This is a genomic window from Streptomyces sp. NPDC107498, from assembly GCF_055582805.1.
On sequence record NZ_JBVJPE010000001.1, the window covers coordinates 115,344 to 171,427 of the forward strand.

At 72.5% G+C, this 56,084-nt stretch carries 51 protein-coding genes (2 of these 51 cut by a window edge); 17 read left to right on the top strand and 34 right to left on the bottom strand.

Annotated elements, in window-relative coordinates; translation table 11 throughout:
* A protein-coding gene (locus tag ACZ66Z_RS00525; RefSeq protein ID WP_469931745.1) for an STAS domain-containing protein crosses the window boundary here: on the top strand, nt 1–351 show its 3' portion. 27 nt of this gene lie to the left of the window's left edge; 351 of the gene's 378 nt are visible here — the last part of the coding sequence; its start codon lies beyond the left edge, outside the window; its stop codon occupies nt 349–351.
* Between the two features lie 299 nt (nt 352–650).
* Here ACZ66Z_RS00525 and ACZ66Z_RS00530 read toward each other — a convergent pair whose 3' ends face one another.
* Both ACZ66Z_RS00530 and ACZ66Z_RS00535 read right to left on the bottom strand, forming a co-directional pair.
* Complete coding sequence (locus ACZ66Z_RS00530; protein WP_469931746.1) at nt 651–3,083, bottom strand: SpoIIE family protein phosphatase; 2,433 nt, start codon at nt 3,081–3,083, stop codon at nt 651–653.
* Complete coding sequence (locus tag ACZ66Z_RS00535) at nt 3,080–7,396, bottom strand: HAMP domain-containing protein (RefSeq protein ID WP_469931747.1); 4,317 nt, start codon at nt 7,394–7,396, stop codon at nt 3,080–3,082. Before ACZ66Z_RS00535 ends, ACZ66Z_RS00530 begins: the two co-directional genes overlap by 4 nt.
* 273 nt (nt 7,397–7,669) lie before the next feature.
* Here ACZ66Z_RS00535 and ACZ66Z_RS00540 point away from each other — a divergent pair, with 273 nt between their 5' ends.
* The 4 genes from ACZ66Z_RS00540 (at nt 7,670) to ACZ66Z_RS00555 (ending at nt 10,617) form a co-directional block, all read left to right on the top strand.
* Nucleotides 7,670–8,164, top strand: coding sequence for an ATP-binding protein (locus ACZ66Z_RS00540; protein ID WP_469931748.1), 495 nt, complete (start codon nt 7,670–7,672; stop codon nt 8,162–8,164).
* Nucleotides 8,165–8,424: 260 nt separating this feature from the next.
* Entirely contained in the window at nt 8,425–8,853 is a 429-nt protein-coding gene (locus ACZ66Z_RS00545) for an ATP-binding protein (RefSeq protein WP_469931749.1), read from the top strand.
* 381 nt (nt 8,854–9,234) lie between these two features.
* Nucleotides 9,235–9,648, top strand: coding sequence for a DUF4190 domain-containing protein (locus ACZ66Z_RS00550; protein ID WP_469931750.1), 414 nt, complete (start codon nt 9,235–9,237; stop codon nt 9,646–9,648).
* 471 nt (nt 9,649–10,119) lie between these two features.
* A complete protein-coding gene (locus tag ACZ66Z_RS00555) occupies nt 10,120–10,617 on the top strand; it encodes a MarR family winged helix-turn-helix transcriptional regulator (protein WP_469931751.1) in 498 nt (165 codons plus the stop codon).
* A 10-nt stretch (nt 10,618–10,627) separates the two neighbouring features.
* Here the strand turns inward: ACZ66Z_RS00555 and ACZ66Z_RS00560 are convergent, their stop codons facing one another.
* From ACZ66Z_RS00560 to ACZ66Z_RS00590, 7 genes are all read right to left on the bottom strand, one after another.
* Complete coding sequence (locus tag ACZ66Z_RS00560; RefSeq protein ID WP_469931752.1) at nt 10,628–11,806, bottom strand: PP2C family protein-serine/threonine phosphatase; 1,179 nt, start codon at nt 11,804–11,806, stop codon at nt 10,628–10,630.
* Nucleotides 11,793–13,640, bottom strand: coding sequence for a PP2C family protein-serine/threonine phosphatase (locus ACZ66Z_RS00565; RefSeq protein WP_469931753.1), 1,848 nt, complete (start codon nt 13,638–13,640; stop codon nt 11,793–11,795). Before ACZ66Z_RS00565 ends, ACZ66Z_RS00560 begins: the two co-directional genes overlap by 14 nt.
* Nucleotides 13,637–14,701 (bottom strand): SpoIIE family protein phosphatase, encoded by a 1,065-nt coding sequence (locus ACZ66Z_RS00570; protein ID WP_469931754.1) that lies wholly within the window; start codon nt 14,699–14,701, stop codon nt 13,637–13,639. Before ACZ66Z_RS00570 ends, ACZ66Z_RS00565 begins: the two co-directional genes overlap by 4 nt.
* Nucleotides 14,698–15,141, bottom strand: coding sequence for an anti-sigma regulatory factor (locus ACZ66Z_RS00575; protein WP_469932237.1), 444 nt, complete (start codon nt 15,139–15,141; stop codon nt 14,698–14,700). Before ACZ66Z_RS00575 ends, ACZ66Z_RS00570 begins: the two co-directional genes overlap by 4 nt.
* Entirely contained in the window at nt 15,141–15,560 is a 420-nt protein-coding gene (locus ACZ66Z_RS00580) for an STAS domain-containing protein (protein WP_469931755.1), read from the bottom strand. The genes ACZ66Z_RS00575 and ACZ66Z_RS00580 overlap by 1 nt, the downstream gene beginning before the upstream one ends.
* Nucleotides 15,557–16,453 (bottom strand): STAS domain-containing protein, encoded by an 897-nt coding sequence (locus ACZ66Z_RS00585; protein ID WP_469932238.1) that lies wholly within the window; start codon nt 16,451–16,453, stop codon nt 15,557–15,559. The genes ACZ66Z_RS00580 and ACZ66Z_RS00585 overlap by 4 nt, the downstream gene beginning before the upstream one ends.
* Nucleotides 16,454–16,576: 123 nt before the next feature.
* Nucleotides 16,577–17,749: a PP2C family protein-serine/threonine phosphatase gene (locus ACZ66Z_RS00590; RefSeq protein ID WP_469931756.1), complete on the bottom strand. Its 1,173-nt coding sequence runs from the start codon at nt 17,747–17,749 to the stop codon at nt 16,577–16,579.
* A 143-nt stretch (nt 17,750–17,892) separates the two neighbouring features.
* On the opposite strand from ACZ66Z_RS00590, the gene ACZ66Z_RS00595 reads away from it, so the two are divergent.
* Nucleotides 17,893–18,375, top strand: coding sequence for a MarR family transcriptional regulator (locus tag ACZ66Z_RS00595; RefSeq protein WP_469931757.1), 483 nt, complete (start codon nt 17,893–17,895; stop codon nt 18,373–18,375).
* A 407-nt stretch (nt 18,376–18,782) separates the two neighbouring features.
* On the opposite strand, the gene ACZ66Z_RS00600 is transcribed toward ACZ66Z_RS00595, so the two are convergent.
* From ACZ66Z_RS00600 to ACZ66Z_RS00610, 3 genes are all read right to left on the bottom strand, one after another.
* Nucleotides 18,783–21,305, bottom strand: coding sequence for a DUF7617 domain-containing protein (locus ACZ66Z_RS00600; RefSeq protein WP_469931758.1), 2,523 nt, complete (start codon nt 21,303–21,305; stop codon nt 18,783–18,785).
* A gap of 786 nt (nt 21,306–22,091) precedes the next feature.
* Nucleotides 22,092–22,484 carry a hypothetical protein gene (locus ACZ66Z_RS00605; RefSeq protein WP_469931759.1) on the bottom strand — a complete coding sequence of 131 codons (393 nt, stop codon included), beginning with the start codon at nt 22,482–22,484 and terminating at the stop codon, nt 22,092–22,094.
* Nucleotides 22,485–22,556: 72 nt separating this feature from the next.
* Nucleotides 22,557–23,681: a PP2C family protein-serine/threonine phosphatase gene (locus ACZ66Z_RS00610; RefSeq protein ID WP_469931760.1), complete on the bottom strand. Its 1,125-nt coding sequence runs from the start codon at nt 23,679–23,681 to the stop codon at nt 22,557–22,559.
* A 148-nt stretch (nt 23,682–23,829) separates the two neighbouring features.
* Between ACZ66Z_RS00610 and ppk2 the strand changes: the two genes are divergently transcribed.
* The gene (gene ppk2 / locus ACZ66Z_RS00615) at nt 23,830–24,813 is read left to right on the top strand and encodes a polyphosphate kinase 2 (RefSeq protein WP_469931761.1); all 984 of its coding nucleotides are present in this window, start codon (nt 23,830–23,832) and stop codon (nt 24,811–24,813) included.
* 150 nt (nt 24,814–24,963) lie between these two features.
* Here ppk2 and ACZ66Z_RS00620 read toward each other — a convergent pair whose 3' ends face one another.
* The 4 genes from ACZ66Z_RS00620 to ACZ66Z_RS00635 all read right to left on the bottom strand — a co-directional run bounded on the left by ACZ66Z_RS00620 (nt 24,964) and on the right by ACZ66Z_RS00635 (nt 28,512).
* Nucleotides 24,964–25,782 carry a pyridoxamine 5'-phosphate oxidase family protein gene (locus tag ACZ66Z_RS00620; RefSeq protein ID WP_469931762.1) on the bottom strand — a complete coding sequence of 273 codons (819 nt, stop codon included), beginning with the start codon at nt 25,780–25,782 and terminating at the stop codon, nt 24,964–24,966.
* Nucleotides 25,779–27,029, bottom strand: a complete 1,251-nt coding sequence (locus ACZ66Z_RS00625) for a globin domain-containing protein (RefSeq protein WP_469931763.1) — start codon at nt 27,027–27,029, stop codon at nt 25,779–25,781. Before ACZ66Z_RS00625 ends, ACZ66Z_RS00620 begins: the two co-directional genes overlap by 4 nt.
* Before the next feature lie 564 nt (nt 27,030–27,593).
* Nucleotides 27,594–27,866 (bottom strand): GlsB/YeaQ/YmgE family stress response membrane protein, encoded by a 273-nt coding sequence (locus ACZ66Z_RS00630; RefSeq protein ID WP_469931764.1) that lies wholly within the window; start codon nt 27,864–27,866, stop codon nt 27,594–27,596.
* Nucleotides 27,867–27,996: 130 nt separating this feature from the next.
* Complete coding sequence (locus tag ACZ66Z_RS00635) at nt 27,997–28,512, bottom strand: VanZ family protein (protein WP_469931765.1); 516 nt, start codon at nt 28,510–28,512, stop codon at nt 27,997–27,999.
* Nucleotides 28,513–28,858: 346 nt separating this feature from the next.
* On the opposite strand from ACZ66Z_RS00635, the gene ACZ66Z_RS00640 reads away from it, so the two are divergent.
* Nucleotides 28,859–29,539 (top strand): DUF4230 domain-containing protein, encoded by a 681-nt coding sequence (locus ACZ66Z_RS00640; RefSeq protein WP_469931766.1) that lies wholly within the window; start codon nt 28,859–28,861, stop codon nt 29,537–29,539.
* Between the two features lie 476 nt (nt 29,540–30,015).
* Here ACZ66Z_RS00640 and ACZ66Z_RS00645 read toward each other — a convergent pair whose 3' ends face one another.
* The gene (locus tag ACZ66Z_RS00645; RefSeq protein WP_469931767.1) at nt 30,016–30,609 is read right to left on the bottom strand and encodes a DUF6328 family protein; all 594 of its coding nucleotides are present in this window, start codon (nt 30,607–30,609) and stop codon (nt 30,016–30,018) included.
* 453 nt (nt 30,610–31,062) lie between these two features.
* Here ACZ66Z_RS00645 and ACZ66Z_RS00650 point away from each other — a divergent pair, with 453 nt between their 5' ends.
* Nucleotides 31,063–31,347, top strand: a complete 285-nt coding sequence (locus ACZ66Z_RS00650; RefSeq protein WP_469931768.1) for a cupin domain-containing protein — start codon at nt 31,063–31,065, stop codon at nt 31,345–31,347.
* A gap of 160 nt (nt 31,348–31,507) precedes the next feature.
* On the opposite strand, the gene ACZ66Z_RS00655 is transcribed toward ACZ66Z_RS00650, so the two are convergent.
* From ACZ66Z_RS00655 to ACZ66Z_RS00665, 3 genes are all read right to left on the bottom strand, one after another.
* Nucleotides 31,508–31,960: an SRPBCC family protein gene (locus ACZ66Z_RS00655; protein ID WP_469931769.1), complete on the bottom strand. Its 453-nt coding sequence runs from the start codon at nt 31,958–31,960 to the stop codon at nt 31,508–31,510.
* Between the two features lie 134 nt (nt 31,961–32,094).
* Nucleotides 32,095–32,469 carry a PRC-barrel domain containing protein gene (locus tag ACZ66Z_RS00660; protein ID WP_469931770.1) on the bottom strand — a complete coding sequence of 125 codons (375 nt, stop codon included), beginning with the start codon at nt 32,467–32,469 and terminating at the stop codon, nt 32,095–32,097.
* A gap of 80 nt (nt 32,470–32,549) precedes the next feature.
* Nucleotides 32,550–32,774 carry a DUF6458 family protein gene (locus ACZ66Z_RS00665; RefSeq protein ID WP_469931771.1) on the bottom strand — a complete coding sequence of 75 codons (225 nt, stop codon included), beginning with the start codon at nt 32,772–32,774 and terminating at the stop codon, nt 32,550–32,552.
* Nucleotides 32,775–33,070: 296 nt separating this feature from the next.
* Between ACZ66Z_RS00665 and ACZ66Z_RS00670 the strand changes: the two genes are divergently transcribed.
* Entirely contained in the window at nt 33,071–34,252 is a 1,182-nt protein-coding gene (locus ACZ66Z_RS00670; RefSeq protein WP_469931772.1) for a serine/threonine-protein kinase, read from the top strand.
* A gap of 248 nt (nt 34,253–34,500) precedes the next feature.
* Here ACZ66Z_RS00670 and ACZ66Z_RS00675 read toward each other — a convergent pair whose 3' ends face one another.
* The 3 genes from ACZ66Z_RS00675 to ligD form a co-directional block, all read right to left on the bottom strand.
* A complete protein-coding gene (locus ACZ66Z_RS00675; RefSeq protein ID WP_469931773.1) occupies nt 34,501–34,950 on the bottom strand; it encodes a hypothetical protein in 450 nt (149 codons plus the stop codon).
* 415 nt (nt 34,951–35,365) lie between these two features.
* Nucleotides 35,366–35,917 carry a hypothetical protein gene (locus tag ACZ66Z_RS00680; RefSeq protein ID WP_469931774.1) on the bottom strand — a complete coding sequence of 184 codons (552 nt, stop codon included), beginning with the start codon at nt 35,915–35,917 and terminating at the stop codon, nt 35,366–35,368.
* A 927-nt stretch (nt 35,918–36,844) separates the two neighbouring features.
* Nucleotides 36,845–37,747 carry a non-homologous end-joining DNA ligase gene (ligD, locus tag ACZ66Z_RS00685; RefSeq protein ID WP_469931775.1) on the bottom strand — a complete coding sequence of 301 codons (903 nt, stop codon included), beginning with the start codon at nt 37,745–37,747 and terminating at the stop codon, nt 36,845–36,847.
* Between the two features lie 596 nt (nt 37,748–38,343).
* On the opposite strand from ligD, the gene ACZ66Z_RS00690 reads away from it, so the two are divergent.
* Nucleotides 38,344–39,618 (top strand): cytochrome P450, encoded by a 1,275-nt coding sequence (locus ACZ66Z_RS00690; protein ID WP_469931776.1) that lies wholly within the window; start codon nt 38,344–38,346, stop codon nt 39,616–39,618.
* A 313-nt stretch (nt 39,619–39,931) separates the two neighbouring features.
* Here the strand turns inward: ACZ66Z_RS00690 and ACZ66Z_RS00695 are convergent, their stop codons facing one another.
* Together ACZ66Z_RS00695 and ACZ66Z_RS00700 are read right to left on the bottom strand one after the other, a co-directional pair.
* Nucleotides 39,932–40,342 carry a hypothetical protein gene (locus tag ACZ66Z_RS00695; RefSeq protein WP_469932239.1) on the bottom strand — a complete coding sequence of 137 codons (411 nt, stop codon included), beginning with the start codon at nt 40,340–40,342 and terminating at the stop codon, nt 39,932–39,934.
* 710 nt (nt 40,343–41,052) lie between these two features.
* Nucleotides 41,053–41,499 carry a DUF6098 family protein gene (locus tag ACZ66Z_RS00700; protein ID WP_469932240.1) on the bottom strand — a complete coding sequence of 149 codons (447 nt, stop codon included), beginning with the start codon at nt 41,497–41,499 and terminating at the stop codon, nt 41,053–41,055.
* Nucleotides 41,500–41,691: 192 nt separating this feature from the next.
* Here ACZ66Z_RS00700 and ACZ66Z_RS00705 point away from each other — a divergent pair, with 192 nt between their 5' ends.
* The gene (locus ACZ66Z_RS00705; RefSeq protein ID WP_469931777.1) at nt 41,692–43,968 is read left to right on the top strand and encodes a catalase; all 2,277 of its coding nucleotides are present in this window, start codon (nt 41,692–41,694) and stop codon (nt 43,966–43,968) included.
* Between the two features lie 99 nt (nt 43,969–44,067).
* Here the strand turns inward: ACZ66Z_RS00705 and ACZ66Z_RS00710 are convergent, their stop codons facing one another.
* Nucleotides 44,068–44,349 (bottom strand): hypothetical protein, encoded by a 282-nt coding sequence (locus tag ACZ66Z_RS00710; RefSeq protein WP_469931778.1) that lies wholly within the window; start codon nt 44,347–44,349, stop codon nt 44,068–44,070.
* 254 nt (nt 44,350–44,603) lie between these two features.
* Here ACZ66Z_RS00710 and ACZ66Z_RS00715 point away from each other — a divergent pair, with 254 nt between their 5' ends.
* Nucleotides 44,604–44,957 (top strand): acetylxylan esterase, encoded by a 354-nt coding sequence (locus ACZ66Z_RS00715; protein ID WP_469932241.1) that lies wholly within the window; start codon nt 44,604–44,606, stop codon nt 44,955–44,957.
* Here ACZ66Z_RS00715 and ACZ66Z_RS00720 read toward each other — a convergent pair.
* Nucleotides 44,840–46,030, bottom strand: coding sequence for a cytochrome P450 (locus ACZ66Z_RS00720; protein ID WP_469931779.1), 1,191 nt, complete (start codon nt 46,028–46,030; stop codon nt 44,840–44,842). The genes ACZ66Z_RS00715 and ACZ66Z_RS00720 overlap by 118 nt on opposite strands.
* A gap of 377 nt (nt 46,031–46,407) precedes the next feature.
* Here ACZ66Z_RS00720 and ACZ66Z_RS00725 point away from each other — a divergent pair, with 377 nt between their 5' ends.
* Together ACZ66Z_RS00725 and ACZ66Z_RS00730 are read left to right on the top strand one after the other, a co-directional pair.
* Nucleotides 46,408–47,493, top strand: coding sequence for a cytochrome P450 family protein (locus tag ACZ66Z_RS00725; protein WP_469931780.1), 1,086 nt, complete (start codon nt 46,408–46,410; stop codon nt 47,491–47,493).
* Nucleotides 47,490–48,260 carry a class I SAM-dependent methyltransferase gene (locus ACZ66Z_RS00730; protein WP_469931781.1) on the top strand — a complete coding sequence of 257 codons (771 nt, stop codon included), beginning with the start codon at nt 47,490–47,492 and terminating at the stop codon, nt 48,258–48,260. The genes ACZ66Z_RS00725 and ACZ66Z_RS00730 overlap by 4 nt, the downstream gene beginning before the upstream one ends.
* Before the next feature lie 428 nt (nt 48,261–48,688).
* Here the strand turns inward: ACZ66Z_RS00730 and opcA are convergent, their stop codons facing one another.
* From opcA to ACZ66Z_RS00745, 3 genes are all read right to left on the bottom strand, one after another.
* Nucleotides 48,689–49,600 (bottom strand): glucose-6-phosphate dehydrogenase assembly protein OpcA, encoded by a 912-nt coding sequence (opcA, locus tag ACZ66Z_RS00735; protein WP_469931782.1) that lies wholly within the window; start codon nt 49,598–49,600, stop codon nt 48,689–48,691.
* A gap of 82 nt (nt 49,601–49,682) precedes the next feature.
* Complete coding sequence (locus ACZ66Z_RS00740; protein ID WP_469931783.1) at nt 49,683–50,240, bottom strand: DoxX family membrane protein; 558 nt, start codon at nt 50,238–50,240, stop codon at nt 49,683–49,685.
* Between the two features lie 194 nt (nt 50,241–50,434).
* Entirely contained in the window at nt 50,435–50,686 is a 252-nt protein-coding gene (locus ACZ66Z_RS00745; protein ID WP_469931784.1) for a hypothetical protein, read from the bottom strand.
* 74 nt (nt 50,687–50,760) lie between these two features.
* Between ACZ66Z_RS00745 and ACZ66Z_RS00750 the strand changes: the two genes are divergently transcribed.
* Nucleotides 50,761–51,936 (top strand): carboxylate-amine ligase, encoded by a 1,176-nt coding sequence (locus ACZ66Z_RS00750; protein WP_469931785.1) that lies wholly within the window; start codon nt 50,761–50,763, stop codon nt 51,934–51,936.
* Nucleotides 51,937–51,938: 2 nt separating this feature from the next.
* Here ACZ66Z_RS00750 and ACZ66Z_RS00755 read toward each other — a convergent pair whose 3' ends face one another.
* Complete coding sequence (locus tag ACZ66Z_RS00755; RefSeq protein ID WP_469931786.1) at nt 51,939–52,730, bottom strand: 2OG-Fe dioxygenase family protein; 792 nt, start codon at nt 52,728–52,730, stop codon at nt 51,939–51,941.
* A 318-nt stretch (nt 52,731–53,048) separates the two neighbouring features.
* On the opposite strand from ACZ66Z_RS00755, the gene ACZ66Z_RS00760 reads away from it, so the two are divergent.
* Nucleotides 53,049–53,471, top strand: coding sequence for a DUF350 domain-containing protein (locus ACZ66Z_RS00760; protein ID WP_469931787.1), 423 nt, complete (start codon nt 53,049–53,051; stop codon nt 53,469–53,471).
* A gap of 30 nt (nt 53,472–53,501) precedes the next feature.
* On the opposite strand, the gene ACZ66Z_RS00765 is transcribed toward ACZ66Z_RS00760, so the two are convergent.
* From ACZ66Z_RS00765 to ACZ66Z_RS00775, 3 genes are all read right to left on the bottom strand, one after another.
* Nucleotides 53,502–53,978, bottom strand: coding sequence for a hypothetical protein (locus tag ACZ66Z_RS00765; RefSeq protein ID WP_469932242.1), 477 nt, complete (start codon nt 53,976–53,978; stop codon nt 53,502–53,504).
* Between the two features lie 2 nt (nt 53,979–53,980).
* Nucleotides 53,981–55,417 (bottom strand): WGR domain-containing protein, encoded by a 1,437-nt coding sequence (locus ACZ66Z_RS00770; RefSeq protein WP_469931788.1) that lies wholly within the window; start codon nt 55,415–55,417, stop codon nt 53,981–53,983.
* A 117-nt stretch (nt 55,418–55,534) separates the two neighbouring features.
* Nucleotides 55,535–56,084, bottom strand: partial view of an ROK family protein gene (locus ACZ66Z_RS00775; protein WP_469931789.1) — the final stretch only. Its footprint extends 662 nt past the window's final position; 550 of the gene's 1,212 nt are visible here — the last part of the coding sequence; the start codon falls outside the window, past its right edge — the gene reads right to left on this strand; its stop codon occupies nt 55,535–55,537.

Consider the following 56,084-nt stretch of genomic DNA (forward strand, 5'->3'; position numbering starts at 1 on the left):
ATTGACGTCAAGGTTTCGGACGCCAGTACGGCAATTTTGACCGTTGGCGGCGAAATGGACGCCGAGACCGCCACGTTCCTGCACCACCACGTCGCCAACCAGTTCCTCCACGGTCGCCGTCACCTCGTACTGGACCTCTCGGCTCTGCGCTTCATGGATTCCTCGGGTCTCAACGTGGTGATCAAGGGAGTCCGAGAGGCACGGGACAGGGGCGGGGACGTGCACCTGGTGGCGCCGACGCCCGCCGTCCGCCGTCTTCTCGAGATCACGGGGCTCAACATGACGACCCCCATCCATGCGGACATAGAGGAAGCGCTCGTCGCCGTGGGACAGGGGGATTCCGCCGCCTAGGCACTGGCGCGACCGGGGAGCCGGGGCGCGGACGAGTAGACGGGCTCCCGTTCGCCGGATCCGCGTGCCGGGTGCGGTTGCGCCCGGCACGCGAACGAACGTTTCCGGCCGGCTACCGTCTGCTTCGCCCCCGGCACCTTCTTCTCGACGACGACCTCTCGGTGAACGCCGAGGTCATGCCCGGCCGTTGGAAGGGCCACTCGTTCTTCCGGCGCACCGGAGGGAGCGTCGTGCCTCCCGTTCGCCGCTTCCTCTGACTCCGGGCCCCGCGCCGCGCCCGCCCCGGTCCGCTTCTCGCTTCACGAGACCTTGATGCCGATGAGGCAGGTGTCGTCGTCGGTGTCCGACTTGCTGTGCAGCAACAGCTGGTCGAGCCGGCGTTCCAGCGAGGTGGCCGGGCCCTCTGCCGCGGCGAGCAGTTGGGACAGGGAGACCTGGACCGAGGTGTCCCTGCGCTCCACGAGGCCGTCGGTGTACATCAGCAGCGTGTCGCCCAGCTCGAGCTGCACCTCCTCCTCCTGGTACTCCGCCTCCGGAAGCGCGCCCAGGAGCAGTCCGCCGAGCAGGGGAAGGGTGTCGGCTTTGGGCCCTCGGACCAGGACGGGCGGCAGATGGCCTGCCCTGGCCCAGCGCAGGACGCGGGTGTCGGGGTCGTACACGCCGCACACGGCGGTGGCGGTCACCTGTTCGCTGAGGTGGTGCGCCACGACGTTCAGCCAGGACAGCATCTGGCCGGGACCGGCGCCGGTGATGGCGAGGCCCCGCATGGCATTGCGCAGGACGACCATGCCGGTCGCCGCCTCGATGCCGTGACCGGCGACATCGCCGACGCACAGCAGGACGCGCTTGGACGGGAGGACGACGGCGTCGTACCAGTCGCCGCCGACGAGGGCCTCGGCCTCGGCGGGCCGGTAGCGCACGGCGACGTCCAGGCCCGGCGTGTCGAGGGGCGCGCGGGTCGGGGGCATGATGGCGTGCTGGAGCTGCAGGGCCAGCCGGTTCCGCTCCGCCGACTCCTGCTCGGTCTGTGCGAGTTGGTCCCGGGTGACCGCGAGGGCCACCTCGGTCCAGTGCTGGGACGATATGTCCTGGTAGGCGCCGCGCACGGCGAGGAGCTGGTCGCCGGCGTCGAGGACCGGCTCGGCGATGATCCGGATGTGGCGGGTGACTCCGTCGGACTGTTGCAGGCGGAAGGACGTCGATGCGGCGCGGCGACGGTGCAGCACCGCCCGGAGGAAGCGACCGATGGCCACGGCGTCGTCCGGGTGCGCGTGCTCGGCCAGGTCCTGCAGGGAGACCGGGCCGTCGGTGATCGCCCTGCCGTAGAGGTCGAAGAGCTGCCCGTTCCAGGTGATGTCCCCGGTGACGAGATTCTCCTCGAAGCCGCCGATGCGCCCCAAACGCTGGGCGTGCTGGAGGAGGCTGGCCAGCCGTACCGTCTCGTCCTCCATGCGCCAGATGAGCAGGACGCAGTCGGCGTGCCGACTGATGCTGATGTCGGCGACGGTGGTCAGGGGTACCTGGTCCACCAGGGCGGTGAGCGTCGCGCGCTGGGCGCGGAAGGGTTCTCCGGTGGCGTAGACGCGTTCGATCTTCTCGAAGAGTTCGCTGTCGCCGCCGGCCGTCAGATAGGCCTCCAGGAACAGAGCGCCCTGGACGGCGCTGCGGGGACGCCCGGCGGGGTCGAGGAAGCGGCTGTTGGCGTGGCGGATGCGGAAGTCGACCAAATGGCCGTCGCCGTCGAGTTGAGGGGTGAGGACCAGGGCGGAGTCGTACAGGGATTCGGAGAGGTCGACGAGTTCCGATACGTCGGCCGACGCCCGGGTGCTGGTGGGGGGCTCAGTGAAGAGCGGTAGGTTTTCGAGCGTGTGGGCGCACAGTTCCGCGAGGGCTTCGATCTGCCTGGTGATGGCCGGGAGGTGCGGCGCGAGCGGCTCGGGCCAGCAGATCTCCAGGACTCCGTGGATGCGGCCCCCGGTGCCGGCGGGCACCGCCACACGGCCGCCGCCCAGGGACTGGGCACGACCGATGGTGGGCGGGCCCGCTGCGGAGAGGGACTCGATCCGTACGATGCGCCGCTCGTCGAGGGCCTGCCGTGCCACGGTCGCGACGCCCGGCGGGACGTACCGCCAGCGATTCGCCTCGTCCGTGCTGAATCCGGCATGCCCGCAGAGGGTGAGGGAGGCTTCCGTACCTGCTGCCCATACGGCCACGGCGGTCGCTCCCAGCGGGGCGAGGGCGTGTTCCAGAAGGGATTCGGCGACGGCTTGGGTGTCGCTCGCGGCGAGCGCGGCGCTTTCGGCGGCGCGCAGTCGGACGGCGACGGAGGGCGCGGAGTCGCCCTGCTCTCCGTTCGTGTGCCGGACGAATTCGTCCGCCACCGCGGCGAACTGGTCGCGAGCCGCCTGGTTGACGATGTCAGCGGCCAGTTCGAGCGGGGACAGACCGGCCTGCCGTGCCAATTCGTTCAGCTGACGTGCTGCCTGAGCCGGCCCGCAGCCGAGCCGCTCGACCATCACGCCCTTGGCGAGCTCCATCAGTGCCCGGCCCTCCGCGGCGGCGTGTGCCGCGCGTACCTCCGCGCGCAGTCGTTCCACGGTCGCCGTCAGGCGGCCGACCGCGGACGCCCGCTGCCCTGCCGGGGGTGCCGAGGTCTCGGCGACCGGGGCAACGCCGTCCGCTTCCGTGCCGTCGGCCGTCTCCGCGGCCTCGACGTTCGCCAGGTCGGTCATGACATCACCGGCGCGTCCTGCTGCGGGTCCAACCAGCGACGGACGCAGTCGATGAGGTCGTTGGCGTCGAGGGGCTTGGTCACGTAGTCGCTCGCGCCCGAGGCGAGGCTCTTCTCCCGGTCGCCCGGCATGGCCTTGGCGGTGACGGTGATGATGGGCAGGTCGGCGTGGTCGGGCATCTGCCGGATCTCGGCGGTGGCCGTGTAGCCGTCCATCTCCGGCATCATCACGTCCATGAGGATCAGGTCGACGTGCGGGTGGTCGGCGAGTGCCTCGATGGCCTTGCGGCCGTTCTCGGCGTGGAGGACCTGGATGCCGTGCAGTTCCAGGATGCCGGTGAGGGCGTAGAGGTTGCGGGCGTCGTCGTCGACGACGAGGACGGTCCGGCCGTGCAGGGAGTCGTCCAGGGTCTGGGAGGCCTGGGGGCGCGCTTCGTCGATGCGGACCAGGGGCACGACGTCGCCCGGCTGTTCGGCGGAGAGGTACAGGGCGATCCGCTCGCGCAGTTCGTCCAGGCTGGAGAGCAGTTCCAGAGGACGCTTGCGGGCCAGGTCCTGCAGGGTCGACTCGAAGGCGGCGTCGAGGCGTCGGTTGTTGTGGGCGAGGACGGGGACGCTGCGCAGCGCGGCGTCGCCGCTCATCGCGTCGAGGAAGTGCATGGCGTCGCTGTCGGCGCTGTCGAGTTCGAGCACCACGCAGTGGACGGGTGCGGCGGCCAGGGTGCCGGCGGCTTCCTGGGGTCCGACCACCGCCACGAGTTCGATGGGGTCGCGGTCGTGGCCGCCGGCCAGTTCGGCGACGGCGCTCTCGGCGACGAGGGAGAGCAGTCCGCGCGGGCGCTCCTCGATCACGAGCAGGCGGCGGGGCTTGCGCGCCTCGATCTCCGCACGGGCGGATCGACCGCTGTCGAACGGCGCTTCCGCTGCCGGGAGCGCTGCCGTGCCGGTGTCCTCGGAGGTGGCCCGGTCGAGGTCGCGCTGGAAGCCGGGCCGGGTGCACGGGAGGTAGAGGGTGAAGGTGCTGCCCTGGCCGGGAACGCTCTCGGCGGTCAGTGCTCCGTCGAGCAGGTGCGCGATCTCGCGGCTGATGGACAGGCCGAGGCCCGTGCCGCCGTACTTCCGGCTCGTGGTCCCGTCCGCCTGCTGGAAGGCGCCGAAGATGGCTTCGAGGTGCTGCTCGGCGATGCCGATGCCGGTGTCCCTGACGCGGAAGGCGACGACCGGGCCGCCCCGGTGGACGGTCGCCGGGAGCTCGTCGTCCGACACCGGTTCGATGCGGAGTTCGACGCTGCCGTGCTCGGTGAACTTGACGGCGTTGGACAGCAGGTTCCGCAGCACCTGCCGGAGCCGGGAGTCGTCGGTGACCAGATCCGCCGGGACGCCCGGGGCGGTGGAGACCGTGAAGTCCAGGCTCTTCTGGGACGTCATGGGCCGGAAGGTGGCCTCGACGTAGTCCAGGAGCTGCCGCAGCGCCACGCGCTCCGGATTGACGTCCATCTTTCCGGCCTCCACCTTGGACAGGTCGAGGATGTCGTTGATCAGCTGCAGCAGGTCCGAGCCGGCCGAGTGGATGATGCCGGCGTACTCCACCTGCTTGGCCGTGAGGTTGCGGGTGGGGTTCTGGGCCAGCAGCTGGGCCAGGATCAGCAGGCTGTTGAGCGGGGTGCGCAGTTCGTGGCTCATGTTGGCCAGGAACTCGGACTTGTACTTCGAGGCCAGCGCGAGCTGCTGGGCGCGGTCCTCCAGCTCCTGCCGGGCCTGCTCGATCTCCAGGTTCTTGCCCTCGATGTCGCTGTTCTGGGCCGCGAGCAGGGCCGCCTTCTCCTCCAGTTCGGCGTTGGAGCGCTGCAGCTCCTGCTTCTGGACCTGGAGCTCTTCGGAACGCGCCTGGAGCTCGCCGGCCAGTCGCTGGGACTCGTCCAGGAGTTCGTCGGTGCGGGCGTTGGCGACGATCGTGTTGACGTTGACGCCGACCGTCTCCATCAGCTGTTCGAGGAAGTCCCGGTGGACCGGCGTGAAGGCGGTGAAGGAGGCCAGTTCGATGACGCCGAGGACCTGGTCGTCCACCACGATGGGCAGCACGACGAGGCTGCCCGGTGTCGTGCGGCCGAGACCCGAGGAGATGCCGATGTAGTCGGCGGGGACTCCGTCGACGGCGATGGTGCGTCGGCTGCGGGCGGCCTGGCCCACCAGGGACTCCCCCAGCTTGAAGCGGTCGTGACCCGTGATGTCGGTGGGACGGCTGTAGGAGCCGACGAGGCGCAGTTCGGCCCCCGCGGAAGTGTCCTCCGCCAGGTAGAACCCTCCGTACTGGGCCGAGACCAGCGGGGTGAGTCTGTCCATGACGAGCTCGGCGACCAGGGCCAGGTCGCGGTGGCCCTGCATCAGGCCGGAGATCAGCGCGAGGCTGGACTTCAGCCAGTCCTGTTCCTGGTTGGCCCGCGTCGTCTCGCGCAGCGAGCCGACCATCGCGTTGATGTTGTCCTTGAGCTCGGCCACCTCGCCCGACGCCTCGACGGTGATCGAGCGGGTCAGGTCGCCCTCGGCGACGGCGCTGGTGACCTCGGCGATGGCGCGGACCTGCCGGGTCAGGTTCCCGGCGAGCTCGTTGACGTTCTCGGTCAGCCGCTTCCAGGTGCCGGAGACGCCCTCCACCTCGGCCTGGCCGCCCAGCCGGCCCTCGCTGCCGACCTCCCGGGCCACGCGCGTCACCTCGGCGGCGAACGAGGACAGCTGGTCGACCATGGTGTTGATGGTGGTCTTCAGCTCCAGGATCTCGCCGCGGGCGTCCACGTCGATCTTCTTGGAGAGGTCGCCGTTGGCGACGGCGGTGGTGACCTGGGCGATGTTCCGGACCTGGCCGGTCAGGTTGTTCGCCATGGAGTTGACGTTGTCGGTGAGGTCCTTCCAGGTGCCGGCCACGTTCGGCACCCGGGCCTGGCCGCCGAGGCGGCCCTCGGTGCCCACCTCCCTGGCCACTCGGGTCACCTCGTCGGCGAACGCCGAGAGCGTGTCCACCATGGTGTTGATCACGGCGGCGAGTGCCGCGACCTCTCCCTTGGCCTCGACCGTGATCTTCCGCGACAGGTCACCGCGCGCCACCGCCGTGGCGACCTGGGCGATGGAGCGCACCTGCCCGGTGAGGTTGGACGCCATCACGTTGACGTTGTCCGTGAGGTCCTTCCAGGTGCCGGAGGCGCCTCGGACGGTGGCCTGGCCGCCGAGGTTGCCCTCCGTGCCCACCTCGCGGGCGACCCGGGTCACCTCGTCGGCGAACGCGGACAGCTGGTCGACCATCGTGTTGATGGTCTCCTTCAGCTCCAGGATCTCGCCCCGCGCCGTCACCGTGATCTTCTGCGACAGGTCGCCCTGCGCCACGGCCGTGGCGACCTGGGCGATGGAGCGCACCTGGGCGGTCAGATTGCCGGCCATGGAGTTGACCGAGTCGGTCAGATCCCGCCAGGTGCCCGAGACGCCCTTCACATCCGCCTGGCCTCCGAGGATTCCCTCGGTGCCCACTTCGCGGGCCATTCGGGTCACCTCGTCGGCGAAGGACGAGAGCTGGTCGACCATCGTGTTGATGGTCTCCTTCAGCTCCAGGATCTCGCCCCGCGCCGTCACCGTGATCTTCTGCGACAGGTCGCCCTGCGCCACGGCCGTGGTGACCTGCGCGATGTTACGGACCTGGGCGGTCAGATTGCCGGCCATGAAGTTGACCGAGTCGGTCAGATCCCGCCAGGTGCCCGAGACGCCCTTCACATCCGCCTGGCCTCCGAGATTGCCCTCGGTGCCCACTTCGCGGGCGACACGGGTCACCTCGTCGGCGAACGCGGACAGCTGGTCGACCATCGTGTTGATGGTCTTCTTCAGCTCCAGGATCTCGCCGCGGGCGTCGACGTCGATCTTCTGCGAAAGGTCTCCCCTCGCCACCGCGGTGGCGACCTGGGCGATGTCACGGACCTGGGTGGTGAGGTTGCCGGCCATGGCATTGACCGAGTCGGTCAGATCGGCCCAGGTGCCGGAGACACCGGGTACCTCGGCCTGCCCGCCCAGGGTGCCTTCCGTGCCGACCTCGCGGGCGACGCGGGTCACCTCGGAAGTGAAAAGGGCGAGCTGGTCGACCATGCCGTTGAACACGGTGGCGATCTCGCCCAGCAGGCCGTCCGCGTCGTCCGGCAGGCGGGTGCCGAAGTCGCCGTCCCGCACCGCCGTCAGTCCGGCCAGCAGCTGACGCAGCTCCGGCTCCCCCACCTTGCCCACACTCCGCGCCCGTGTCCGGGGAACACGCGCGTTGTCGACCGTCGTCTCAGCCATGACCATTCCTCGTTGGACGCTGCTTGGAGCCCCGCCGGTGAGCCGGACACGGCCGCGGCCCGGACAGGCCGCTCCCCCTCGTCGGCAATCGTTGCCGTACGACAAATATGAGGAAGCCTACCCCAGCCGCGGATGGGGGAAGAAGCGGTGGTCCGCCCGCCGCCCTGCCCGGCCCGGCCCCGGCCTCGGGGCCGGAGCCGGAGCCGGGCCGGTGCGACACATCCGTTGTGGATACCCTTCCCTCCGATGTTCGAGCGGCGACCCGGGACAGTGATGGATGAGATGAACTCGTACGGGCACATCTGGCACGTTCCGCTGGAGCCAGGTGCCTTCGCTCGCGCCCGTGACCTCACCGCCACCGCACTCGGCACGTGGGGCTGGCCCCGAGAGCGCATCGACGACGTCGTGCTCCTCGTCTCCGAACTCGTGACCAACGCCCACCGCCACGCCGGCACAGACGCGTGGGTGCACCTCGACCCCATACCCGACGGCGCCCGCATCACCGTCCGTGACAAGAGCCGCACCCACCCCGTTCAGCGGGCACCCGGCCTCACGACGGCCACCGGCGGCTTCGGACTTCACCTTCTCGATCACCTGGCCGCGGACTGGGGCGTCGACAGCCACGAGGGCGGCAAGCACGTCTGGGCCGACTTCCTGAAGACCCCCTTTCCGCCTGATCCGGCGGCGCGACGTGCCTCCTCGGCCGAGCAGCACGTCATTGACCGGCCGGCGCCCTTTCCCGGCAATGTGATGACCCAGGCGGAGTAAAGCCCCCGACGTACGCGTGCGCTCTCCCCGTCTCACCCGAACGCCCTCCGCCGGAAACGTGTCTCCGCGATCCTCGCCGACGCCGTCGTGCTGATCGACGGCGGTCCGCCCTTGACGGTGGGGCGACCTTCGCGCGTCCCGCTCGCGGCCACGTGTCATTGCCGCACGACGTGCGAAGAGGGAACCGAAAAGGCTCGACGGCATGCAATCGACATCGAAGGGCAAATGGAGGCAACGAGAATAGTAAGGACGAGCAGGGGGTGTTACCCATCACTACCGACGAAATGAATACCCTCCGTCGAGAGACCGAAAAGTGGAGCCATGTCGTGTCGGCGGCCGCGGCGCGCGACGAGGTGCGCAGATTCCTCGACGAGGGGTTCTGCCGCGAGCAGCCGACCCTCGGTGAGGACGTCATCCTGATCGATGCCCGTCTGGTCGCCTCCGAACTGGTCACCCATGCGATCCGGCACGGCGGCGGTGTACGCGCTTTCAGGCTGTCCCTCGCCGACGAGGGCCTTTGGATCACCGTCACGGACCGCAATCGGTCCTGGCCGACCGACGTCTCGGGCACAAGAGGCACGCGTCCCGGCGGCCTCGGTCTGCAGATCGTCCGGCGCCTCAGCCGAGAGGTCACCGTGACGCCCTCGGCCGGGGGAAAAACCATCCACGCATTGGTGCCGCTGAGGTGACCGGTCGCGCCACTCGGCGGTTCGTCCGCACACCGGATCGAAGGCACGGTTGCGGAAGTGGGACGAGAAGTCCCGGCCGAGCCCGATCGAGGGCTCACCCGGCCTCCACGGGTCCGTCGGTGTGAGGGACTGCGGCGACCGCGGGAAGCCCGGGGTGCAGGGCGGGCCGATGGACCGACGACAGCCACGCCCCTCGCCGTCCCCGTCAGGCCGAGCGTGACGAGCATGCGGGCCGCGCAGGCACCCCGCTCCTGGCCGCAGGGCCGTTGCGTCCGGCGACCCCGACCGACGGGGCAGGCCGGCCAGGCATCCATCTCCCCCTCGCGGGCACACGACACCCGGACAACTGACGTACAGGGCAACAGAGACGAGTGTGATCGCGTGTCCCTCTCCCCCCACCCCACGAGTGCGAACGACTCCGCACGGACCGGCCCGGTCGCGGACCCGAAGCGGGGCAATGGTCCGGCCGTCGCGGCCCTCGTTCTCGGCATCGCAGCGGTCCTTCTCTTCTGGACCGTCCTCGGTGGCATCGTGCTCGGCCTCGTCGCCCTGGTCCTCGGCGTCCTCGGCGCCCGCAAGGCTCGCCACGGCCACGGCCGGCACGGCACGATGTCCGTCATCGGCGCGGTCCTCGGCGTGCTGGGAATGCTCGCCTCTGCGGTCGTACTCGCCATCGGCGCCTCGATCCTCGACTCGGACGAGTTCAAGAACTTCGACGACTGCGTCGAGCACGCCAACACACAGGCCGAGCGGGATACGTGCGCCAAGGAGTTCGACCGAGACCTGAACGACTGACGGCGATGACGCCCTGACGGCGAGGTGCTTCGATCCGACGGCCCGGTGTCACCACGCACGCCGCACGCCGACCCCATGTGTGCTCGGTGGACGGGCGGGCCTCCGGTCGTGGACGCGTGCGCCAGCGGTGCGGGGACGGTCGGCGCCGGCGGCACCGTGAGCGTGGGACACCGCCTTCAGCCCCTGTCGGCCGATCCGGGACGGATCGGCCGACAGGGGCTGAAGAGCGCGACGCTCATGCTGGACGACGCCCGTGGGAACTTCCCCCGGCCGTCGGCGGTGACGGGGCCGAGCGAGCCGGCAGAGGTGCGAAGGCCCTGCCGGACGTCGTCCTGTCGGCAACAGGCTGCCGCATGCGTCCTGAGATCTACGATGGCTCCACCGGCGGCGCTTGTTCGGCGACTCATCGGGTACCGCGTTTGAATGAGGTGCATCCCGTTTGTGTAGGCGATTGCTGAAAGCGATGGGTACGTGACTCGTCTCAGTGGCTCCGGGGACGGCCAGGCGAAGGGACCGGGCGAAGATCCGTTGTCCCTCGTGCTGGAGATCGCCGATGCCGTGGACGGTCTCATGCACCTGTGGTCCTCAGCGAGCCAGCGGGCGAGCCTGCGGCTGTCACAGCACCAGCTCCGGGCCCTGCACGTCTTGCGGTCGGCACCGGGACTCAATCTCACCGCGCTGGCCGAGGGCATGGACATAGCACTGCCCACCGCCAGCCGGTTGTGCGACCGGCTGGTCGCCGCCGGACTGCTGGAACGCGTGCTGCACCCGCACAAGCGCCGTGAGCTGCAACTCAACCTCACCGCGTACGGCCGTCAGGTGCTGGACGAGGTGGCCTCGCACAGGTCGCGGGCGCTCGCCGAAGTCGTGGCGACGATGGACTCGACCGAGCAGGAGGCGCTGAGCCGAGGCTTGAGCGCCTTCCTGGCCGCTCAGGACGGCACGATCCGTACGACACGGCAACCATGACCCGTGCCGGTCAGCGGGGGCGTCCCTTCCAGTCCAGGCAGACCACGGCGGCGTCGGATGCCAGTTCGTCGCTGCCGAAGTGCTCCACCAACCCGGAGACGACCGCGCGGGCGGTCTCCTGGGGAGACACGGGGCGGGTGGCACCCAGGATCTGACGCAGGACGTGCTCGCCGAAGAGGTCGCCGGTGGCGGAGCGGGTGCCGTGGACGCCGGTGCTGACCACGATGAGGCGGTCACCCGGCTCGATCTCGAACGTTTGTTCCCTGTAGGGCGTTTCCTCGAACATGCCGAGGGGGAACTGCGCTTCCAGGTCGATGCGCGTGGTGCCGCCGTCGCGCTGGTGGAAGAGCTGGGGGGATCCGGCGTCGACGGCGTGCACGGCGCCGGTGGCCAGGTCGAACTGCAGCAGGAGCGTGGAAGCGTAGACCTTGCCGCCGTACTGGGCGTAGACCGCCTGATCGGCGAGCGACGCCTGGTCCGCCAGGCTTATTCCGGCGCGGCGCGCGTTGCGCAACGCTCCGACGGTGAGGCCGGTCAGCAGGGAGGCTTCGATGCCCTGGCCCATGCCGTCGGTGACGGTGAGGAGGAGATGGTCCGCGCTGGTCGACCAGTCGAAGTTGTCGCCGCCGATGGCGTAGGCGGGCTCGAGGTGTGCTCCGATCGTGTACTCCTCCCGGGCACAGCCGCGGCCGGGAAGAAGCTGCCACTGCATCTCCGCGGCCAGAGTGAGTCGCCGGGTGCGGCGGGCCTGCTGATAGAGGTCGGTGTCACGATCCGCGGTGAGGAGCTCGTGACCGAGGGCCGTGGCGAAGGAGCCGAGCTTGAGCACGGTGTCCGGGTCGGCTCCGCCCACGGGCAGACGCACGGTGAGGACGCCCAGGCGGTCACCGCGCACCGTGATGGGAAGGTGCGCAAGGTGGCCGGTCCCGTCCTGGAGGACCTCGACGACCGGGCTCTGCTGGACGAAGGCGCTGCCGGCCGGACCGTCGCGAGCCGGGATCGGTGCCGCGGTGAGTGGGAGCTGGGAGACCGGTTGCAGGACGGACAGGCCGTAGTCGGCGAGAAGGATGGTCACCTGCCGGGCCCCCGCCTGTTCGGTGAGGATGCGGGTGGCGGTGGCGAGCAGGGCGTGCGGCGCGGCAGCGCGCAGCTGGGCTTCGGCGGACGGAAGCAGGTCAAAGTTTTTCACTCCACACACCCTCTCGCCTTACCGCTTCCACGCTACCTCGCGAGAAGGGCTCCGCCCCAGATCGTCGCCAGGGCGGAATCCGTTCGCCCCCGCGCCGGCTGGCGGCGGAGGCCGGCTTGTGGCACACGAGCAGGCACACGTCGTCGTCGCGTTCGGAGTCGTGCAGGAGCCGGTTGAGCAGAGTGTCGGCCGCGGCGTCCAGATCGTGGTCCAGTTCCGAGAGGTCGAGGGCGGCCACGACGTGGCCGAGACGTTCGATGCCCGGATCGATGCCGCGCGCGCGGCGTTCGACGAGGCCGTCGGTGTACATGACGAGGGACGATCCCGCGGGCAGGACGGCGGTGTGTTCCCCGTACGTGAAGGGCACCGGGAGTCCCAGCATGACGCCCGGCTTGGCGGCCAGGACGTGTACGGTCCCGTCGACGGCCCGGACCACGGCGGGGGGATGGCCGGCGGACGCCCAGACGACCTCCGGCTCGCCGGGCTGGAAGCGGGCGATCATGGCGGTGGCGTAGAGGTCGGGCTGCAGGTGCCGCAGCATGCGGTGCAGCTTGGTGAGGATCTCGCCCGGTCTGCTGTTCTCGACCGCGTAGGCGCGCAGAGCGGTGCGCAACTGGCCCATGACCACGGCGGCGTGCATTCCGTGGCCGGTGACGTCTCCTATGACGGTGAGCAGGCTGCCGTCGGGCAGGTGAAAGGCGTCGTACCAGTCCCCGCCGATGTTCATGCCCTGGGCGGCCGGAAGGTAGCGAGCGGCCAGGAGCAGGCCGGGCGGGGTGGGAAGCTCGGTGAGCTGGGCGCGCTGGAGGGTCTCGGCGGTGTCGCGGTACTGCTCGTAACGGCGGGCGTTGTCCAGGGCGACGGCGACGCGGCGGGCCAGTTCGACCAGCATCACGCAGGTGTCGGCGTCGAAGCGGGGGCCCGGGGCGGTCAGGCTGAGCACGCCCAGCACGCGTCGTGCGACGAGTGGAATGGCGAGGAGGGGCCGCTGTGGGGACAGCACGGAGGGCGGCAGGTCGTCGGTGCCCGGCAAGCCGCCGGGGTGAGGGGCGGCATGGTGGGGGCGGCCCGTGCGGGCCGCGGCCACCGCAGCGGCCGAGTGCCCGCGCTTCTGGCGGGCCTGCTCGGTGTCGGGCTCTTCGTCACCCTCGTCGAAGAGCCAGATGTCCAGGTGTTCCGCGTAGTTCGGCACCAGCAGTTCGCCGAGTCGCCGCAGGACGGCCGTGGGGCTGAGGGACTCGGTGACGGCGGCGCTGGCGTCGCCGAGAAAGGTCAGCAGGCGCCGGGCCCGCTCCGCTTCGGCACGTGCGGTCTGCTCCGCTTCGAGCAGCTCGCGCTGCGCCCGTGCGGCGGCCTCGAGGTCGGCGTGCAGGGCCACCACGCCCTGGTTGGTGTTGTGCAGCTCTTCCCGGTGCAGCCGGAGCAGGTCTTCCTGTTCGTCGAGCCGGCCCAGCACGGACGTGGTGGTCTCGTCGGCACGCAGGAGTGCCTCGGCCAGTGACGGGCGGGCAGGGAGGCGGCACTCTGCCGAAGGTGCGGGCAGGGTGCACGTGAGGGTGGGCGTGTCCTTCGGTACGGGCGCGGGGGCGCCGATCGGTCGTAGCCGGATGTCGAGCCGGCCGTCCTCGTCGGTGGTCCTCCGGACGGTGAGCAGAAGTTCCCAGTCGCCCCCCTGGTCCAGGCAGGCGCGCAGGCGAGCCGTGAGCGAGGTGAGGAAGCGGGCCCGTTCGAGCGGTGGTGTTCCGCCGTCTGCCGTGAGCAGGTCGAGTGCGGCACGTACCTGGGCGGCGTCGGCGGTCGTCGCCGTCTTCCAGGTGTGCGTCGTCGAGGTCATGGTCTGCCATCCGATGGGGCGGGGGCCAGGACGGCCACGCTGGTGTCGTCGCGCAGGGGGCGTGCGGCGCTGCCGGCGTCCCGGAGGATCACGGCGGCCACGACGGCCGGGTCACGGGTGAGGAGCTCGGGGTCGTCCGGCGGTACCCAGCGGCTGGGAAGGCCGTCACTGTGCAGGACGAGGAGGCTGTCCGGGTTCCAGGGCACCTCGCGCACGGGGACGGTGGCGGGGAAGTGCGCGCCCACGATCCCCGGGTGGGAGATGAGGTGCTCCCAGCGACCGGCGGCGCGCAGTCTGGTGCCGATGTTGCCGACCCCGGCGAACGACAGCCGGTCTGCGTCCCGGTCGAGCTGCGCCACGCCGACGGCGGCGCCCCGCGTGGTACGCAGCACGGCGTGCAGATGGCGCAGGATCTCGGCCGGCGGCCGCTCCGCCACGTGGCGCAGTGCTTCGACTGCCGCTGTGGACGCCTCGGCCGCCTCGGCCCCGTGTCCGAGACCGTCTGCCAGCATCAGGGTGACCCGGGAGCCGGAGCGCACGGTGGAGTGGGCGTCTCCCGAGTGTTCGGCGTGGGCGAGGGAGGTGTTGATGCCCCCGGTGCGAACGTCCGGGCGCGCGGGGGACGCGGCTGCGCGCCGCGGGTCTCGCGGCCGGATGCGGGCTACGGCGACGGTGCCGCGACCGAGCCTGCTGTGCAGGTCGAAGTCGGTGGAGAGGCGAAGGCAGGTGCCGAGACCGGCGCCGAGGGAGGACGGTGCCGTCGTGCAGCCGTCTTTCAGCGAGGCGCCGGTGTCGCCCATCCCGGGCCCGTGATCGAGGGAGGTGATCTGCACGCAGGGCTCGGCGCCGGGGGCGGGAGCGGGCGAGCCGGAAAGATTGATCATGATGCGGCCGCCGCCGGCGTGCTTGACGAGGTTGGTCGCCAGTTCGGTGGCCACCAGGGCGGCGACCGCGGTGGAATGGGGGTCCAGTCCTTCGCGGGCCGAGGCCGCTTCGGCGGCCACGCGGACGTCCCGGACCCGGGTGCTGTCCTGGACGGGGATGTCCCAGACCCTGCTCATGACGCACCTGCGCGAGGCGTGGGCACGCCGGAGACCCAGTCGGCGATGGTGACGGTGGTGCCGTGCCCGGGGCGGCTGTCGAGGGCGAACTCCGCGACCAGGCGCTTCGCGCCGCTCAGACCCATGCCCAGACCGTTTCCCGTGGTGTAACCGTCCGTCATGGCCCGTTCGACGTCCCGGATCCCGGGTCCTGCGTCGACGAACGACAGCCGCAGCCCGCGGTTGCCCTCGCCGCCCAGCGGCGTCATGTCCATGTGGCCACCGCCTCCGTGGACAAGGGTGTTGCGCGCCAGTTCGCTGACCGCGGTCACCAGCTTCGTCTGCTGGACCAGCCCGAAACCGAGGGCGGCCGCAGCCTGGCGCACTTCCTGGCGCACCCAGGCGAGATCGGCGTCGGAACCGATGGGCAGGCACGTGGCCGAGACGGGCGGGGCATGCATCATGCACCCTCTTCCGGGTGGGTCGGCCGGGCCACATGTGACCCGCGGCCCAGCAGGAACAGTGCCCTTTCGACGTCCAGGGCAGTGATCAGGCCGGGCAGGGTGAGGCCCAGTTCGACCAGGGTGATGGCCACGTACGGGCGCATGCCGGCCAGCACCGTCCGGGTGGCCAGCAAGCGGGCGCTCGCGGCGATCTCCGCGAGGACGCGGCCGAGGAAGGAGTCGACGATCTCCACTCCGGAGATGTCGATCACCACGCCGCCCACCGGCCCCGGGCCGGTCGCGATGCGGTGGGCGATCTCCTGCTGCAGTCGCTCGGCCGCGCTGTCGTACAGGTCTCCCTGCAGGGTGACGAGCAGGACGTCTCCCAGGACCAGCACCGGCACGGGCCCCGGCCGGGTGAGGGGGCGTCCTGTCACCGTGAGCTCGCTCCCGTGCCCGGTCGCGGCGAGACGACGATCCCCTGCCGGTCCAGTGCGTACGCCAGGGCGTCGGCCAGGCCGGCCCGCGTGGTGATCGCTCCGAGGTCGATGCCGAGCTGCACGATGGTCTGCGCGATGGCGGGCCGGATCCCGGAGAGGATGCACTCCGCGCCCATCAGGCGGGCTGCGGCGACCGTCTTCATCAGGTGTTGCGCCACCAGCGAGTCGACCGTCGGCACACCGGTGATGTCGAGGATGGCGTAGTGAGCACGCTGGTCCACGATCGCCTCCAGCAGGTTCTCCATCACGACCTGGCTGCGGGCGCTGTCCAGCGTGCCGATCAACGGTACGGCGACGACGCCGTCCCACAGCCTGATGACCGGGGTCGCCACCTCCAGCAGCTGCTGACGCTGCCGGGCGATCAGTTCGTCGCCGGCGCTGAGGGTGGTCTCCATGACCACCAGGCGGAGCGTGCCGATGAGGATGGTCAGCGCGAGCTGACCGGCCTGCGCGTGTTCGTCGGCCGGTTCCTCGGCCTCTGCTCGCATGAGCGCGCTGACCGGCTCGCGCAGGCCCGCGACCTCGCCGGCGATCTCGGACGGGCTGAACCCGGCCCTGGCCCGGGAAGCGGACATCCGGCCGAGCTGCTCTCTGACGGCGACGAACCCGGGAGCCTGGACGTCCTCCAGCAGCCCGCTCCGGGCCACGTCGGCCAAGGCGTCCACGACGGCCTTGCACGCCTCCACCGCCTCGTCACGCGAAACGGTGAAGACCGTGCGGAACAGAGCGGCCTCCGCCCAGCGTTGGGCGATCTGCTCACGTCGGCGCTCCAGGAAGCCTCCCAGCTCCTTCGCCGCTTCGAGGCCCGTGTCGCGCTCCGCCACCTGCATCGTCTCCCTGCTGTGACCCGGCGGGCCAATCGTTCGGTGAGCCATCAAGCAATTGTTGTCGCATGACAACAGTAGCGCGGGCGGGTGGGCAGAACAACACGCGACCCCGGCACGCCGCGGCGCTCAGGCGGCGGCGGGTCGTCCCCGCCAGTCCAGGCACACGATCAGGGCGTCGTCGTCCGGCGCGGGCCTGCCCCGGTGCCCGGTCAACTCCCGCAGGATCGCGCGCGGCACCTCGGCGGCGGGCAGCAACCGCGTGGACTGGATGGCCCGGGCGAGGGCCACTTCCCCGTACGCCTCACCCCGGGGCGAGGCCACCGCGTGCACCCCGTCGCTGACGAAGACGAGCCGGTCACCCGGTTCGACCTGGAAGTCCTGGGTCACGTAATCCGTCTCCTCGAACATGCCGAGCGGCAGCTGGGCCTCGAAGTCGACGCGTTCCACCACGCCGTCACGCAGCCGCAGCAGCTGAGGGGAGCCCGCGTCCACGACACTCGCCCGCCCCGTCGCCAGATCGAAGTCGAACATCAGGACCGACAGGTAACAACGGCCCCGGTAATGGGCGTACATGGCTTGATCGGCCAACGCCGCCTGGTCGGCGATGGAGATGCCCGCGCGTCGCGCGTTCCGCAGGGCGTTGATGGCCAGGTTGGTCAGCAGGGCCGCCTCTATCCCCTCCCCCATGCCGTTGGTGACGTAGAGCATCAGGTGATCGGCGGTGGCCGACCAGTCGAAGTTGTCGCCGAAGATCGCGTAGGCCGGCTCCAGCTGAGCTCCGAGGTCGCACTCGGGACGCGAGCAGGAACGGCCGGGCAGCAACTGCCACTGCATCTCCGCGGCCAGTGTGAGCCGATCCCTGCGTCTCGCCTGGAGGTAGAGGTCGGTGTCGCGCTCGGCCACCACCACCTCGTGGCCCAGCACGTCCGCGATGCCCGCGAGCTCGGTCTCCCATTTCCGCGCGGCCTCGCCGTCGGGGAAGGCCACCGACAGCACCCCGAGCCGGTCGCCCCGCACGCTGACCGGCAGGTGCAGACGCGTACGGCCGCTGCCGGCGGTCTCCCGATACGGCTTCTGGGAGCCGAAAGCGCGGCCGGCCGGACTGTTGTGCACCGACACCGGCTCCAGCGTGTGCGGCAGCACCGACACCGGCTGGAGCACCGTCAGGCCGTAGTCGGCCATGAACAGCTCGACGTCCTCCGCGCCGTACTGCTCGACCAGCACGGCACGGACGGCATCGAGCAACTCGTGGGGAGCCGCTGTCCGCAGAGCGCGTTCAGCGGCCACAAATCTGTCCATAAGGGATGACCCCCATCCTTCTCCGCGGGGTCCCGCACCTCGATCACGAGGCCGGACCCCAAACGGGACACAACGATCCACGGACATCTGTAGCCCGCGGGATCCCCTAGTACGCTGACAGGCACCCCAGTGCCTGCGAGAGTGTGACCGTGACTGCCTTCCGCCGCCCCGAGCCCCACGAGGTCGCGCGCGTGACCACGACGGCAGCAGAGCTCCTGGAAGTCGTGTGGGGCCGCGCCTCGACCGCACCCACCTCCGCGTCCCAGTTGCGCGCCCTGTACATCCTCGAGCACCACGAGGGCATCAACCTGCGCACCCTCGCCGAGGGCCTCGCCTCCACATCGCCGTCCGCCAGCCGCCTGTGCGATCGACTGCATGCCGCGGGTTTCGTCGAACGCGTCATGAGCACGGAGGACAGGCGCGAGGTGCGCCTGCACCTGAGCAGTCGCGGCCGCACCTTCCTCGCCGACCTGCGCGCCCGGCGGGAGGTGGAGCTGCAGAAGGTGCTGGAGGAGATGCCCGCCGCCAAGCGCGTCGCGCTACTGGAGGGACTGGAGGCGTTCTGTTCCACCGCGGCGGCCCAGATACACGGCGACCCCCTGGACGTCGACAGCTGGACGGCCTGAACGACGCCTCGCGGCGCCCGTGCCACCGTCGCCCTTCGGCGAAGGCGACCAGCACACGGAGCGATCTCCGCCCACCGGAGCATTCCTGGTCCTTCCCCGTACGTCCGACCTGGTTACTTTGTTGCCTCCTGGTCATAGTTGTCAAACGACAACCATCTTCTCGGCACCTCTCACCTCGGCTCCTACCCCCGTTCGCCCGACGTGAGCCGACCGGGCGCCGCAACCCTGGACCCCGTGTCGCTTCAGCGGTCCTCAGCCCGTGACCCGTCCGCCCGGACGGCCCAGCCCTCCGGCGTCGTCCGGCAGGGGGCGACCTCGCACGATCCGGCAGGCGGAGCAGACGTGCGGCGTGCCCCTGCAGGGGCACGCCGCACGCGGTGGGGCCGGGGCCGAAGGGCCGCTCGGGGTCAGGACTCCTTCGCGAGGATGCAGAGCAGGGAGCAGGCGACGGCCGAGGACGGTGCGCTGGTGGTGGGCGGGGTGCCGGGGGGCGCGTTGAGCCCGGAGAAGGTGGCCGACGCCGTGTTCTTGAGCGGCAGGGCCAACAGGAAGGAACTGCAGTGGACCTGCCGGCTGGCGCCGACCGCGAGGTCGAAGGTTCCCGCCGCCGTCCGGCATCCGGGGGTGGTGGGATCATTGACCGTCACGCCGGTCGCGACGACGGGACCGGTGTTCGTGACGGTGATCCGCCAGTACGCGGTGCCGAGCAGTTGCAGCAGGCCCACGGGGCTCTTCTTGGCCCAGGGCCCCGCGCCGCCCGGTCCGCACGCGTGGGGGCTCGAGACGGTGCAGATCTCCTTGTCGACCGTCACCTCGGGCTTGCACTGCGCTCCGGGTGCGACGGGGAGGTCGACGGTGTTGGAGGTCAGGGAGCCGGACCCGTCGGTCGCGGTCGCGGTGTCGGAGACCCGGGTGACCGCGCAGTCCGCCGCGACGACCGTACGCACGCAGACCTGGGGCGCGTCGCCCTGATAACTCGCCACCAGCACGGGATGGTTGGTGGCGGTGAAGTCAGCGGCGCTGTTCAGGACGAGCTGGACGGTGACGGTGACGGCCGGATGGTCGGCGCTGGAGATGCCGCTGAGGTCGACGGTGCCGGCCGGGGTGAGGGCAGGCGCGGCGAGGACGGTTCCGTCGGGGTCGGTGACCGCGACGGTCGACGCGGCGAGGTCGACATGAGTGAGGTCGATGGCTTCCAGCCGCGCCTCCGTGTACCCCTGTACGTGACCGGACGACCCGTCGCAGTAGAAGTCGGACGGCTTCAGCGTGACGGCCGCACCACTGTGCACGCAGGGAGTGGCTCCCGTACCGGGGTCGAGGGAGAAGAGGATGCCCGCGTCGCCGAGGGCGACGAGGCAGCGGGTGGTGGCGTCGTAGGTGTACCCGTAGTCACGGGTCGCGCCGCCGCCCACGCCCGGGTGGGTGGCGGTGGCCGGGAATCCGGTGCACGGCTGCCCCGCGGTCCAGCTGTAGCACAGGGTCGCGCCGGGGACGGGCCCGCCCCAGACGGGGAAGTAGCTGCGGGTGTCGGTGGCGGTGGTGACGACCTCGGGGTTGAAGACGAGGACGCCGTTGCCCACCGTGCCGAGCCCGGTGGCCGGTGCGGCGAGCGACGTGCCGTCGATGCCGTAGCACGTGGTCAGCGGCGACCCGGCGTTGCTGGTCGCGGTGCACACGCCGTTGGCCGCGCCGGAGGCCGCGTAGGAGGTGAACGCGTTGTACGTGTAGTGGGCGGCGCTGGGACCGGCCGGGTGCGCGGTGTCCCAGCCGGCGCAGACCATGGCCGTGGCCGGGTCGAAGCAGCCCAGGGCGGGCGCGGCGGCGAGGCTGGACCCGCTGGTCTGGGGCGATGAGGAGACGAACACCTTGCCGCCTGCGGTGGTCATGCCGCCGAGGTAGAGCGAGCCGGTCGCACCGGGCAGGTCGTGATTGGGCCGCACCACGGGGGCGTAGGGCTGTCCGGCGCAGGGCGTGCGGTCGGCGATCTCCAGGCAGAGCACCTGGCCGGTGCTGGCGACGCCGTACAGGTTGCCGCCCTCGGCAACGAGACCGGCCATGCCGTTGGCGCTGGACGGGGTGCCGCCGGTGGCCCGCAGGGCGAAGAAGCCGCAGTTGGCGCGGGCGCCGAGGTCCAGGCAGCCGACGCCGAGCGCGGCTGCGGTCACGGCCGGGTAGTACAGCACGCCGGGCCGGCCGGGGTCGAGCACGTACTGGGGTGTCAGGGTGCTGCTGATGTTGCCGGTGTTGCCGGAGCCGAGGGGGCCCGGGGCGGTGTTGAGGGGGCGGGGCCACGGGCCGCCCGCACAGGGTTGTCCGGTCGACAGGTTGCTGCACACGGCCTGCGGCGCCGCGGGACCGGTGTGGTGGTACATGTTCCACGCCTCGACGTCACCGCTGTCGGTGCGGTGCAGCACCGGGGTGAAGCCGTCGCCGCCGGTGGACTGGGCGGTGGGCCGCACCGGCGGCAGGAGGTTGTTGGCCTGCGCGGTTCCGCCGGGACGGGCCGCGGGGTGGCTCGCCCGCACGGCTCGGGTCGCGGTGCCCGGGTCGCCGTCGGTGAAGGTCGTCCCGTCGGTGGACCAGCCGGGAGTCCAGCCCGGCGGCACCTTCAGGGAGCCGGGGACGTACGTCTGGGCGGTGCCTGCGCCGTCGATGGGGTCGGTGATGACGGCGGGTGCCGGGGCTCCGGGAGCGGCGTTGGCGTAACCCACCGTCCAGTTGACGGTGGAGCCGTGGTCCAGCGGGATCCGGCCGGGATCGGTCACGTTCTGGGCGGTCTTCACCAGGGCCGACGCGGCGGTCCCCGCGGGGGCCGGTTCCGGGGCGGCGGCCGACGTGGCGGTGAAGCCTCCCGCGGCGGTCAGGGCGAGGGCGGTCAGCACGGCGGCCGCTGCGGTGCGCAGCGGCCGACGGGATCGGTATGCGGGCACGGGACGGGACATATGTTTCCCATTCTGTGTCGTGGAGCGCGCACCAACGGTCGTGCTGACAGGCGCACGCAGACGCACAACGTAAAGGCGTGACTTCACCCTGTCACTGGTTTTGGTGAAGCAAGCCACGATGTGACAGGAAATGGGCACCACTGCCCGAATCCACACCACCGCTGCTTGTTCGGCTTCCCGAACCTGCAGGATCGGATGCCGATTCTGTCCGGTGGCCGGGGCGGGTTCACGGTCCCCGCGTTCCGCGGCAGCGCCGAGGGGAAGGAGCCCGCCCACCGCACGGAGGCCCCGACCCGGCCTTCACGACCTGGCCGCCGATGACCTGGACGTCGTGACGCCGTCCGTCCCCGCCTCTTCCCCCTGTCTCGCCCGGCATCGCGAAGGCGCCCGGTTCTGATGGAGGGCCGCCGCCGAACACGCCGTAACCGGCTACGGCCTGCACCTGGAACGCCTCCTCGATCCGCTCGGGCGTGGTAGCCGGTCACAACACTTCGCACAATTCGGGCGCATGCCGACTCAGCCACGCCTCGACACGGCTCCACGCGGCCTCGCCCCGGGCACGCCCACTCGTCGTCGCCTCCACTGTCGGTCTCGTTGAGCGATCTCTTTCCTGCCGGGGCCTCGTGCTCGCACCGTTGTCTCGGCCTCGGGGACGCACGGGTCGACCGGCCGGGCCGCCGCCGTGGAGGCGGTGGGAGCGGCCACCGGCGGCTTGCGCGGGAGGCCGACGAGGGACGGGCCGGCGGCGAGCACGAGCGACCCCCGGCTGCCCGGTCACGTGCGGTGGGCGCTTCGGCGGTGTCGGTGGCGTGCTCTCCACCGGGCGAGGAGCTCGGCGGGCGTGCGGGCCGGCGGTGTCCGTTCCGCCGGCCACCGCTCCTGCGGGGTGAGGGCGACACGGGGCATGAGGTAGCGGTCGCCGCCGGTCTCCAGCACGCACAGGGGGGCGTCGCCCACGTCGTCGGGGTGGCCGATCCTGACGACCACGCGCTGGGGCGGAAGGGCGGGGATCTCCCCCTCCAGGACGGTGTCGTGGTGGTGCGTGGTACGGGCCACGGCGATGGTCTTCCCGTTGACCCAGACTTCCGCGCGCCGACGCCGCGGGTCGTCCAGGACGGTGATCGACTGTCCGTCCTGATCCAGGTGGTAACGGTGGTGGCCCGCCATGTCAGCCTCCTCGGACGCTCCTGTCACCAGCGTAGGGCGCCGGCGGCGAACCGGCTCGAAAGGCCACCGGCCCTACGGCTCCGGCGCGGTCCTCCGCACCACGACGAGCGCCGCGTCATCGCCGAGGTGGCCGCCGGCGTACGCCTGGAGGTCGGCCCGCAGCCGGTCGAGCAGGATCACCGGGTCGTCACCCGCCCAGGCGGCGAGCCGCTCCGTCAGGGGATAGAAGGCGCGCGAGCGGTCGCGGGCCTCCGTCACCCCGTCCGTGTGGAGGAGCAGCGCGTCTTCGACGCCGAAGGGGAACGTCTCGACCGTCACGTCCGTCGCGAGGACGTCCGAGAGCCCGAGCGGCGGACTCGTGCGGGTCGTGTCGAGGGGGATCACCCGCCCCCGGCTGAGGAGCAGCGGCGGGGGGTGCCCGCAGTTCACGAGCCGTACCACCGGCTCGTGATCGGGGATGTCGAGCACCAGCGCGGTGACGAAGGCCTCCTCGGCGCCGTCGGGGCGTGCCTCCGTCGCCCCGTGGGTCCGCTCGGTCGAGCCGACTCCCGCCTCCAGCTGCCCGACCAGTTCCGGCAGCCCTCGTTCGCGGCGGGCCGTGACCCGGAAGGCGCCCAGGACGAGGGAGGCCTCGCTGATCGCGTCGAGCCCCTTGCCGCGGGCGTCTCCGATCAGCAGCCGGGTCCCGGACTCCGTCCGTGCCGCCGCGTACAGGTCGCCGCCCATCTGCGCCTCCTCCTCGGCCGCCAGGTAGACCGAGGCGATGCGCAGGGGCCCCGCCCGCTCCGGGAGCGGCGGCAGGACGACGCTCTGGGCGGCGTGGGCGATCGACCGCAGGCGTGCCACCCGGTTCTCGTCCCGTTCGCGCAGGCGGGCGAAGAAGGTCGCCATGACCGAGATCAGGACGAGGGCGACGATCTGGTACGTGTGGTTGAGGTCCGTGACGGTCGTCCGCGCGACGGCCACCACCGCCTGCGCGAGGATCGCGACCGCCCCCACGAACGCCGTCGTCCGAGGTCCCGCGAAGGACGCGGTCACCGCGGGTGCGGCGATCAGGAACGGCCCCAGGTGCACGTCGGGAGGGACCAGGACGTCCACCACCGTGACCGCCGCGATCAGCGCGAACGGCACGGCGAGCAGCAACCGCCCGCCACGCCGTGAAGGACGGGGAACGAGGTCCCGCCTGAGGGAGAGCACGTAAAAGGCATACCCCAGACGCCGCGGCATGTCCTCTTGTCCCCCTCCGTCCCCTTTTCGCCTCCTCTTCGTCGGTCGGCGCGGCACGAGGGGGCGTCGACAGCGGCCGTACGGCGATAGAGGCGGCTCGCGGGGGTAGGCGCCCCGCGTGAACGAACAGGAATCGCCACGGTCGGAAGCCGAGGAACTACTGTCCGGACTCAGCGTGGACGATCGCAGGCCGGAACAACCCGTGCTGCTGGACTCCTCCGGCGCTCCGATCCGTACGTGGCAGGAGAACTATCCGTACGAGCGCAAGATCCGTCGGGCGGAGTACGAGCGGAGCAAGCGGATCCTGCAGATCGAGCTGCTGAAGCTGCAGCGCTGGGTGAAGGAGACCGGTGCGCGGCTGGTGGTGATCTGCGAAGGGCGGGACGCGGCGGGCAAGGGCGGCACGATCCAGCGGTTCACCGAGCGGCTCAACCCCCGCGGGGCCCGGATCGTGGCCCTGGACAAGCCGACCGAGCGGGAGGCGGGGCAGTGGTACTTCCAGCGGTACATCGCCCACCTGCCGGCCGCCGGTGAGATCGTCTTCTTCGACCGCTCCTGGTACAACCGCGCCGGTGTCGAGAAGGTGATGGGGTTCTGCACCCCCGAGCAGTACGAGCTGTTCCTGCGGCAGTGTCCCGCCTTCGAGGCCATGCTCGTGGAGGACGGGGTCCTGCTGGTCAAGTTCTGGTTCTCGGTCTCCCGTGCCGAACAGCGCACCCGCTTCGCGATCCGCCAGGTCGATCCCGTACGGCAGTGGAAGCTGTCTCCCACCGACCTCGCCTCACTGGACCTGTGGGACGCCTACACCACCGCGAAGGTCGAGATGTTCCGCGCGACCGACACCGACCACGCGCCGTGGACGGTGGTCAAGAGCAACGACAAGCGTCGCGGGCGCCTCGAAGCCATGCGCAGCCTGCTGTGGCGCATCGACTACGACCGCAAGGACGAGACGGCCGTCGGCCGCCCCGACAGCCTCATCGTCGGTGCCGCCGACACGCTCCTGGAGTCCGGCGAGGAACCCACCGACCTCTCCCCCACCCCTCTGGCCGGCCCGCCCCTCGGCCCCGGTCTGCATCCCCGTCCCCGGCGTCCCGCCTCGTAGAAGGGCGTTCCGTTCCGGGATCCAGGAGGTCGACGCCGAGGGCGTCCTCGAGACGGCGGTCGAAGGAGCCGTGTTCCGCCTCGCCCCCGACGCGGCCGGGGTCGGGGCGTTCGGCCCGGCCGCGAGGGCCGTCGCCTTCGCCCGAGCGGCTCAGTGCGGGGCGGTGTCGCGGCTGAACCAGCCGTTGAACTCCCGTATGCCCGCCGCGGAATCGGCCTTCGCCAGCACCGTCTCGGCCGCCGCGCGCCAGGTCGCGGGGTCGGTGCGGGGCGGCGGCACGAACGGGCCGCGCTCCGGGGCGTCGGCGGCCGCGCCGAAGAAGTCGCCGCCCTTGCGCTTGACGTCGTCCGTGCCCCAGGACCGGCCGCTGCCGCGGGCGGGGGCCTTCTGGAGGTGGGGAATGTGCTTGGCGCAGTGGATGTACGCCTCGTCGACGGCGATCTCGATCCACACCAGGGCCCGCCGACCGGGCACCGGATCGACGGCGAGTCCGGCGTCGGGGTGGGCGCGGCGCATCTCGTCGTCGGCGACGACCCTGGCCCGGCCGTTGACGTGGAGGCCGATGCGGTCGCGGAGGAAGTCCACCATCAGGATGCCGACGTGCGGGTTCTCCTCGATGTTGCCGAGGCTGGCGTGGACGCCGTTGCCCCGGTACTCGGGGTAGGCGAGCGTCGTGTCGTCGAGGACGTGGAGGAAGCCGGGCGGGCCGGCGCGGAAGGTGCTGTCGCAGGCGCCGTGGCGGTCGGCGGTGGCCAGGAAGAACATCTCCTGCCGGGCCGTGAACTCGCGCATCCGGGGGTTCAGCCGGTCGAGCACCTGTTCGGCGTAGAACCGGTCGGCGCGTTCGGCCGTGCCCAGGCGCCACTGGACGAGGTGTTCGCCGTGGCTGCCCGGGCGGGTGGTGCGCAGGGGCGCCGTCCGCCGCTCGGTCTGCTCGGAGGTGCTCTGGTCCTGCTGGAAAGTGCTCACGTCGTTGCCCCGGCCAGTTCCTCTAGGGAGTCGTGTCGTATGCGGTGGGTGGGGATGCCGACGCCCACCAGGGCCTCGACACCTCGGCGGATCATTCCGGGCGGGCCGGACAGATAGGCGTCGTGGGAGTACCACGGGCCGTGCTCGCGGATGGCTCCGGGCAGTCCGCCGGAGGGCAGGCCGCCGGGGCCGTCGTCCAGGACGGACCGGATCGAGAGCCAGGGGTACGACTGCCGGAGCCGGAGCATCGTCTCGATGTCGTACAGGCCGTCGTTCTCGCGGGCGCCGTAGAAGACGTCGACGGTGCGGCGCCGACCGTGCCGGGCGACGTCCTCCACGAGGGCCTTGATGGGTGCGATGCCGGTGCCGCCGCCGAGGCACAGCAGCCCGTTGTCGCTGTTGTGGTCCACGGTCATGGAGCCGGCGGGGGGACCGAGCCGGATGACGTCGCCGGGACGGGCGCGGTGCACGAGGGCGCTGGAGACCCAGCCCGCCGGGACGGCCTTGACGTGGAAGGAGAGCAGCCCGTCGGAGCGGGGCGCGGAGGCGAAGGAGTAGTGCCGCCAGACGCGCGGCCACCACGGGGTCTCCAGGGCGGTGTACTGCCCGGCGAGGAAGGGGTACGGCTGGTCGGGCCGGACCGTGACGACCGCGATGTCCGGGGTCCGCATCTCGTGGGCGACCACCTCCGCCTGCCACCAGGCGGGCGAACGGAGTTCGTCCTCGGTCGCCGCGTCGATCATGATCTGCGAGATCGTGGTGTAGGCGGCCACCCAGGCGGCCTCGGTCCTCGGCCCCCAGACGGCGGCGGCGTGACGGGCGAGGGCGCCGATCAGGGCCTCGCCGACGGCCGGGTAGTGCTCGGGTCGGGTGCCGTACTTCCGGTGGCCGCGGCCGAGGTGGGTGAGGTACGCGGTCAGGGTGGCGGGGTCGTCCGCGTGGGTCGCGGCGGTGAGCAGTGCCTTGAAGAGGCGGTCCCGCTGGGTGTTCATCGCCGCGGGGAAGAGTTCCCGCAGGTCGGGGTGGTGGAGGAAGAGCAGGGCGTAGAAGTACGAGGTGACCTGGTCGGCGATCGGCTCTATCTCGGCCATGGTGCGGCGCAGGAGGGCCGCGTCCGACTCGTCCGCCGGGCCGGTCTCGGCCGGGGCCGTCGGTCTGGCCGGGCCCGTCGGTCTGGTCTGGCCGGCCGGTCCGGCCGGTCCGGCCGGGTCCGTCGAGCGGGCCGGTCCGTGAGGGCCCCGGGCCACGTGAGGGCCCCGGGCCACGTGGGGGCCGTGAGGCGCGGGGGGCGCCTGAGGCGCGGAAGACGGGGAGGGCGCGTGAGATGCGGGGGGTGCCTGGGGCGCCTGGGGCGCGGAAGACGCTTCGGACGGCTGAGCCGGCCTTCGTGTGAACCAACCCCCGCCTTCGCCTGCTCCGCCGGCCGCCGGAGTGGTCGGAGTTCCCATCGGTGCGCCTCGCCTCGAATCGCTTCGCCTTCACACCCACCCGTATGAGGGCGGCCTGACCATACAACGATCTTCTGAATGAGCGGGATATCCGCGATAGGTCGCTCCGTAAACGTGTTAGCCCAGTTCAGAGACGGGTTACCGGTGAGTTCGAAGGGTGCGCATACGTGTTCGGTGATCGGTGGAAGGTGAATCCCCGACGGAAAAGACACGTGACCACCAGAACTCCTCCACATCCTCCGGGACGCCCTCGCCGACCGGCGGAACGGGGCCGACCGCGTCACACCGCCGCACAGCGCAGAAGGCTCCCCTGCCCGCGAGCGGGAAGAGGGGCCTTCTGCGGTGTGCCGGTCCGGGCCGGGGTCAGGCGTGACGGTGCCGACTGCCCGTGACGAGGCGGTAGAGGGCGAGGAGGATCACCGAACCGATGATGGCCGCGATCCAGGTGGAGAGGTCGAAGAATCCGTCGATGGCGTCGACGCCGAGGATCACCTTGCCGAGCCAACCGCCGAGCAGACCGCCCGCGACGCCGATGAGCATGGTGATGATGATGCCGCCCGGGTCCCTGCCCGGCATGAGAGCCTTCGCGATCGCGCCGGCCAGCAGGCCTATGAGGATCCACGCGATAATGCCCATGATGAGCCCTCCAGTTCGTCGCCTAAGAAGTTTGTAAGCTCCGCATGTACCGATTTCGCGCCGTCAAACACCCCTCTTTCGAACAGCTGCGCCGAGGCCTCCCCGATCCGGTGGCCGACCGGTGGCGGCGTCAGGCGGACGGGGCGCCCAGGCGCCGCTTCCACCAGCGAGGGCGGGTACGAGGGCGGACGGCACGCCCCAGCCAGCGGCCGACGAGCACGTAACCGAGGAGCGCTCCCGCCGTGTTGAGGAGGACGTCGTCGATGTCGAAGGCGCGTCCCGTGATGAGCGCGCCCTGCACCAGTTCCACGAGCAGCATGGTGACCGCGGTGACGAACGTGACCCGAAGGAATCCGCGCGTCTTGCGGGACAGCAGAGGCAGCAGGATTCCGAAGGGGACGCCGAGGAGGACGTTTCCTCCGAGTTGCTTGGTGGTCTCCATGAACCCCGGCTGATCGAGGTAGTTCCCGATCGACCGTCCCGGTGTCAGATTGCTGTGGGTGAGGGGTACGGAGGCCGGCGAGGCCTCCAGGGTGAGTTTGGCCAGGACCACGGCGAACGCCACCATGCCCGCGAGGGCCGTCAGGGTGACCAGCGCCCGCACGAACCGCCCCGGACCCCGGCGGACCGGGGGCGCCGCCCTCACCGCTCTCGTTGTCGGCGCCGCCTCTCCCTGTCCCGTTGCGGCCGGCTCGGCGCCGCCCCCTCCTCTCCCGCCCGGCCCGGCCCCGGCCGGCTTCGTCTCGACGGGCGTCACCGTCTCGCCTCCCGGCGCTCCGGCCCGCTTCCTCCACGCTCTCCAGCCGATCATGCGCCTCTTCCTCCTCCGGACGACCGCCTGCGGACGGACCCCGCGTACCCGTGACGAGGTGGCCGCATGCCGCGCGGTCACCGGGGACCGAATGTCCGACACACCCCCCTCAGGAGCACCAACTCGCCACACTTCGGACGGGGTTGAGCATGGGAGGCGTCGACGTGGGCACCAGGCGACCATGGGAGAAGACACCGAGAACAGACCCTCGCCGCCCCGCCGGACACGGAGGCCCGCCGGAAGGAGGTGGCGCCTCGTCATCGTCGCCCTGCTCGGGCTCGCCGTCGCCCTCATGCTGATCGGCCAGTTCCTCAGGCTCCCCGGTCTGGACGTCTTCGGGACGCAGGTGAAGGACCGCTCCGGTCCCGCCGTCCTGAAGTCCGTCCAGGACCTGAGCCGGTACGAGGGCGCGTCGGGGACCTACCAGGTGGTGGTCGACCTGGAGCACGACGCGCGGTTCCTGCCGGACTCGATCCGCGGCACCCGCACCCTCTACGTGGCGAGCGGCAGCGTCGGGGCCTACGTCGAACTGGGCCGCCTCGGGGACGGTGCCGTGACCGTCGACGCGGACCGGACCGAGGCCACCCTGCACCTGCCGCACGCCAAGCTGGCCGCTCCCGCGCTCGACCCCGAGCGCTCGTACACCGTGTCCAAGCAGCGTGGCCTGCTCGACCGGTTGGGCGACCTCTTCTCGGACAACCCCGGGAGCGAGCAGGCCGTCAACGTCCTCGCCGTCCGGCGGATCGGCGACGCCGCCCGCGAGTCCGGCCTGACGTCCCGGGCGGAGCGGAACACGACCGAGATGCTTCAGAAACTCCTGCGCGGCCTCGGCTTCGAGCGAGTGACGGTCACTTACTCATGAGCGGGGTCGGCGCGGGACGCGCCCTGACGATGCGCGTCCGGGAGCAGCCGGGGCGTTCCCCGGTCAGGGCGCGGACGGGCTCTCCGGCGGACCCCGGGCGGACGATCCGCCGCCCCCGTCGACCTCCCCGTGTCCCGGCCCTTCGGATCCACGGCGGAGGAACGCGTTTCGGTGCCGTGTTCGCGGTCAGTCGGATCCTCGAACGTGGCTCTGGACCCGGAAGGAATCCGTCGTGCCGGTCGTGCTGATCCTGGTGTTCGGTGTCGGGGTGGTGATGGCGTGGTGGAGCATCACGCCCGTCCGCGGCGGTGTGCGGAGGGGGTCCCGGTGACGACCGGCGGTCGGCTTCGGGACCTGTCCGCGAGGGGCCGGCTTCCGCTCGTGTGCACGGGAAGCCGGCCTCCGCTGCTGTGCGCGAGGGGCCGGCTTCCGCTCGTCCGGGCGGGAGGCCGGCCTCGGCTCGTGCGGGCGTGGCGTCAGTTTCCGCTCGTGTGATGCGCGCGGACCCACAGGGGCAGGGCGAACCAGCAGACCAGGTACCAGACGAGGACGCCGGAGACCAGCCAGGGCACGTACGGGTCGTGCGTCGCCACCCTCAGGATGAGGAACAGCGCGGCCGTCAGCGTCGCGAGAAGGAGCAGTATGCCGGTGAAGGTGAGCCGGGAGGCCCAGACGACGGCCTGGGGCTTGACCCGCCGTCCGGACACGATCCGGTGGACGGAGACGGGGCCGATCAGCGCACCCGTCGCCAGCGAGCCGAGGAGGACGGTGACGAGGTAGATCTTCTTGTCGGTCTGCTCCAGCTCGTGGAAGAGCGGGGTGAACACCACCGTGAGGAGGAAGCCGAGGAGGATCTGGACGCCGGTCTGGGCCACCCGTATCTCCTGGAGGAGTTCCTGCCAGCGCCGGTCCGCGCGCTCCTCCTCCGTCTCGCCCCGTCCGTCCCCACCGGGACCCGGCTCTCCGGCGCTCCCTCCGCGCCGCACCCCGCCCTGCTCGTCCTGCTCGATGTGATCGGCTCGCCCGGCCTGCTCGTCCTGCAACGTGGCGCCGGCGTTTCGTTCGTCCATGAAGATCCTCCTCAGGAGTGTGGGGCGGGAGCGCTCCCCGGACACCGCCGCTCCCCGTCACGAGCGGCCGGCGGGGTGTCCTGACGTCCTGCCGTGGAGGGCGGCGTGCGCGCGGCCGGTGCACGGGCGCCGCACGACCCACGGCAAGGGGGGAAACCGTGGGTCGTGCGGCGTGAGCGTGTCCAGTTGCTCAGCACCCGTGTGCCCCGGTGGCGGGAACCCATGCCACCCCTTTCGCCGGCCGCCCGCAGAAGACGCCCCGGTGCATGCGGGCTGCGGCTGCGTCCGACGGTCGGTGGGGCGGCCGGTCCGGGGCGGTCGGCGAGGCGGCCGGTCCGGGGCCGGGGCGGGTCCTTCCCCGTGCCGGAGGAGGCGGGCGGCTAGCCTGCCGCTCGGGGTGCTGCCCGGCCTGCCGCGGCGCGCCCGGAACCGACGACGGCGAAAAGAGCGACCATGACCACCACGGCCCGCGCGAGCACGCAGCACGAGGACGACCGGACCCGCGTCACCCGCTGGGACTTCGAACCCGGCCAGTCCACCGGCCGCCACGTCCACGCGTACGACTACGTCGTCGTCCCCGTCACCGACGGGCGGACCCATGTGATCACCCCCGACGGGACGGTCTCCGTCTCGGAGCTCAGGGCGGGTGAGTCCTACGCACGCCCGGCCGGGGGCGCACACGAAGTCGTCAACGCCGGTACCGCCCCGCTGGCCTTCGTCGAGATCGAGCTGAAGTAGCCCGGTCGGGGGCGGGGGTCGTCACGGCCGACCGGGGTCGGCCGTGACCGCGTACGACGGCGTGGGCCGGACGAAAAATCGTCCGGCCCACGCCGTCATGTGCCGCTGGGCTGCCGCTGGGCGCTCCCGAGCCCGCGGATCCGCGCCCTGCGTCGGATCCTCAGACCGATCCGCGCCAGGCGCCCGTCTCCTGGCCGCCCCGCTCCTCGATGAACGACTTGAACCGCTTGAGGTCGCCGGTCACCTTGCGCTTGACGAACCCGAGCTTGTCGCCGACCTGCTCCGTCAGCCCCTCGGGGGCGAAGTCCATCTGGAGCATGACCTTCGTCCGGGACTCGTCGAGACGGTGGAACGTGACGACGCCGGCCTGTCGCGCCTCGCCCTCGACGGTCGTCCAGGCGACGCGTTCGTCCGGGATCTGCTCGGTGACGACGGCGTCGAACTCACGACGCACGCCGCCGATCTCCGTGATCCAGTGGGTGAGCGTGTCCGTGCGCTGCTCGATCCGCTCCACGCCGTCCATGAAGCGGGGGAACGTCTCGAACTGGGTCCACTGGTCGTACGCGGCGCGGATCGGAACCTCGACCTCGACGGACTCTTCCACCTTCGACATGTCAACACCCTTCTCGTAGCGGAGGCTTCCCTCCCCGTCGGGGACGGTCTGCCATGATTCGCGTAACCCGTACCGGAGAGCTCACACCTCTTCGGCAGGGACGCGGGTCCGGGGCGCCCCGGACCGCGGTCGTGTCAGAGGGCGCCCGTGCCGCCCGAGAAGGGGCCGCCGGTGCGGTAGTACTGGCCGATCTCCTCGCGGTACTGCCGGTCGGCGAGGTGCTTGTCGGAGACGAACTCGGGTGCGTCCTTCACCTGTTGCTTGGACAGGGCGAGGTGGACCGTGTTCTCCTCCAGGTCGACGCGGGTCACCGTGCTCGCGGGGATCAGCACCTCCTTGCCGAAGATCCAGACGCCCGTGTCCACGACCAGGTAGGCGTCGTCCACCTCGTCGGAGTGCTTGTCCACCTTGCCGATGTGCCCGTCGGACGCCTCGACCCGCCAACCGGTGAGGTCGGTGCCCGCCAGGTGGCCGGACTCCGCGTTGTAGGACCAGAGACGATCGGTCATCGCTGTCACTCCTCTGTCGCTGTGCGTCGTGTGCGTCGTCGTACGTCGTGTGTGTCGCGGCACCGGACGTGGGTGCCGCCTCAGAGCAGGTTGCGCCGGTCGTCTTCGACGACCGTGGGCGCCACGGGCGGGACCACCATCCGGCGGCGGCGAAGAACGCTCGTGTAGACGGCGGTTCCGAGGAAGCCGACAGCCATCAGGATCAGACCGACCAGATCGAGGTCGACCGCTTCGAGCTCCCAGTCGGACGCGAAGGTGAGGACGGCGCCGACGGCGATCATGATGATGAACAGTCCCAGACCCATGGTTGGTCGCTCCTCCCGTGCGGGTTGGACAGCGTCCGCGTACCCGGGTCCCCGGGGAACATGCGGCTGTTCCCGGCACGGTCGGCCCGTTCCCCGTCGGCCCGCGCAGAGGCCGGCGTTCCCGCTCCTTTCCCCTCCTCCAGGGGATGTTCAAGGACCGAGGGGGCACGCGTCAGCCGCGAGACCGTCCACGCCGCAGCGGGCGACACACCAGCCGACCGGCCCGTCGACAGAGGCCGGCCACACCCCCGGGAGCACCGATGCAGGTCCGTACGAGGCCCTTCCATCCGGATCTCATGCCGACGGCCCACGCCGTCGCGGGCCGCTACCGACTCGACCGCCTCCTGGGCCGCGGCGGCTCGGCCGACGTGTACGAGGCGCTGGACCTGCGGCTGCGGCGCCCTGTGGCGGTGAAGGTGTTCCGCCCCGATGACGCACGCCGGACCGAGGCGCGGTGCGGCGAGGAGGCCCGGCTCCTGGCGCGCATGCAGCACCCCGGCCTGGTGACGCTCTACGACACGGGCGACGACGGGGGCCGGCCCTATCTGGTGATGCAGCTCGTCCGGGGAACGACCCTGCGACGGCGCACGGCCCGCACGGTCCTCACGCACGCCGAGACCTGCCGGATGGGGGCGGTTCTGGCCTCGGCCCTCGCCCATGTGCACGCCCGCGGGGTCGTCCACCTCGACGTCAAACCGTCGAACATCCTCCTGGACCGTACGGACGCCCCGCACCTGTCGGACTTCGGCATCTCCCGCTGCTTCGACGAGTCCGCGGACTCCGCGCCCGAGGGCGACGGCACGCTCGTCGGCACCGCCTCCTACATGGCGCCCGAGCAGGCCCTGGGCCGGAGCGCGGGCCCCGAGGCCGATGTCTACAGCCTCGGCCTGGTGCTCCTCGAAGCGCTGAAGGGCGAGACGGAGTACGGGGGAGCGCCGCTGGAGGCGGCGCTGGCGCACCTGAACCGCCCTCCGGTGCTTCCGCCGGGTCTTCCGGCGGAGCTCGCCGCCTTGCTGACGGCCATGACCGCCCGGGCCCCCGAGGCCCGGCCCGACGCGACCCTCTGCGCCCGCGTCCTCGCCGGCTCGCGAGGGGTCGGGTCCCCTTCCCCCGCCGTCCCCGGGCGTGCCTCCGGGGGCGGGCGGGCGGCTCGCCCCGTCCCCGGAGGATCCACCTGTCCGGCTGGACCGCCCGGACCGGCTGGATCGGCCGGCCCCACCGGCGCACACGACTCTGCCCGCTCCCCCGGTGCCGGCCGCTCACGGCGCCCCGTCGGCGCGCGGGCCGTGGCGGCGGCCCTGGCCACCCTCGGTCTGACGTTGACCGGTTCCCTGGGGAGCGCCCCGGCCGGAGGGGCGGCGCACCGGTCGGCACCCCTGGGCGCGACCGCCCCTCGGTCGGGGTCGGCGGACGGTGCCCGGACGATCGCACCGGCACCCCTCGTACCGCGTACGGGCGGTCAAAGCCCCTCGGCCTGAGGGTTTTTGAGGTTCCACCAGGAGAAGGATCCGCGAGCTTCCACGCTCCGGAAGAGTTTCTCGACCCGGGGCGGACGGCGTACGGCGCGGGTCGTCCTCGTGCGCCGTCCCGTGAACGGGAGCTCTGTACGCAGGCGTTCCGGAGAATCGGCTGCGAGCACGCAAGCAGCCCGGCGGTGCGGCCCGAGGAGCCGGGCACACCGCCGGGCACGACCGGGCGCGGGGCCCGGATCAGGCCTTCAGGGCCGTCAGGTGGACAGGAGACGGTGGAACAGGGCGCGGTACTGGCACAGCGCGCGGCGCAGACTCTCCGTGTCGGCCTCCAGCCCCTGGCTCCACTGTCCCTCCAGAGCCTGCCGGTGCTGGGCGAAGGTGTCGGCCAGCGTCCTCATCACGTCCCCGACGAGCACGTCCGCCGCGTGGACGGCCTGGCGGGGGTCGTCGACGAACCGCCCCTGGACCTCGTGCCAGCGGCTGCGGAACGCCGCTTCCTCCGTGTCGACGAGCAGGTCCGGGATCTCCTCGTCGCTCCCGCCGGCGTCGGGCCGTGCGGGACGGGCGTGGCCCGGCCGGTGTTCCGCGGCGCCGACGCCGTGTGCGTGCTGCTGCGGGTCCTGCGGGGCGGGCGCGGCGTGACGGGCGTGGCCGCCGTGGCCGCCGTGGCCGGTGGTCGCCGGGCCGGGCGGCGCGGACGTCACGGGCGGGGCGGAGGGCGCGGGCGGGCCCTGGGGAGCGAACTGCGGCTCAGAGGGTGCCGGTTGGGGCGTCGCCTGCTGCGCCTCGGGGTGTTGGGACTGGACGGACTGAGGCTGGACGGACTGAGGCTGGACGGACTGGGGCTGGACGGACGGCGGCTGGGCGGGTCGGGGCTCGGCATGCCGCGGCGGGGTCGGTGCGGCCGTCCGACCGTCCCCCGGCGACTGCTCCGCTCCACCGCCGAACCCCCCGGTCGCGGGACGCGAGGAGCCGGAACGGCCCTGTTCCGCCCACGTGTCGGGGAGCCCCGCCGGACGTTCGGGGCGCTCCCCCATCGGGTCGGGGCGGTGTCCTCGGCCCGTCGCACGAGTTCCGCGCTCGGACGTGTCGTGGTGTCGCATGTCTCCTGCCTCCGCGTCAGGACCGGCGGGCGCCGGTCGGCTCGCCCTCGGCGAGCAGGTCGTCGAAGAGGGTGCGGTAGTGCATCATCGCGCCCCTCATCTGTTCTGTGGTGGCGGACTTGGAGGTGCTCAGCGCGTGGACCTCCAGGGCCGCCCGGTAGCGCTCCAGCGTGCGGCCGTGCCGCACGGACAGGTCGCGCATCCGCTGTTCGTGCCCCTCGTCGGGGTAACCGAGGTCGCGTATCAGTTCCGCCACCAGCGCGTCGGCGTCGTGGACCGCGGTCTCGGGTCGGTCCACGAACTCCTCCTGGACGCGCATCCACCGTCGGGCGTACTGTTCCCGCACCTCACCGGGCACGGGCTTGATGTCCAGTTTGTCGAAGCGCCGCGCGCGGGCTTTCAGTTCCCGTTCCGCGGCCCGTCTGCTGCCGGTCGCCTCGACGGTCCGTTCGTACTCGGGTCCCGAGCGGTCGCGCAGTCGCGCTCGCCGCCGACGGTCCACCGCCATGTAGGCGACGAACCCCACGATGACGACCGCGACGGCGACCAGGACGATTCCGGTCCACATCGGCTCTCACCCTTTCGCGTTCCCTCGCAGAGTCGTGCTGTGCCGTCCCGGCCCTTCGGGGGCCCCGGGACGCGTGGAACTCCGCGTGCCCTGCACCTCGGTGCGCAAACCGGTTGCCAAAGGGCGAAAAGGGAAGCGGCGGCCTCCGAGGAGGCCGCCGCCAAGCACAGCGGTGACACCGTCGTCCCGGACGGCACGTGGCTCCACGCGCCCAGGACGGCGCTCTGTTCGCCCTCGGCCAGGGTCGCGTCACCTCGGGGACGACGGTGTCCTGGCAGCCCGGTCAGCCCGGTCGAGTCGATCAGGCCGGCCAGGCCGGTCGGAGCGGTCGCCCGGTCAGGCCGCTGATCGGATGACCGGTTCCGGGGCGGGGACGGGGCCCGGCAGGGGTCCCGGGCGCGGCCCCGGTTCCGGGCGCGGGTCCCCGGGCTGGGGGTCCGGTTCCGGCTGCGGAGGCGTCGGCGGCACCGGATCCGGACCGCCGGGCCCCGGCACCGGCCCGGGAAGAGGACCCGGCTGCGGGCCCGGACCAGGACCCGGCACCGGCGTCGGACTCGGGGGGACCGGGTCGTTGGGCGGCGTACCCATGGCTGCTCCTGACGGTCGGCAGTCGGACGGTGGCGCCGGGGCGGGCCGGGGGCCCGGGCCGGGCGCCGGCGGGCCGGAAGGCGAGGGGCGCGTCGGGGGCGCGGGGCGCGGTTCCGAAGGAACCGGCGGTGTCGGATGCGTCGGGGGTCCGGTCTGTACGTCGCTTTCCATGATCACACTCGCTCACAAGGTCGACTTCCCCCTCCGGTTGCCCGGGGGCCGGCTTTTCATTCCCGGTCGGTACGCGTCCGGCGTACGGGCCCGGTCGGGAACCCGTCTCACCAGAGGGGCGGGCGGCCCGAGGGGCATCACCGTGACCCGGCCCGGCCCGGGCACGTCTCAGAGCCTCTCCAGCCGTTTGCGGGCGGCTTCCACGGAGCGACCGCGGCGCAGTCCCTGTCTCCAGGGGTCGTCGTTCTCCAGGCGTTCGTCGATGGTGGCGAGCGTCCAGCGCCGCGGGGTGAGGCCGGGGTCGTCCAGTTCGCTCCAGCTCAGCGGTGTGGCGACCGGGGCGCCGGGCAGGGCGCGGACGGCGTAGGGCGTGACGGCGGTCTGGGCGTAGCCGTTGCGCTGGACGTCGAGGTAGAGCCGCCCCTTGCGGGCCTGCTTGCGCGCCGCGGTGGTGAGCTGCTCCGGGTGCCGGTCGGCGAGCAGCTCGGCCACGTCGCGGGCGAACGCGCGGACGGTGTCGAACGCGGCACGGCGGTCGAGCGGCACCAGGACGTGCAGGCCCCGGGAGCCCGTGGTCATCAGGGCCGCGGGCAGATCGAGCTCGTCGAGCACTTCGTGCAGCAGGAAGGCGGCCCGCCTGACCGGTTCGAAGTCCTCGCCGGACGGATCGAGGTCGAAGACCAGCCGGTCCGGGTGGTCGGGCCGGTCGACCTTGGACAGCCAGCGGTGCGGGGTGATGCACGCCTGACCGGCCAGGTAGAGCAGGGTGGCCGTGTCGTCGCAGACCGGGTGGGTGACGGTGCCGTCCGCCTTCGGCAACTCCCAGCGGTGGATCCAGTCCGGGAAGTAGTCGGGGGTGTCCTTCTGCATGAAACGGCCGTCGCCGATGCCGTCGGGGTGGCGCTCCAGCATCAACGGACGTCCGCGCAGGTGCGGCAGGATGCGCGGACCGACCCGGCGGTAGTAGTCGGCGAGGTCGGCCTTGGTGATGCCGTCGTCGGGGAAGAGCTCCTTCTCGGCCCGTTTGATCTCGACGGTCCGGCCGCTCACGCGGATGTCGGTGGTGGTCATGCCGTGCCTCGCTCGCGGATGACGTCGGCGGGTCGTTCGTCGTCGTGCAGGCCCGTGCACCGGGGGTGGTGGAGGTCTCCGTACCGGGGTGGCGCAACCGGTCGCGCGCCGCGCGGCAGGGACTTGGGGGGGCGCGGCGGCAGGGCGGCGGGGCGCCGGTCCGGCACCCTCGTGCGGGCTCCTCCTCGGCGACCTGTTCGCGCGTCCGTCCACTGCGTGCCGAGTGCGTCGGCAGCGGGCCGGGCGCGCCGTCGCCTCCGGGGCGGCCCGTGCCCGACCGGCGACCGGTGGCCGTACCCGGTCGGCAACCTCGCCTTCCGCATCACGAAGCCGGGCTCGTGGCCGGGCCCCGTGCCGCCCTCGCCGCTGGGTTCGCGGGCCTTGCGGAAGTACCTTTTCCTCCGGCATTCCGCCGAAGCGCCCGGTGCGGACATCGCCGTTCCTCCTCTCCAGCACCCGCGACTACCCCGCCGTTCCGGGCCCGACACGCCCGGTGCGCCGGCGACGGTGCCGGGCACCGCGTGATCCCGACACCGCCCGCGTGACGCCAGGCACACCCGGGCGGTGTCGGACCCCGTGCGTGTTAGCGTCCGGCCGTGACTCCACAGGCCCTTGACCTGCCCGTATCCGCCGAGGTGTCCCGGCTCGACCTGTTCGGGGACGGGTTCGTCCGCGACCCCCACCCCTGGCTGGACGCACTGCGGACCGAAACCCCCGTGCACCGGGACCCGGGCACCGGGCTGTGGCTGGTCAGCCGGTACGACGACATCCGGCGCGTCCTGCTGGACCCGGCGGCGTTCCGCCCCGACAACGCGCAGGCCGCCGTCACCCCGCTGCCCGTGGGCGTGCTGCGGGTACTGGCCCGGGCCGGCTTCAGGCTCCCGCCCGCGCTCGCCAACAACGGCACCGACAGCCACCACGGTCTGCGGCGCGTGGTCACCCGGTTCTTCAACGCCCAGCGCGTCGCCGCGGCCGTCCCCGTCATCGAGCGCGTCGCCGACGAGCTCCTCGACGCCGCTCGGCGGCGCCTCGACGCGACCGGCTCCTGCGACCTGTTCGAGGCCTACGCCCAGATCCTGCCCTGCCGGGTGCTGATGGAGCTGCTCGGCATCGACGGTGTCGACCCCCTCACCCTGGTCCGCTGGAGCGACGCCTCGCTGGAACTGTTCTGGGGCAGGCCCACGCCCGAGCGGCAGCTGGAGCTGGCCGTGCTCGTCGGCGAGTTCCACCAGTGGCTCACCGCGACCGTGAGCGCCGTCCCGGCGCGGCCCGGCAGCTTCGTCGAGGCGCTGACCCGCCACCGCCTTCCCGACGGCAGGCCGGTGGACGTCGGGACCGCGGTCGGCGCGTGCTTCTTCGTCTTCATCGCCGGTCAGTCCACCACCGGGCAGCTCATCTCCACCACGCTGCACCGGGCCCTGGCCGAGCCCGGCCTGTGGTCGCGCGCGGTCGACGAGCAGGGCCTGGCCGAGGCGTGGGTGGAGGAAGTGCTGCGCCGCGAACCGCCGGTGACCACCTGGCGCCGGGTGGCCGCCGAGCCCGTGAGGCTCGGCGGCGTCGACGTCCCCGCCGGGGCACAGCTGCTGCTGATGCTCATGGGCAGCGGCTCGGACCCGGAGGTCTTCGACGCCCCGGACCGGATGTGCCCGCACCGCGCGAACGCCCGCCACCACCTGTCCTTCGGCGTGGGCCGACACCGCTGCCCGGGCGCCTCGTTGGCCCGGACGGAAGCCGCCGTCGCCCTCCGTGCGGCTGCCCGCCGCCTCCCGGACGCCCGTGTCGCTCCCCCGGACGAGGACCCGCCGGTCCTCGGCCTGCTCTCCTTCCGCGCCCCCCTCCGCGTCCGGGTGACCGCCCGGGGCCTGGGGTGAAGGTGCCGGTCGCTTTCCGACGGACGGCACGAGCCCGTCGTACCGGGGGGCGACCGCCAGACGGCTCTCGTGCCGGCCGATCCCTCGTTCGACGGCGTGGCGCTGTTGTGGTCGTTCTCGTCGGACCCGGGCGGCCGCCCGCCGCGCCCCGGCCGGTTGCGGACGCGGACGGCCGGTACCGGGACGACGGCCTCGGTCCCGCGTCCGCGCAGGTGAGCGCGGTCACTGCGGGAGCGTCCGGTGCCGTGGGCGTCAGGCTCCCGGCCCTGGACGGTGTCCGGGCGCTCATGTCCTTCCCCGACCGCACGGGACCTCAGGCGTTGGTGATGCCGACGAGCGTGCTCCGGAGCCGGCGGATCGCGTCCTCGGCCTCCTCGTACTGCTGGAGGGTCGGCTGGACGGCGCCGAAGGTGGGGCCGTCCTCGGTGGGCAGGGCGCGCCAGTGCAGGATCGGCGTGAGCGCGGTGGCGGCCGCGCCGATGAACCAGGCCAGGCGTCCGTGGACGTGGGCGAGGGCGATGGCCAGGACGGCGAGTGCTTCCCGCAGGTGTGCCAGCCGGTCGACCTCGGACAGCGCCTCCTGGGACGGTGAGGCGCCGAGGGCGGCGTGCAGGTCGGCGGCCGCCTTGGCGGCGACGGTGCGGTCGGCGGGTTCCGGGACCCACGTCCGATCGCGGATCTGCCGTTCTGCTTCTTCCACCAGGTCCTCGATGACCGTTCTCATGTCCACGCCCGTCACTCTATGCCTGTTCTTGCTCAACAACGTGAGCGCGCAGGGAGACCGGTCGGCGATCCGGCCACCTCGATCGCCGAGCGATCAGGCGCGGGCGTACTGCTCGTCGGTGGCGGGTTCGAGCCATGTGGTGCCGTCGGCGTCGCCCGCGACCACGACGGTGTGCGCCACGGCCGCGGTGTCGGTGCCGCCGTGCCAGTGTTCCTCCCCGGCCGGGCACTTGACGACCTGTCCGGCGCCGACGCGTACGACGCTGCCGTCGCGGGTGCCGACCGGTCCGACCCCGTCGGTGGTGCAGGGGGTCTGACCGTGGGCGCGGCCGTGCCCGCCGGTGCGGGCGCCGGGGCGCAGCGGACCAGGGCGGCGGCCAGCGCGGCCAGGGCCCGGAACAGTCCGCGTCGGCCGAGGACGTGACCGGCCGGCGACCCGGCGGGGACGCCCACGACGTTCGCCGGGGTCAGGCCGCCCGCCATCACGCTGACGGCCCGGGTGGCGTGCGCGGGGCCGCCGCCCGAGAGGTCGAAACCCCGGAAGCCTCCGTGGGGCGCCCCGGCCTCGGGGGGCGACGACACGGGCACGGCGTACGACGTACGGCTCAGGCCTGGCCGTCGCGAGCCCCCGGGCGTACGGCTCAGCCATGACTGTCGAGGATCCCGCGCGTACGGCTCAGGCCTGGCCGTCGAGAGATCCGGGCGTACGACTCAGGCGTGGCGGTCGAGGGGACCCCAGCCGCGCACCTGGCGTTCGATCTCGGACGCCGCCTCCTCGATGACGTGATCGCCGATCCAGCCCAGGGGCCGCACCTCCGTGACCAGGGGCTCGTTGTCGGGCCCGCGCCCGACCTCGCGTCCACGCAGGAGCCAGGGCCGCACCCGGGGGTCCTTGACCCGCGGAAGGTGGGAGTAGTCGTAGAGGCGGCGCGCGGCCCACGTGCGCAGGGGGCGGTCGCCCCACCAGGGCTCGACGTCCAGCGAGCTCGCCGACAGGCCCGGAAGCGGGACGCCCGTCAGGTCGTCGCGGCTGCTCACGTCCGGGAGGTCGATGCCGGGGCCCCTCGACCACCGCACGTACAGGCCTCGGTCCCGGGCGAGGACCTCGGCGAGCTCGTCCAGCGATTCGAGGCCGGGGAGACGGGGGGCGTTCGACACGTTCACGCCCCGCCCCTACCCGGTCGCTCGCGCAAAGAACGCCTGTTCGGGCGAGTCTCTGGGCGAAGCGGGGGTACTCGGGATGCCGGATGGCAGTCGAGACGAGAGGGTGGCACGGGGCCTGGGGGACGTCGGCCGGAAGGCGGCGAGGAACTCACAGACCGCGGAATCCCGCAGGAGGAGAGAGCAGGCATGGTCCGGAAGAACACGAGCAAGACCCCGGCTCCGAAGGACACGGCGGGCAAGGGCCGACTCGGGAAGCAGGACGAGCCGCGCCCCACGCCCGGCAGGCCGACGCCGGAGCCGCCGCAGGTGGCCGAGCCGACCACGCCCCGGGAGCCCCTGCCGCCCGCTCCCGACCAGGACGGCCCCGACACCCTCAGCCCGACGGGGCAGCCCACGGGCGCGCCCCAGGCGGCGGTGGCACAGGGCGGCGCCTACCTGACGTCCGCCCAGGGCACCCGGCTCTACGACACCGACCACTCGCTCAAGGCCGGTGCGCGCGGCCCGGTGCTGCTGCAGGACCACCACCTGCGGGAGAAGATCACGCATTTCGACCACGAGCGCATTCCCGAGAGGGTGGTGCACGCACGGGGAGCCGCCGCGCACGGGGTCTTCCGGGGCTACGGCACGGCCGCGAAGGTCTCCAAGGCCGCGTTCCTGGCGAGGGACGTCGAGACGCCCGTCTTCGTGCGCTTCTCGACCGTCCTCGGTTCGCGCGGCTCCGCGGACACCGTCCGTGACACGCGCGGCTTCGCGACGAAGTTCTACACCGAAGAGGGCACGTTCGACCTGGTCGGCAACAACATCCCGGTCTTCTTCATCCAGGACGGCATCAAGTTCCCCGACATCGTCCATGCCGCGAAGCCGCATCCCGACCGTGAGATCCCCCAGGCGCAGAGCGCCCACGACACCTTCTGGGACTTCGTCTCCCTCCACACCGAGGCCACCCACCACACCCTGTGGAACATGTCCGACCGGGGCATCCCCCGCTCCTACCGGATGATGGAGGGCTTCGGGGTCCACACCTTCCGGCTGACCAACTCCGAGGGTGCGACCTCCCTGGTGAAGTTCCACTGGAAGCCGAAGCTCGGCGTCCACTCCCAGGTCTGGGAAGAAGCGCAGATCACCAACGGCATGGATCCCGACTTCCACCGCCGCGACCTGGCCGACGCGATCGAGGCGGGCGCGTTCCCCCAGTGGGAACTCGGCGTCCAGGTCTTCCCCGACACCCCGGAGCAGACCTTCGAGGGGATCGACCTGCTCGACCCCACCAAGATCGTGCCCGAGGAACTCGCGCCGGTGCAGCCCATCGGCCTGATGACCCTCAACGCCAACCCGACCAACTTCTTCGCCGAGACCGAGCAGGTCGCCTTCCACCCCGGACACCTCGTGCCCGGCATCGACATCACCGACGACCCGCTGCTCGCCGCGCGCCTGTTCTCCTACCTGGACACCCAGATCAGCAGGCTCGGCGGTCCCAACTTCGCGCAGCTGCCCATCAACCGCCCCCACGCGCCGGTCAACGACATGCTCCGCGACGGCATGCACCAGACGGCGGTGCACTCCGGGGTGGCGCCCTACCGGCCCAACTCCCTCGACGGCGGCTGCCCGTTCCTGGCCGGGGCGGACAACGGGGCCTTCGTCGAAGCCCCCGTCGAGGTCCCCGCCGCGAAGAAGGTCCGCGAGGCCCCCGCCACGTACGCCGACCACTTCTCCCACGCCCGGATGTTCTGGCTGAGCATGACGCCGACCGAGCGCGAGCACATCATCGCCGCCTACACCTTCGAGCTCGGCAAGTGTTACGAACAGGCGGTGAAGGAGAGGATGCTGACCGTCCTCGCCAACATCGACCCGCAGCTCTGCCAGGAGGTCGCCACCGGCCTCGGGCTCCCCGCCCCGGCCGCCACCGAACCGCTCGCGGACGTCGAGCCGAGCCCCGCCCTGTCCCAGATCGGCCGCACCTGGCCGGTGGACGGGAGGGTCATCGGCATCGTGGCCGACGGCGACGCCGACCTGAAGGGCGTCCGGTCCGCCAGGAAGGCGATCCTCGACGCGGGAATGGTCCCGCTCGTGATCGCGCCGACGGGCGGCACCCTGGGTTCGAGGAACCCCGTCACCGTGCAGCGCACCTTCGCGACCGCGCGCTCGATCGAGTTCGACGCCCTGCTCTTCGCGGGAGTGCCCCGGGCGGCGGCCGACGCCCACGGCGCCCGCGACGCGAAGGCCGGCGCGTCCGGCGGAGGCGAAGGCTCCGACCCCCGGGTCCTGTTGCTGCTGACGGAGGCCTACCGCCACGGCAAGGCCATCGGCGGCTGGAACGACTCCTCCCGGATCCTCGCAGCGGCCGGCCTTCCGGAGGACGGGCCGGGCATCGCCTTCGCCGACACCTCCTCCGCGGCGCTGAAGCAGCTCACGCGCGCCCTCGCCGGGCATCGCGCCTGGGACAGGTTCCCCGCGACCGTCTGAGCACCGCCGCGCGCCCCCCGCGAACACGCGGGGGCGGGCGACCGTCCGAGCGCCACCGCGCGCCCCCCGCGAACACGCGGGGGGCGCGCGGCCGTCGTCTCAGGCGTTGTCGGCCTCCAGGAGACGGCGGGTGCGCTCGCTCGCGCCGCTGAGGGCGAGGGGGACGCCGAGGCCGACGCACATGCGGTGGGCACGGGCGAGGGCGCTGAGGGTGGCGGGGCTGGGGTCGGCGGACGGAACCGCGATGACGACCCGGGCGGGCCGGTGCGCCTGGACGAGGGCCTGGATCCGGAGGGCCGCCGCGGCGCGGTTGGTGACGTCCAGGTCGCGGTGGAGCGTCACGTGCAGGGCGTCGTGGCGTACGGCGTGGCTGATGAGCAAGGTGTCCCTCCGCGCAGGACGAGGAAGGCCCACAGGCCGGACGTGGTGTGGGCGGTTCGCCCGAGGATGTCACGACCGGTGGCCCGGCGGCGTTCACCTGGCGTTCACCACGCGGGGCGTCTGCCGGGAAGCCCCGGGAGTTCACGTCCGTGAATCGGCGGGAGCGCGCCCTCGCGTGAGGAGGGCCGGGGCGACCGGTCGGGACGGCGCACCGGGTCCTCACCCACCAGGCGGTTTCCACGCCCCGGTGCGCTCTGCCCCTCGATCGGTTCCGCACGCACCGGAGCACGACCGTGGAGCCCGAGGACTTCGACGCCTTCTGGGCGAAGCCCCTCGACGGGTCGCGTGCGCACGAGTGGGGGCCCCGGAAAGGGCCGGAGCCCCGGCCGCGCAGCGGACCGGGGCTCCGGCGGGTGCACGTCAGCCGCGCACCGGCGTGCTGCCCGCCTCCCGGACGGGCGTCACGCTCGTGGGTTTCAGTGCCAGTACTTCATGGTCGGACCTCCTCCCCCGCTCGTGGACGCAGTGTGACCTCGAAGCGGTCGAGACCGCGGAGGGTCAGATTGCGCCGGTGGACCGGTTCCGCGACGGCCCGTGCGTCCGGGTAGTCCCTGGCCAGGGCCCCGAGGACCGATCCGGCGAGCCGGATCGCCATGGACGCGCCCAGACAGGCATGGGCCCCGCGTCCGAACCCGAGGTGCGGGTTCGGGGCGCGGTCGAGTCGCAGCTCCGTGGGGTGGTCGAACCGCAGCGGGTCGTGGTTGGCCGCGCCCAGAAAGAGCGTGACCGGATCGCCCGCCTTGATGGTGACGCCACCCAGTTCGGTGTCGGTGACGCAGACCCGGGCGTCCGCCTGGACCGGTGCGTCGTACCGGATGAGTTCGTCCACGGCCGGGGCCGGGCCCGCCCGGAACGCGTCGAGCGCTCCGGGGGTGGTGAGGAGGGCGGCCGCGGCGTTGCCGAGGAGCCGCGAGGCGGATTCGTAGCCCGCGTGGAGGACGGCCCTCAGGCTGTTCCGCAGAACCGTTTCTGCTACACCGCTGTCCGCCGCGTGCTCGGCCACGTGGGCGATGAGCCCTTCCTCGGGCGGGTCCGCCAGCCATCCGCCGGCGTACTCCGCGAGCCGGGCGCGGGCCGCGACGGCCGGCTCGTGCTTCTCGGGCCACAGCCCGGCGTCCATGCCGTCGACGACGGTGCGGGACATGGGCACGAACCAGTCGAGTTCGGGCGCGGGGACACCGAGGAAGGCGGTGACGAAGCGGAGGGCGACCGGCTCGGCGAGCTCTCCCACGAAGTCGAAGGAGGGCCGTCCGGCCAGCTCGGCGAGCAGTTCCGCGATCTGCGGCTCCAGGCCGTCGTGCAGGGCCCGGCGGTCCTGGGCGCGGAAGCCGTCGAGCAGCAGGTGCCGGACGGCGGTGTGCTCCGGCGGGTCGAGGGTCTGGACGCTCAGCAGCGGTGCGGGGATGTCCTCGCCGGCACGACGCCAGTCGGAGGCGAATCGGTTGCTGTCGGTGAGCACCGCGAGGCAGTCGGCGTGACGGGTCAGGACCCAGGAACCGAGCAGTTCGTGCCAGAAGACCGGTGTGGCCTCCCGCATGCGGGCATAGGCCGGGTAGGGGTTCCGCAGGTTCGACGGGCGGGCCAGATCCAGGATCGGGTCCACGGCTGCCGCTTGCTCCACGAAACGTCGCCCCCTGTGCATCGGGCCTGGTCGAGGCCTTGGTCGCCTGCGAGTCGAGCGGTACGAGACGCCGGGTCACAGTGGGTGGAACGCCTCGTCAGTGCTTCACCGGCGGTTCGCCGGTCCTTCCCTGAACATCATCCGAGCCGAGCGCCGGTGACGCTACCACGCAACTGGGGTGGCTGGTATGACTACTTGCCTCAGATCTTTCACAAAGCTTCGGGGGGTTAAGGAAGATGACCGGCCAAGAGCAGACGATCGTTCACGATGTCCCGGTAGACGTTGCTCAACAGCCCAATCCCTACCCGCTCTTCGAACGCATCCGTGAGCACGGAGTCGTCCAGCGCGTCCGGCTGAATCCCACCCTTGAAGTCTGGATGGTCACCGGCTACGACGAGGCGGTGGCCGCGCTCACCGACCCCCGGCTCAGCAGCAGCCCCGTCGGGGTCAACGGCCTCGAGGAGGAGATGGCCCACCAGGAACGCACCAACGTCCTGATGGCCAGCATGCTCGTGGCCGACGGCGAGGACCACACCCGGCTGCGCAACCTCGTCTCGAAGGCCTTCACCTTCCGGCGCGTGGAGGCGCTCGCGCCCCGCATCCAGACCCACACCGACGCCTTCCTCGACGCGATCGCCGAGCGCGGATCCGCCGACCTGGTCGCGGAGTTCGCGCTGCCGTTGCCGATGACCGTGCTCAGCGAGCTCATCGGCATCCCGGCCGAGGGGCAGCCGGACTTCGCCCGCCTCGCGGTCGGTCTGATCATGCCGCCCAACACCCCGGAGCGACTCGCCAAGGGAGCGCGGGCCCGCGCCGAACTCACCGAGTTCTTCGAGCCGTTGATCGCCGCGCGCAAGGCGGATCCGAAGGACGACCTGCTGAGCGCGCTCTGCGCCGCGCAGGCCGAGGAGAGGATCAGCGACCGCGAGCTGACGGCCATGACCATCCTGCTCACGCTCGCCGGCCACGAGACCACCGCGAGCCTCATCGCGAACGGCGTCCACGCCCTCCTGCGCCACCCGGAGCAGTTCGCCGCGCTGCGCGACGACCCCTCGCTGCTGCCGGGGGCGATCGAGGAACTCCTGCGCTACGAGGGGCCGGTGAGCCGGGGCGTCGCGCGCTTCACGGTCGACGCGTACGAGATCGGCGGGGTCACCGTCCCGCCCGGCGAGATGATCATCATCGGGCTCGCCGCCGCCAACCGCGACCCCGCGCGCCACGACCGTCCCGACATCCTCGACGTGGCCCGTCGCGAGGTGCCGCAACAGCTCGCTTTCGGCCACGGTGTGCACTTCTGCCTGGGCGCTCCGCTGGCCCGCGCCGAGGCCCGGATCGCCATCGGCACCCTGCTGCGGCGCTTCCCCGACCTGCGCCTCGCCGACCCGGACGCGGACCTGAGCAGGCGCGAGGGCATCCTGCGCGGCATGGCGTCGCTGCCGGTGACCTTCACCCCGCAGGCGTGAGGGGGACCGCGGTGAAGGCGGCGGAGTTCGACGGGATCGCCCCGGGGTACGACGAGTCGCGCGGCGGTACGGCACGTGCCGCCGGTTTCGCGGAGCAGCTGGCGCCGCTGCTCGACCCGGCGCGTCCGGTGCTCGACATCGGTGTCGGGACGGGGATCGTGGCGGCCGAACTGGCGGCGCGCGGGCACACCGTGCACGGCGTCGACCTCTCGCCCGGGATGCTCGCCCGGGCGAAGGCCCGGCTCGGCGCGCGGGTGGCGGTGGGCGACGCCTGCCGGCTGCCCGTGCGGAGCGGGTCGGTGGACCAGGCGGTCTCGACCTGGCTGCTGCACGCGGGCCCGGACAACCGGGCCGTCCTGGCCGAGGTCGCGCGGGTGCTGCGGCCCGGCGGGCGCTATCTGGTGATCCCGGCGGGCGGGACGCGCCCGACGGACGACATCGGGGTCCTCGTCGGGGAGTTGGAGGACCGTCTCGATCCGGAGGGCAGCCGCCGCGACGGCCCCGAGTGGCTGGCGCCGATCGCCGCGGCGCACGGCCTCGTCTACGAGGGCACGGCGTCGGAGCGTCCGACGTCCTTCCCGGTGTCGCCACGGGCGATGGCCGAGTCGCTGACGCGCGGTCTGTTCACCGGCGCCTGGACGGTGGACGGAGAGGCCACCCGTCTGGTCGACGAGACCAGGTCCCGCCTGCTGGCCCTGCCCGACCCGGACGTCCCCCGGACCAGGGAGGCGGCCGACGTGGTCCTGGTCTTCACCCACCGCCCCTGACGGACGGTTTTTGCTGTGGACCGTCGTTCCGCCGGGACGCTGCCCCGCCGGGCCCTGTTGTGGGCAATCGTTCCGCTGGGGCGAAGGGGGTCCCCCCTGCTCGAGCGGAGCCGAGAGCTTGGGGGAGGGTGGGCACAACGGAACGGCGCCCCTGCCGGCGCCCGAGGCTCCCGCGCCCTGACCCGCACCACGTGGTGCGCCGCGCGAAGTGGTGCGGGTCCAGGCGCGGAACGCGGAGGCGCCGCTAGGGGGCGCCGTCCCGTGTGCCCACCCTCCCCCAAGCTCTCGGCTCCGCTCGAGCAGGGGGGACCCCCTCGCCCAGCGGGACGATTGCCCACACGGCGGGTGGCGGCGGGGGCGCCAGCCCGCCGGGCGCGGCCCACACGGGCGGGGGGCGGAAGCGCGCCGTCCCGGCGGGCGCCGCTTCGTCAGGCGCGTCCCCGCAGCGCCGCCGCATAGGCCTCGTCCGGATCGAGGCGGCGGAGTTCCTCGGCGATCAGCTCCGCGGTGCTCCGGACCTTCAGGGCGAGGACCCTGCTGGGCTGGCCGGGGATCGCGAGGCGCGCGACCGGCCCCGCGGGTCGGTCGATGCGGATCTCGCCGTCGGGGGTGCCCATGCGGACGGCCGTGACGACGGGGCCGTCGGTGACGATCCGGTCGACGGGGACGCCGAGCCGGACCTCGAACCAACGGGCCAGGAGTTCGGCGCTGGGGTTCTCCGCCTCGCTCTCGACGGCGGCGGAGGTGACGGTGAGCGGCGCCTGGTCGAGGGCGGCGGCCAGCATCGAGCGCCACGGGGTGAGCCGGGTCCAGGCGAGGTCGGTGTCGCCGGGGGCGTACGAGGCGGCGCGCTTCTCCAGGGCGGTGAGGGGGTCCTCGACCGCGTACATGTCGGTGATGCGGCGCTGCGCGAGCGAACCCAGCGGGTCCCGGGAGGGCACTTCGGGGGCGTCGACGGGCCACCAGACGACGACGGGGGCGTCCGGCAGGAGCAGCGGCAGGACCACGGAGTCGGCGCGGGCGCCGACTTCGCCGTACAGCCGGAGCAGGACCGTCTCGCCCGAGCCGGCGTCGGTGCCGAGCCGGACCTCGGCGTCGAGCCGGGTCTCGTTCCGGTCCCGGGGGGTGCGGGCGTGGCGCTTGACGACGACGAGGGTGCGGGAGGGGTGTTCCCGCGAGGCCTCGTTGGCCGCCTTGACGGAGTCGTACGCGTTCTCCTCGTCGGTGACGACGACGAGGGTGAGCACGGCGCCGACGGCGGGGGTGCCGACGGCCCTGCGACCCTGCAGGATCGCCTTGTTGATCTTGCTGGAGTCGGTGTCCGTCAGATCGATCTTCATGTGCGGCGCCCGTCCCTTCCTTCTCCGGCGAGCCTAACCCTCCCGCGCGGCGGACGCGTGCGGGTCCCCCTGCGGGGTCGTCCTACGCCGACTCCGACTCCGCGTCGGGAGCCGCGCCCGGGTCCGCGTCGGGGGACGCCTGTTCCACGGCGCGGCGGCCGACGACGGCCGCGGCGGCGATCGCCGCGCCGAGGAAGGCGGCGGCCACCACCCAGGGGCGGTCGAGGACGTGCCCGGTGGCGTGGTCCAGGGAGTAGCGTCCGGCGCCGGCGATGCCGAGCCCGGCGGCCGTGAAGCCGAGGAAGGCCGGGTACTCGTACCCTCCGCCCTGGGCGAAGAACCCGGCGGGGGCGTGGACGGCGACGGCTCCGGCCATGGCGCCCGCCGCGGCGGCGCCCGCGGCCGGGGTGGCGAGGCCGAGCGCGAGGAGGACGCCGCCGCCCGCCTCGCCGAGACCGGCGGCGATCGCGCTCTCGCGGCCCGGGTTGAAGCCCATGGCCTCCATCGCCTTGGTGGTGCCCTCCAGGCCGCCGCCCCCGAACCAGCCGAGGAGCTTCTGCGTGCCGTGCGCGGCGAGCACGGCACCGGTGCCGACTCTCAGCACGAGCAGTCCGAGATCGCGTCGATTGGGGTGGCCCATGGGTTCTCCAGGTGCGGGAGGCGGACGCGTACGCCGCTCACTCTCGCCCCGATCGGCTCTCACCGCCCTCCGAGGCCCCTCCGGAATGGGCCACGCGAGTCATCTTCTGCGGCTTCTGGTCACTGTCGCTCGACCGGGCGGGCTTCCGCCCACGAGGGAAGTGGGTGCGCATGCCCGCCGAGCCCACCGGGCCTTCACGGAGGCCGGGCCCCGAGGGCCGGGGCTTCCCGGTGGACAGCGGGTTCGCGGCGGAGGGCCCGGAGGAGCAGGGGACGGCCGGCCTGGAGCAGCTCGTGTCGCCGCGGCCCGAACCGTTCGCCGCCGACGCCCTGTTGATCCGTGGCACCGGCGACTTCGCGCTCGGCGCGGGGGGCCCGGGTGGAGGTGGAGCCGGAGAGCGCCGGGCAGCCCTTCCGGGCGCACACCGCCACGGCGCCGCGGGTCACCACCTTCATCATCACCTTCATCGGCGACGCGCGCCGGAGAGCGGGAACGGGTGCGTCGCACCGATGCTGGAGGAATGACCGAACATGCAGCGACAGGCCGCCCGGCCGCTTCGCCCGGGCGCATTCCGACGATCGGCGTGGAGGAGGAGTTCTTCCTCGTCGATCCGGACACCCGGTCGGTGGTGCCCGCCGGCCCGGAGGTCGTGGAGGGCGCCGGGAGGACGGTGGGCGACCTGGTCACCGAGGAGTTCGACCGGTGCCAGGTCGAAGGCCGTACTCCTCCCTGCCGCTCGGCCCGGGAGCTGCGCGAGCATCTGCGGCAGGTCCGCGGAGCGCTGGTCGCCGCGGCCCGGGCCGAGGGACGGGAGCTGTGCGCGTCGGGCACCGCGGTGCTCCAGGACGCCGGTCCGGCTCCCATGGGCGATCACCCCCGCTACCGGGCCGGGCGCGAGCAGTACCGCAGCATGATGGACGACTTCTCCCTCAGCGCGCTGCACGTGCACGTCCACCTCCCCGACCCCGAGGTCGCCGTGCTGACGGCCAACCACCTGCGGCCCTGGGTCCCGTTCCTCATCGCGCTCAGCGCCAACTCGCCGTTCCACCGCGGCAGCGACACCGGCTACGCCAGCTGGCGCTCGGTGGTCAGGAGCCGTTTCCCGTGCCTGGGGCCGCCGCCCTACGCGGCGTCGGCTGCGGAGCACGAGCGGCTGGCCGTCGTCATCGCGGACACCGAGGCCATGCTGGAACCCGGGATGCCCTTCTGGGACCTGCGCCCGAATCCCCGGTTGCCCACGCTGGAGATCCGCGCGATGGACGTCCTGCAGGACGTGGAGGACACCGTCGCGGTGGCGGTGCTCCTCCGCGCCCTGGTGGTCACGTGCGCGCAGCGGGTCCGACGGGGCGATCCGGGGCCCCGGTGGGAGGGCGAGGTGCTGCGCGCCGCCTGTTGGCAGGCGGCGCGCGACGGCTGGGGCGGCAACGGGTTCGACCCGCTGACCGGGCGGGCGGCGGCGGTGGGAGACCTCGCCGACGGCCTGGTGGGGATGGTCCGCCCCGTACTGGAGGAGTTCGGGGACCTGGACGAGGTCACCGCCCTGTTCCGGCGGATGGCCCGGCGGGGTGACGGGGCGGCCCGGCAGCGGGCCTGGGCCGGGGGCGGGGCCGGCCCGACCGGCGCGGTGGACGGACTGCTGCGCGCGACGGCGGGCGGCGTGGACGCGGCGGGAGGTGCGGGCGAGGCGGGCGGCTGAGGTCAGCGCCCGGCGAGGGTGGTGACCAGGACGTCCCTGCGGCCGGGCCGGGCGGGATCCAGCGGCTCGATCGGCGAGACCGCGTGCCAGGTCGTCCGGTCGTCGCTCAGGAGCAGCGTTCCCGGTTCGTCGAGGGTGACGGTCACGGCCTCGTGGCCGTCCGCGTCGTACACGGTGCTGCGGCCGCCGGTGACGTTCTCCCGGTCGATCAGCAGTGAGGTCACCAGGGTGACGCCGTCCTTGTGCCGTCCCTCGGGCGTGGGCAGGCCGGCTCCGTCGGCCTCGGCGAGGACCCTGAAGGGGTGCACCTTGACGTTCCACTCGGGCGCGTCGTCGAGGCCCTGGGCCACCCGTCCGAGCATCCGGACCAGCGCGTCCAGCACGGGCTCGTTCCGGAACGTGTCGGTGAGCGGTTCGAAGCGGCGGTCCCTGTCCACGTAGAGGGGGTTGGTGTCGTGCGGCTGGACGAACACGTCATGGGGCATGGTCTCGACGGCACCGGCCCGGGAGAGCAGAAGGTGCCCGTAGCGGCGCAGGCGCCGCGTCCCGGTCTCGGCCGCGTACGGGTCCGCCACCAGTGCGTCCCAGTGCGCGGCGAGACGCCGCCACACCCGGACGTCGGTGTCCAGGCACTCGGCCACGTCGGCCGGTGCCATGAGGTGCCAGCCCTTGCGCGCCACGGCGGTGCGGGCCTCGTCGATCAGGCGTCGGGAGCGGACGTCGGCCGCGTCGCGCCCTCCCTCCTCCTCGGCCCGGTTCGCATGCGTCTGTACGTCGGCGTGTCCTTCGCTCATGCAGTCCATGGTCCGTCCCGGCGGCGGCCTCGGCAGCCGCTGCACGGCATCCGGGTGCCCCGACGGCGCGACGCCCGACCGACCGGCGACCGGCCGCCCCGGCACCCTCCGGGCGTGGTTCCGGCCGACCGGCCGTCCCAGGACCGCTCCGGACGTGGTCACGGTCGGCCGGGCCGTGCGCCGCAAGCGGCGCGGTCGGCCCGGTGGCCGTTCGCCCGCGCTTCGGGCGGACGGCGGGGCCGCTCGGGCCGTGCGCTACATTTTGCCGGTCCTTGACCACCGATCCCCCGCGATCGCAACCTTCGGAGCCGGCACTTCATGAGCGACATCGTCAACGGCCTCGGCCGGGCCGGCGCCTACGGCGCCCTCGGCGTGGTCCTGCTGATCCTCGGCATCGTGCTCGTGGACCTGCTGACCCCCGGAAAGCTCGGGCGCCAGATCTGGGAGGACCGCAACCGCAACGCCGCGACCCTGCTGAGCTCGGCGCTCCTCGGGATCGGCGGCATCGTCTTCACCTCGATCTGGACGACGTACGACCACTTCGGCAAGGGGCTCGTCTCCACCGCCGCGTTCGGCCTCCTCGGTCTGGTGATGATGGCGGTGGCCTTCCTCGTCGTCGACCTGGTCACGCCGGGGAAGCTCGGTGCCACGCTCGTCGACCCCGAGCCGCACCCGGCGGTCTGGGTGACGGCCTCCTGCAACATCGCGGTCTCGGCGATCGTCTCCGCCTCGATCGCCTGAGGTCCGCCGAGTTCCACAGAGGTCCACGGTTCACCGGGACATGGGCTCCACCTCCAGGAAGCGGCGACCGCGCGGCCCCTTGTAGAGGAGGGCCTCCCAGCCGAGCCGCACCAGGGCCGGCACGCATGCGCCCAGCGCCTCCGCCTCCTCCTGGGCGGCGCCCGTCCCCGGCGGGCCGAGCCACTCCACCACGGCGGTCCCGGGCCGCTCTCCCGCCCTGACCCGGTATCCGGTGGAGAGCCGGGCCCCGGTGGCGTCGACGGAGGAGGGGGCGATCCCGCCGGACTCCAGGGCCAGGGCCACCGCGCGGACCGGTTGCCGGCGCTCCCAGTCCGCGGGCGCGGTCCTCGGGTCGCCGCCCCGGAGCAGGGTCAGCCGCCTGATCTGGAGCAGTCCGTCGACGGCCGCGCGGATCTCCCGGGACCGCTGCTCGGCGTCGGCCGGGGGCAGCGGCGGACCGTCGCCCGTGGCCGCCTCGAACACGCCCGAGCCGCCTCCCGCGCCGATGGTCACAGGAGCCGCCGGATGTCGCCGCGCACGCGGTAGAACCCGCCCGCGGCCGGGTGCAGGGCGTCCACCACGTACCGCGCGCCGGGCTCCCTGATCGCCCGCGGGAACTGCACGTTCCACTCGGATTCGTACCCCTGCGAGACGACCCGCACCCTGGTCCGGCCCGACTCGGTCACGCACTCCACGACCACCGAGCCCGCCGGCGCGTCGCTGACGGCGGTCACGGCGGTCGCGGTCGTGGCCGGCTCGTACACCGGCAGGGCGGCGGCGAGTTTGATGTCCCGCGCGACCGGGACCGTGCCCTGCTGGGCGGCCTCGATCGCGGCCTCGCTCGCGTCCACGCAGACCAGCGAACCGTCCGTCGTCACCAGGTAGAGCCGCTCGTCCCGGTACTGCATGGAGAGCGCCGAACCGCCGCCCGTGCCCAGCTTCCACAGCCGGGTGCCGTCCTCCGCGAAGCAGTAGACGGAGGAGGCCGAGTCGGCCGCGAAGACGAACCGGCCGCCGGGCGAGGTGGCGCAGGAGTAGACCGGGCTGTCGCAGGAGTACACCGCCTCCACGCGGCCGTCCTTCTTCGCGAGCCGCTGCACCTTCTTGCGGGACGTGCCGGCGTAGACCGCGGTGTCCTCCTGCCAGCCGAAGAGGACTCCTCCCTCGGTCGGCGTCCGCCACAGCTCGCCGCCGCCGTCCGGCGCATGGGCGGCGACGCCCCGCGTGTCCCCGTAGTAGACGGCGTCCCCGTCGGCGCGGACCATCCAGGCGTGCTCCCCGGCTCCGGCGCGCGCCCACTGGTGCTCGTCCTCGTGGTCGATGACGGTGAGCCGTCCGGAGCGGTCGGCGACGTGCAGGACTCCCTCGTGGATGTCGAGCCAGAAGATGTCGACGTCGGTGGCGATGTCGTACGCGGCGAAGGGGAGCTTGGACGAGAGGTCGTACACCTTGCCGTCGTCGCAGCCCGCGTAGATCCAGAAGTCGTCGGCGACCAGGCACTTGACGCCGTCCGGCAGGCTGAACCGGGCCCGCACCTCGCCGCCGCGGTCGAGCGTGAAGACGTCCCCCGCCTGGTTGCCCACCCAGCAGCGCTCCTCGTCGACGTGGATGCCGAAGGCGGCCGAGCCGGTGCGGAAGCGCCAGAGGACGGGGGCGACGGCCCGTGCGGTGGAGGGGGCGGAGGAGACCTCGCGGCGCGTCACGGCGCGCGCGGCGCGCTGCCCCGGGACGGCGGGGGCGTATCCCTTGCGGACCTTCTCGCCGATCTTCTTCGCCGCCGCGGCCTGCGCCTTCGCCGCCGTCGGGAACGTGGAGCGCTGGGTCTGCCCGTCCGAGCCGATCCGGCCGTAACGGACCGACACCGCGAGGTCCTCGACGGTCACTTCGTAGAACTTGTGGGCACCGCCGCCGTCCTGCGACAGCTCCAGATAGGTCGTCGTCGTCATGGTGAGAACGGTAGGGGCGACCACTGACAACGGCCTGCCGTGGAGCCGTGGCCCGGGACCGGAGACCTGGGCGTTCCCACCGCGCTCGGGGGCGCGGCGGGAACGCGGCCGGGTGCCTCAGGTGCCCGTCGTCGTCGCGTACGCCAGCGGGTCGGACAGGACGGCGTGGAGGACGAGGGCCGCCGCGCCGCGCGACGCGTCGGTGGTGGCGGACGCCGGGCGGAGGCGTCCGGCGTCCGGGGTCCAGAGGCCGGAGACGACGCGGGTGGCGAGCTCCTGGGCGACGGCGGGGGCCAGCCAGGGCATCAGGTGCGGATAGATGCCGCCCAGGACGACGGCCTCGGGGTCGAGGAGGTTCACGGCCCCCGACAGGGCGCGGCCGAGCATCCGGCCGGCCTCGGCGAGGGCCGCGAGGGCGCGCGACTCCCCCGCCTCGGCGCGGCGGGCGAGGTCCGGGACGCCGGTGGCGCCCGCCGAGGCGAGGAGGGCCGCCTGTCCCGCGTACTGCTCCAGGCAGCCGCGTGAACCGCAGCGGCAGCGCGGGCCTTCGGCGTCGACGACGAGGTGTCCGATCTCGCCGGCGAAGCCGTGGGCGCCGCGCAGGAGTTCGCCGTGGACGACGATCGCGCCGCCGACGCCGATCTCCCCCGTCAGGTGGAGGAAGGTG

Bases quoted from the DNA above. Each gene is read 5' to 3' on its own strand.
- ACZ66Z_RS00530 (WP_469931746.1), bottom strand. From the start codon at position 3,083: ATGACCGACCTGGCGAACGTCGAGGCCGCGGAGACGGCCGACGGCACG.
- ACZ66Z_RS00535 (WP_469931747.1), bottom strand. From the start codon at position 7,396: ATGGCTGAGACGACGGTCGACAACGCGCGTGTTCCCCGGACACGGGCG.
- ACZ66Z_RS00540 (WP_469931748.1), top strand. From the start codon at position 7,670: ATGGATGAGATGAACTCGTACGGGCACATCTGGCACGTTCCGCTGGAG.
- ACZ66Z_RS00565 (WP_469931753.1), bottom strand. From the start codon at position 13,640: ATGACCTCGACGACGCACACCTGGAAGACGGCGACGACCGCCGACGCC.
- ACZ66Z_RS00570 (WP_469931754.1), bottom strand. From the start codon at position 14,701: ATGAGCAGGGTCTGGGACATCCCCGTCCAGGACAGCACCCGGGTCCGG.
- ACZ66Z_RS00575 (WP_469932237.1), bottom strand. From the start codon at position 15,141: ATGCATGCCCCGCCCGTCTCGGCCACGTGCCTGCCCATCGGTTCCGAC.
- ACZ66Z_RS00585 (WP_469932238.1), bottom strand. From the start codon at position 16,453: ATGCAGGTGGCGGAGCGCGACACGGGCCTCGAAGCGGCGAAGGAGCTG.
- ACZ66Z_RS00590 (WP_469931756.1), bottom strand. From the start codon at position 17,749: ATGGACAGATTTGTGGCCGCTGAACGCGCTCTGCGGACAGCGGCTCCC.
- ACZ66Z_RS00605 (WP_469931759.1), bottom strand. From the start codon at position 22,484: ATGGCGGGCCACCACCGTTACCACCTGGATCAGGACGGACAGTCGATC.
- ACZ66Z_RS00630 (WP_469931764.1), bottom strand. From the start codon at position 27,866: ATGGGCATTATCGCGTGGATCCTCATAGGCCTGCTGGCCGGCGCGATC.
- ACZ66Z_RS00640 (WP_469931766.1), top strand. From the start codon at position 28,859: ATGGGAGAAGACACCGAGAACAGACCCTCGCCGCCCCGCCGGACACGG.
- ACZ66Z_RS00645 (WP_469931767.1), bottom strand. From the start codon at position 30,609: ATGGACGAACGAAACGCCGGCGCCACGTTGCAGGACGAGCAGGCCGGG.
- ACZ66Z_RS00650 (WP_469931768.1), top strand. From the start codon at position 31,063: ATGACCACCACGGCCCGCGCGAGCACGCAGCACGAGGACGACCGGACC.
- ACZ66Z_RS00655 (WP_469931769.1), bottom strand. From the start codon at position 31,960: ATGTCGAAGGTGGAAGAGTCCGTCGAGGTCGAGGTTCCGATCCGCGCC.
- ACZ66Z_RS00660 (WP_469931770.1), bottom strand. From the start codon at position 32,469: ATGACCGATCGTCTCTGGTCCTACAACGCGGAGTCCGGCCACCTGGCG.
- ACZ66Z_RS00665 (WP_469931771.1), bottom strand. From the start codon at position 32,774: ATGGGTCTGGGACTGTTCATCATCATGATCGCCGTCGGCGCCGTCCTC.
- ACZ66Z_RS00670 (WP_469931772.1), top strand. From the start codon at position 33,071: ATGCCGACGGCCCACGCCGTCGCGGGCCGCTACCGACTCGACCGCCTC.
- ACZ66Z_RS00680 (WP_469931774.1), bottom strand. From the start codon at position 35,917: ATGTGGACCGGAATCGTCCTGGTCGCCGTCGCGGTCGTCATCGTGGGG.
- ligD (WP_469931775.1), bottom strand. From the start codon at position 37,747: ATGACCACCACCGACATCCGCGTGAGCGGCCGGACCGTCGAGATCAAA.
- ACZ66Z_RS00695 (WP_469932239.1), bottom strand. From the start codon at position 40,342: ATGAGAACGGTCATCGAGGACCTGGTGGAAGAAGCAGAACGGCAGATC.
- ACZ66Z_RS00705 (WP_469931777.1), top strand. From the start codon at position 41,692: ATGGTCCGGAAGAACACGAGCAAGACCCCGGCTCCGAAGGACACGGCG.
- ACZ66Z_RS00725 (WP_469931780.1), top strand. From the start codon at position 46,408: ATGGTCACCGGCTACGACGAGGCGGTGGCCGCGCTCACCGACCCCCGG.
- opcA (WP_469931782.1), bottom strand. From the start codon at position 49,600: ATGAAGATCGATCTGACGGACACCGACTCCAGCAAGATCAACAAGGCG.
- ACZ66Z_RS00740 (WP_469931783.1), bottom strand. From the start codon at position 50,240: ATGGGCCACCCCAATCGACGCGATCTCGGACTGCTCGTGCTGAGAGTC.
- ACZ66Z_RS00750 (WP_469931785.1), top strand. From the start codon at position 50,761: ATGACCGAACATGCAGCGACAGGCCGCCCGGCCGCTTCGCCCGGGCGC.
- ACZ66Z_RS00755 (WP_469931786.1), bottom strand. From the start codon at position 52,730: ATGAGCGAAGGACACGCCGACGTACAGACGCATGCGAACCGGGCCGAG.
- ACZ66Z_RS00760 (WP_469931787.1), top strand. From the start codon at position 53,049: ATGAGCGACATCGTCAACGGCCTCGGCCGGGCCGGCGCCTACGGCGCC.
- ACZ66Z_RS00770 (WP_469931788.1), bottom strand. From the start codon at position 55,417: ATGACGACGACGACCTATCTGGAGCTGTCGCAGGACGGCGGCGGTGCC.